The sequence below is a fragment of the Sutcliffiella cohnii genome, from assembly GCF_002250055.1.
In the GTDB taxonomy this organism is placed as follows: Bacteria; Bacillota; Bacilli; order Bacillales; family Bacillaceae_I; genus Sutcliffiella; species Sutcliffiella cohnii.
Genome location: NZ_CP018866.1, coordinates 1,419,902 through 1,477,572 on the forward strand (window position 1 = coordinate 1,419,902; position 57,671 = coordinate 1,477,572).

Consider the following 57,671-nt stretch of genomic DNA (forward strand, 5'->3'; position numbering starts at 1 on the left):
TGGGTAGGTGGACCAATAAACACGATTGTCACTTGGACATTAAAAGAAGATGGCGACATAACTTACTTACATCTAGATCAAACAGGATTCGATGAAGAAAATCAAGCGGCGTTCAATGGCGCAAAATATGGTTGGTCATATATGGTAGAAGAGCTGAAAAAAGTGATGGAGGAAAAGTAAGGCATTTTTGAGGAAAATAGAAATACGGAGAGGGTTACAGGAGGAGTAAGCAAATGAGTTTTTTTCAAGATATGATTGCTATATTTAAAAAGAAAGAATTAACATTTATAGAAAGCTATAAAGAAGCAGACGATGTGTACAGTTTTTTATTTGAAAAAGAGCCAGATTTAACATGGAAAGCCGGGCAACATGGTTTGTTTCGAATTACGCAACGAAAAATAAAAAATCATACCCGTCCATTTACGATAGCATCTGCACCAGCCGAAAATGTAGTGAAACTTACGATGAAAATCAATGATAATCCGAGTGAGTTTAAGAAAGCAATGTTAGAGTTAGAAAAGGGAATGAAAATTAGTATGAGCGGACCGGTTGGATCGTTTTATTTAAAAGAGGACGTTCCGGCACTCCTAATTGCAGGCGGAATTGGTATTACCCCATTTCGATCAATAGTAAAACAAATAGAAGCAGAAGGTACTAACACGAAAAAGCCAATTCACCTCTTTTATTACGACAGCAATGAATCCTTCGTATATAGAGAAGAATTAGATGAGATTGCAAAAAACACATCTATTCAAATAACGTACCTTCAATCAAGAAATGACTTACGTCAACAAATCGACCAATTCACTAACTTAAATAAAAACGATGCACAGTACTTCGTTGCAGGACCAAAATCAATGGTAGACTCCATCTCTACCCACCTACAAAAAAACAGCATTACTAAAAAGAATATCCACAAAGATTCTTTTTACGGGTATTAAGGGAGAACGGTAGGAAGTTGGGACAGTGGTCACAGGAACTGCGTGCACCTGTAACCACTAAACAAGAAAGGTAGGCAATCGCATGTTAACAACCATCATTTCATCAATTGTCGCGTTTGCCTCTACAAATGTTGATGACATCTTTATCCTAATGGCTTTATTTTCACAAATAAGGACAGCTAAAGTCACCGGGAGTGAGGCAGCTGTTTTGACAAAACCCGGACTACAGACCAGGCATGTTGTAATTGGTCAGTTTCTCGGTTTTACTTCACTAGTCGCTCTAAGCATTATTGGTGCACTAAGCTCTTTTTTCATTCCTGTTCCATGGATTGGAATGTTAGGTTTTGTTCCAATATACATGGGGGTGAATGGGCTACTAACCTTGCGGAAAAGTAAAGAGAATGACGAGGATGTTACCAACATATCAGGGACTGGATCAGTTATAAACGTAGCCGCTATAACAATTGCCAATGGTGGGGATAATATTGCAATCTACATACCGATTTTTGCTAGTCAGCCAATCAGTCATAATGCAATCACGCTAATAGTCTTCTTTATTATGCTGGCATTGTGGTGTTTCCTTGGTTATGCACTTGTTATGGCGCCAATAGCAGCAAAGGTCTTGGAAAGATACGGGCATGTCGCAGTTCCAATTATATTAATTGGTCTCGGATTGTTCATTCTTTACCATAGTGGTAGTTTCAGTTTATTACGTTTCTAGTTACTACGGTCACTCAGCTAAAGAAGGCAATGGGACCATAAAGAGATGTTGCTTACCAAACTTGGATAAATGCCTTATAGTATGGGGGCTGTGCACGCATTTTGTATGAACGAATTCCAGGCCCTTCTTCCTCAAAATACTACAGGCTATTAAGTCCTTACTTGATAATGTTTAAAGATAAGTTCGTAAAAAAGAAGACTTGTCTTAAAGGTACCTTAAATTGAATACAAGGTACCTTTTCTTTGTTTGAGGAATCATTTCCATATTTATGAATAATGAAAACAATAATTTGTTATTTTCTGTTATCATTTTAGTATGAAGGATTGGTAATATTGTGAATTTTTTCACTTAAACTAATGACCCGTTAGTTCGAAAAGGAAATAGAATACAAACGAAGGGAAAATAGAAAAGGTGGTATGAGTAAATATGAGCGATATTGTAAAATGTTCTGAATGTAGTACTGAGGTAAAGCAGGGGTACATTTTTTCTCCACGACGAATTTGTTGGTCAGAATCAGCTGATTCAATCTATGCTGATTTTGGTAGTGAAGTATTAGTAAAGGATTCAATTCTAAAAATGAGTAAAATTCCAGCAATTAGATGTGAAGGATGTAATTTGGTTACTTTTAAATACAAATAACTATTTAACGGTTAATAAAGGAGTTGTATTAAATGAATGAAAACAAAGATACAGAGATAAAACGCTCTTCAAAAGCAGAAAACATTCTAGCTCAGATCAATAGTAAAACTAAGCTAGGCGACTTACGAAAAATCGCGAAGGAGATTAAAAAAGATCACAAACTAGCTATGGAACTTTGGTCAACCGAAGAGTTTTTGCAGAGACTATTAGCAATCTTAATTATGGATAAAAAACTCCTTTCACAAGATGTGCTAAATAAGCTTGATAAGGATATGCAGAGGCACACGTTTGATGAGCGAAATAACTTAATGGATTGGTTAATGGCTAATCAGCTCACGAAAGACAAGAAGACGATTTTCTTGATGGAGTCATGGCAAAAAAGCCCTTCTGCTCTTCAAAGGCGAACTTTCTGGTATTATCAGGCGCGATTAAGATGGACGGGACAAACACCGCCTGATAACACGGCAGACTTACTATCTGCATTAGAAGCTAATATTACACAGGAAAAACCGGAAGTTCAATGGGCTATGAATTTCACTGCAGGCTGGATAGGCGTCTATGATGAAAAAAATCGTGCACGTTGTATTAAACTTGGTGAGAAAACGGGTCTTTACAAAGATGACATAGTAGCAAAAGGATGTACTCCCAGCTATTTGCCGGAGTTCATTACGGTGGAAGTTAACAAACGACATAATAATAAATAATATATTAGGGTTTAATGGGAAAATAAAGAGATTCAAAGCCTCAATATGAAAATTGTAATAGGCTTGGAACGAAAAATAAAGAAAACAACGCGTTATTAGCTTAGAGTAAAAAATATCAACGCTAATTTTCAACTATCAATAAACAAGGGGTCTTTTAACCCCTTATTTTTCTAAAAGAGATTAACAGATTACAATGATTTTATAGGGAGTTGTTTGGGCTGGTATGCTAAATGTAGTAGGCCCATATACAACAAGAAGGTTTCGATTTGCAGGATTCAAAGTGAAGGGCTGATTGTTTTCTAATAATATAGGAGTATTACTAGAAATATTCAATTGTAACTGCCCATCACTACTTATCAGCTGGCTGTTAAAATAGTCTACCTTTACATTTTGATAAGGGTTATCTTTTACAATAATAAGGGCTTGATATTGTGGTGGATAAATAAGAAGTACAGGTGCATTGACATCATAAAAACCAGTTACACGGTCTCCAATTGAAACAATAACATGGTCTAGAAAATAGGTTTTTGGACTAATAACGAAATTTACTATTGAACCATCCTCTCTTAATAAGGACATTAATTTAAAACACCCCATTAATTCCTCATCGGAACTTACTAAGTGATCTTGAATCATCGTAACCGTACCAGAAAAAGAACTGAATGTTTTCATTTTTTCCCTCCTTAATGATGAAAAAAGCAGAAAAAGCAAAGGAAGCAAAAGAACCGATCCCATGCATGTAATTGACCTTATAAATTTTATTATGAATTTGAATAGATATACCTTAATAATTGCAGCTTTATAAGCATATTAATTCTAATTAGAAAATGTTTATGATCGTCATCGTGAAAGGGAGTATGGTATGAATAATTTTTATTCTATGACTTATTCGAATCAACCGATTATTGTTTCATTTGCTCGTGGGGATGTAACTGGTGATAGAGTGCCAGATAATGTCTACTTAACCGGAATTACTACACCAGATAGTCCATTTATTCAAAATATTACCCTTCTCGTACAAGATGGTAGAACTGGAGTAGTAAACAGTGTTCAACTTCGTGAGAATGCTGGTTACAATCCTACTATATTCTTGGGGGATTTTACCGGCAATGGAGTAGATGATATGTTAATAAGTATTAATACTGGTGGTAGCGGAGGAATCATGTACCATTATATTTATTCCTTCGTGAAAAATACAGCCCAATTACTATTTGATTTCAATATATATAATGAGCAATATCAATATGAGGTTTTTTATAAAGACAATTACAAAGTTGAGGTTGTCAGCAAGATCAATAATAAAAAGTACATTATAGACATTTCTACAAAAGATCCTGAGTATTTAAATGAAATATATGATGAAAACGGGAATCTGAAGAGTCCTATTACAGGCTTTGTGAATCCTCTAAGCGGCTTATATCCTGTAGATTTTGATTCAAATAAAGTATTTGAGCTATTAGCGTACCAAAAAATTGCTGGAAGATATAATGCGGATTCTTTAGGGTATGTTTTAAACACACTAGGATGGCATAATAATAGGTTTGGATTGCAAAATCAGTATGTAGCTATTTTGGGATATTAGAATAGTATTTATTTTCATGTTTATTTTACTAAAAGGTGTTGAACTATTACTTTAACAACCGGTAGCGAGAGCTGAACAACAAACAATTTTGTTGTTGTGGTAGATAAGGTCTTTTGTTATAGAAAAAGGATAGATGTATACGGTTAGTTAGCCGGTACATTTATCCTTTTTATTTTTGAATTTGTTGGCATTTAACTTATACGACCATTTGCCATCACCATTCTATAAGTATAAGATGAGATAAAAGGAAGAACGGGCTAGTCCAGTTGAAAAAGAGAGTAAGTCTAACTTGTTAACAGGAGGTAAAAGATGAAAATATATGTGGATGCAGATGCTTGTCCGGTGAAAGATATTATTATTTCGGAAGCAAGGAAGTATGAAATTCCGGTTATTCTTGTAACAAGCTTTTCTCATTATTCTAATGCAGAACAGCCAGCAGGAGTGGAAACCATTTATGTCGATTCTGGAGCAGATGCTGCAGATTATCGGATTGTGAAGTTAGTGAAAAAAGGAGATATAATCGTGACGCAAGATTATGGTCTTGCATCGCTAGGTTTAGCAAAAGGAGTGATCGTCCTTCACCATAAAGGTTTTACATATTCAAATGAAAATATTGACCAATTATTACAAACACGTTATTTAAGTGCAATGGCTCGAAAAAGCGGACAGCGAACAAAGGGACCAAAGCCTTTCACCGCAGAAGACCGAGAGCAATTTAGAGATCACTTTAAAAAGGTTCTCTCTAGTGAGAAATCAAACTAAACTCAGAAATTTAGATAGGAGATAAATATCTTGAAATATATAAAATCACAAATGCAACAACTAATAAAGGAAAATAAAGAACTACATACACGCTTTAAAGAACTGAAGGCAGAGCACGGTTTAGAAAAAAACAATGCCCTCAAAGCCTTGTACCATTCAGAAGTAGCGGATGGCGGAAAGTATCAGTCGGCTTACCAAGCGCTTGACCGGCCTAAAGAGTAGACGCTGATCTCTTATTTATACATACTAGAATTCTGTTAGGATAATATGAGCTTACCTATTGGAGGTTATATAAATGAAAGAAATTAAACACTTACTATCTAAGGCATTAAAGTCAAACAAAAAAGTAATAAAAGGCGAAGAGTTCAGTGTTGAGGCACATTTAAAGAAGCGATCAGATAATTACATTACTCTATATGCCAATGATGTGGTTGTAGCCGTATATGATGCAGATGACCAAGATTTGAATATACTCAAATACGACTATCGGAAGGCAGTTAAATTTTTTGGTGAATGTTTGGAAGATGAGGGAATGGAAGTTTATATTGATGAGGGATTAATGGATTGATGAGTCGGGTAATGTAGGTGGAGGCTGGTTTACGCCTTGGGCTAAGCTCTTTTAAAAGATAAAATAACTTACCCTGGAGTACCCCCAGCTAATAGGTTGGGTTATTTTATTTCCATAATGCTGATTACTTTAATGGGAACCTGTTATTGTTCGACTGATAGTGATACCAGCACTATCGGTCTTTTTTATTATATGGGCTTAGTCAACAATAATGACATTACCTCGGTCACAAATAATTCACATAACATTGAACTTATTATGAACCTGTCTACACAACTATGTGAAAACATTCACAAGATGGTAAAGTATAGACATATAGATATAACAAATAACTGTATTAATTAGGGGAGGATGCAAGTGACGAAAAAATATTCTTCAAATACATATGAGAATATAACTTTACAAACATAGCACACAAAGAAAGGAAGTCTTCCTAAAACCAACAATAAACTTAGTTAAAAACCACAAAAAAAACTAGAGAGTGAGTGAGAGGATTGAATACTAACAAAAATCGATGGTTCATTGCATTATCTGCGATTGCTATCCATATATCTATTGGTTCTACTTACGCATACAGTGTATATACAAAACCTATTGCAGAATCGATAGGTTGGAAAGCGACAGAAGTAACTTTAGCATTTACTCTTGCTATTGTGTTTTTAGGCTTATCAGCTGCAACGTTTGGACGTATGGTCGAAAGAATAGGCCCTAGAAAGTCTGCCATGATAGCCGCTGTTCTATTTAGCTCAGGACAAGTTGGGGCTGGTTTCGCAGTTTCTACCGAGTCACTACTCCTATTTCTTATTTTGTATGGTGTAGTCGGGGGGATTGGATTAGGGATTGGCTATATTTCACCTGTATCTACCTTAGTAAAATGGTTTCCTGATCGAAGGGGGTTAGCTACAGGAATGGCGGTATTTGGATTTGGAGCGGGTGCACTCATCACGAGCCCCGTTGCAGCTAGGTTAATTGAAAGTGTAGGAGTATCTACTACTTTTTATATATTAGGAACCATTTACTTTATTCTTATGATATGTGGGGCCATGTATATTACAAGACCTCCACAAGGATGGGTACCTAAACTTCAGGCTAAGGTAAAAGAAGGTAACACAAAGAAATTAAAAGAAGACTTGGACCAACTAACAGCAAATGAAGCAATAAAAACGAAACGATTTTGGCTTCTTTGGGGAATGGTTTTTATTAATATTAGCTCGGGTATTATGATTATCTCGGTAGCTTCTCCATTATCCCAAGAAATGGTAGGGCTCAATGTAGCAGCTGCAGCCTCTATGGTAGGACTTATGGGTATTTTTAATGGTGGAGGAAGAATTGGATGGTCCAGTGCATCCGATTATATTCAACGACCTACAGTATTTTTAATCTTTTTTTCGATTCAAATCTTCGCATTTTTAACCTTACCACATGTAACAAATGTTATATTATTTCAGATATTAATTTTTAGTATTATGACGGTATATGGTGGTGGATTTGCGACCCTCCCTGCCTTTATTGGAGATATATTTGGTACGAAGGAGCTTGGTGCCATTCACGGGTATATTTTAACAGGGTGGTCTTTAGCTGGGGTTGTGGGACCAATTGTCGTATCTTCTATCCATGATGCTACCGGAACTTACACCCCTGCCTTTTTAGTCTTTACGATATTGTTAGTCGTTGCCCTATTTCTAACTGTACTAATTAGATACGATATTAAAAAAATAAAAGAGGAGAAAAAAGACCCAGTTTACAAGATAGCTAACTAAAAATAACATATGGGAGGACAATGGAGGAGGGAACAGGAAAAATTGTGCACACATTTGCAAACAGAAATGTAAAAAAATGCTTGAACGACTTTCCTGTCCCTCTGTTCACCAAATCATGTTAATTTTGTGCATCTAACAATAACTCTCATTTATTTTCTCTGTCACCTTTTATATAATAAAGAAAGTATATGAAAAAGGTGTGTTACACGCATGAAACATCAAGAGTTTACCTACAAAGACGTACATTTTAAAAATATTCCTAAAGAAGTAGATGTAACAAAAGAAAAGCATTTAGCTACAATGGAGTATATTTATCAATGCCATAGGAATAATGACTTGCAAGGGATTTTCCCATATACGAATGATGGAAAACTAATTGTTACATGGGGACGAGGACAATTTGAAAGAGAGATATCTAAACCTCGTGACTTGTTAAGGGGCGAAATTCTTTTTACAGATGTTAGATATGAACTTAATAACTCTCATAAATTAGTATTAACGAAGCAAAGTTTGAAAAGAATAGAAAAATTAGAGCACGCTCTCGAACAAAATAGGGAAGGGTTTAGCTTTGCTTTCCCGAAAATAATAATAGATAACAAAGAGATTTTTAAAGTGCCGTGTAAAGATGTTGACATACTCAAAATCACAATTCAAAGAAAAAATCGAATTGCAGGTAACTTATATTTTAGCGATGTCTTGCATAATGGTTATGGGAAGATACTAGAAAATGAGCGACTAAGATTAGTAGATATCCAAAACCGTCTTCGTAAATACACATTAGAGGAACTTGAGCAAATCCTTGTAGAAGAAAATAAGGTCGAACATGTTAAGGTTATCCATGTAAGAGGAAAGAAGTTAATGAATATTCCTTCCTTTGTTTCGTTATCTGACTTGGAACAAATGGAAGTTTCAGGTCCTTTAAAACCTCTAAGTGAGTCTAGTGGTTTAGAAGTAAAGAGTGCTCCAACAGAAATGGAATCAATAGACAATAATATTAAGCATACCAATGTTAAACTCGCACCTGATATTTCACGAGAACCGATAGGCTCTATGAGACCTCGGAAAGTAGATAATGTACAACCTTATACTACCTCCAGAAAAATTATCATAAAAGAAGGGTCACTAAATCCTGTTAAAGAGTCTAGAGAAGTAAAGGTTGTATTACGAGATCAAACCCTTGTCCAACAATTAAAGCAACTATATCGCCATACGTGTCAAGTGTGTGGAGAAGTAGTAGAAACAGGATTTAATCAGTACTCTACTGAAGTACACCATATTCAACCATTAGGATTGCACAATGGACCGGATATGAAAGAAAACATGATAGTACTTTGCCCAAATCATCATGTAATGTTCGACAGAGGAGCAATAACGTTAGACCTTCAAAATGAACGTGTTCAACATATTAATGAAAACAACTCACTACACAATAAGAAAATTACGATCAAACATACGATTCATCAAAAATATGTCGACTACCACAATTTAATGATTCTGAAAAAATGAGGCAGAGTTGGGGGGCATAGTTGTAACTGCCCTCCACTGCCTTAAAGTATAATGTGGAAAAGAATCTCTTTTTTTTGTATTTTTTCCTATAGAACTCATTGTGATGTTCCATTATTTTTGACTTATATGGACCTTCCATTTTCACCTCAAAAAAGATTTCTCCTATCACGCAACTTTGACAACCCACACTGTTCCTAATACTCTTCTACAACTATACGATTCTTCCCGGTACACTAGCCTTTAAAAAAGGGGTTCCATTTTTAAAGAGAATGCTAGTATTTTAATAGCCCGCTGATTACTGTTCAAACTCTTAAAATAAGACCTAATCAATACTGTATTTTCATATGTTTTTAAAGCTTTTATTAGAAATAGTATAGCAAATTTTTCCCCACTAAAACGGTAACTACATTAGTCTTTGTGACTTTTTTACAAGTGCTCTAGATACAATTTTTTTCTGTCAATCCCTAAACTGAGAAGGTACTAACTAATTAAAAATGTGCGACTATTAAATCTATAATATATAAAGTATAATTTTAATTGTAAGAAGAATCTAAAAATTCGAAACCCATCTTAGCAAACCTTCAGAACGTAAATAGAAAGTACGTAACCTGGAAAGTATCAAGAACAAATTATCCACAACAAGCGCCTATTTTAAATTAAAGGAAAAGGAGTTTGAGAAAAAATGAAAGCACTGGTAATAAATAAGTTTGGAGACCCATCTGTTTTTGAAATTACTGAAATTCCTAAGCCTAAAGTAGTTACAGGGCATGTCGTTATTCATGTAAGAGCAACAAGTGTAAATCCAATTGATACAAAGGTTCGTGCCGGCTTCGTTCCAGCAGTTGCGCCAGAGTTCCCAGCTGTACTACATGGCGATGTAGCAGGAGTTGTCGCAGAAGTCGGAGAAGGGGTAACAGAGTTTCAGGTTGGTGATGAAGTATATGGGTGCGCCGGTGGTTTTAAAGGAACAGGTGGTGCACTTGCAGAATATATGCTGGCGGATGTTAACCTTCTAGCTCATAAACCGAAAAATTTAACGATGGCCCAAGCAGCTGCTCTTCCTCTAGTAACTATTACTGCATGGGAGTCACTTTATAATCGTGCAAATGTGCAAAAAGATCAAACAGTACTCGTTCATGGAGCTACAGGTGGTGTAGGTCATATTGGAATTCAGTTAGCAAAGCTTGCGGGAGCCAAAGTATTTACAACGGGCTCATCTGACGAAAAGTTGAGCATAGGAAAACGTTTAGGTGCAGATAAAGTTATTAATTATCGGGAACAATCCGTTGAAGAATACATCAAGGAAAATACCGATGGAAAAGGGTTTGATGTTGTGTTCGATACGGTTGGTGGCGATAACCTTAATCGGTCATTTGAAGCAGCTGCCACTTATGGAACTGTTGTAGCAATCGCAGCACGTTCAACACATGATTTGTCCCCTCTACATGCTAAAGCACTGTCCCTACATATTACGTTCATGTTATTAAAGGTAATTACTAAGGACCAAAGACAGGAATATGGGGAAATATTGAAAGAGGTAACAAAACTAGTTGAGGCAGGAAAACTAGTGCCACTTGTCGATGAAAAAGTTTTCACCTTTGATCAAGTTAATGAAGCGCATTCTTTATTGGAATCTAATAAGGCAGTTGGAAAAGTAGTATTAGTGAATGAATGGTAACTTAACAAAGAAAAACGAAAAGAGTAGAGGGTAACGAGTAAAATATTTCTTCTTACTGGGCTAACATTATAGTTGGTGTTTCTGTATTTCAAGATTTATATGGTACCGTAATGAACGAGAAGCAAAGCTAATGTTGAAAGAAAAGTAATAATTTAATAGGTTCGTAAATAAAAGGACAGTTTTTTCTGTGCTTTTAAATTTTATTCTGCTAGTTCATCTTCAGGGGAAATCAAAACTGTAAAATAGTAGTATTACAACGCAAGGAGAACTGTTCTAATATTTCTAAAGCAAAAAAACCCTCACAGAAGCTTTAAGAAATAGCTTGAGTATTATTATATTAATATGTGTAAGTCTATTTCTTGTAACCCCTTATACTATATTTAGAGTATTAGTTGTTTTCTTATTGTTTTATAATTTTTCTCAGTTTTTGTCTAAGAATAAATCAAGTTTTTTAATAATACCAAATAAACCTATAATCGTATGAATATGATTGAAAATGAAATTAAAAAAAAATTTTGTAAATTTCTTCGAGAGGTGAATTGGATGATTAAAGAATTAGTCAAAGAGCTAGAATGGCTTGCAGCATTTCCTGTGATAAATGAATTAAGAATTCATTTAAACCAAAAAACATATTTCGACTTTCTTTGTAGTATGAGGGAAGAAGGATATAGAATGTTTGCTTTATATGAAAATAATAAAATTGTTGCAGTTGCCGGAGTTACGATAAAAACTAATTTTTATTATGGGAAACATGTCTTTGTGTATGACTTAGTTACTCAGTCGACTCACCGTTCTAAGGGGTATGGGGAGCAATTACTTTCATACATTCATGAATTTGCAAGAGATAGTGGGTGCGGTATGGTAGCTTTAGAATCTGGGTTAGCAAGAGTAGACGCACACAGATTTTATGAGACCAAAATGGGGTACGAGAAATTTTGTTACTCATTTAAAAAAGTTCTATAAGTACTAAGCGCCATCCAAAACTTGTATAATGGCTGGCGCATCTTCTTATTTCTAGTGTGCCTTAAAAGTATCTTGATATTAACGATTCTAGATTGTGTGCGTGTTTTCTTAAGGCATCTTTATAATAGGTTATGTCAGATAAACTATTAGAAAAGGTGCTATGTAAAAAGATGCCGACTGATAAAACTACCTCGCCTTTGCCATTAAAAATTGGACAGGCAATAGCATGAATTCCTTGTGTATGCTCAGAATTCGTTTCAGCAATTCCCTCGTGTCTAATAGTTCTTAATTCTTCTTTAAACTTTTCGGGATCCGTAATTGTATTTTCAGTGTAACGTGGAAGATGTCCATCCACCATAAATGCTGAAATAATCTTGGTAATTTCAGAATCAGGTAAATGAGCAAGATAACATTTACCAACAGCACCACCAATGACTGGGAACGTTTCACCAGGCGAAATCGTTAACCTTATTTGCTGATCTGGTTCTTCTTTTGCAATGTAAACCAAATGTAAATCATCATTTGGTTTGGCTAAAACGACAGTCTGGTTAACTTCTTCGCAAATTGTGGACAAATAAGAGATTGATGTATTCATAAAGTCATTCATCTCTTTAGATCGCAATCCAAGAAAAATCAAATAAGAGCCTAGTTTATAGCGTTTACTAATCGGATCAAAGTGAACATAATCTTTGAGCTCCAATGTTTTTAATATTCGTAGACAAGTACTTTTACTAATGCCAAGGGCACTTGATAGTTCAGTCAATGTGCTTTTTTTGTATTTTTCCTTCGTTAAAAATTCTAGTATGTTAAGTGCAGAATACACAGAAGGGATAAAGTTACTGTTCTTTTTCTCTAATTCACTCATTTTAAACCTACCTTTAAGTATATTTTTAGTTTTCTACTCTAAGAACATAAATTTATAATATTCGATATTTTTAGAAAATTACATTGACAGCGAAATGGACGGTTTGTTATATTCAATTATATCAAATAAGAAATGAAGTTTCAATATTGAAACAATTCTAGAACAATCTGAGAATGTGAATGCAATTAATTCATTCAAATAAGCCTTTTGATTACATTTGGAGAAAAGGGGTTAATAAGCATGATTCACACAGATTCACTATGGGCGGCCACATCAAATCCATTGAAAATACGACCATCACTTGAGGGGGAAATCCAGACAGATATAGTAATAATTGGTGCAGGGTTCACGGGACTGGCTACAGCCTATTACTTACGAAAAGCAGGAATCAATTGTGTTGTTTTAGAAAAAAACGTCGTTGGTTGGGGAGCTAGTGGAAGAAATGCCGGGATGGTATTAACAGGATTCAAGAATAGTATTCAAAAAATTGAAAAGCGTTGGGGTCGAGAAACAGCGAAAATATTTCTTGATCAGTCCAGTTTAGGGATTGAAAAAGTACGTGAAATTGTTAAAGCGGAAGGAATTGAATGTTCGTTAAGTGACTGTGGTAGCATGAAAGCTGCATTCAAATCAAGCCATTCGGAAGCTTTGAAACGAGAACAAGAGTTTATGTGGGAAGCTTATAAGTATGAGCTCCAATACGTTGACCGAAACCAGCTAAAAAAAGAGTTGGATAGTGATTTTTATTACGGTGGGTTAATAGATTTTAAGAGCTCTTCATTCCATCCGTTAAACTATGCAATAGGTTTGGCGAATGCAGTGGAAGAAAAAGGTGGAGAAATTTATGAACAAACAGAAGTCAGCTCAGTAGAGGAGAATCACCATGGATATTCTGTTAAGACTGAAATGGGTGTTGTTCAATCCTCTCATATTGTTTTTGCCACAAATGGCTACACGGAGAAACTCAACAAAAAATTAACTCGCTCCATTATGCCAATGGGCAGTTATATTATTGCTACAGAGTCACTTGGAAAAGAGATTACCGAACGGCTCATCCCTAATAACCGCATGATATCAGATACGAAGAATTTTCTATATTATTTCAGGAGAACGCCGGATGAACGCATTTTATTCGGTGGTCGGGTGAGTTTTAATAGTAAAGAAGATGAAAGCCTTTATCAATCTCTAAGAGAGAATCTATTAGAGGTATTTCCAGAATTATCGGATAAGAAAATTGAATACAAATGGGGCGGAAAAGTGGCTTTTCCAATGGACTTTTTTCCGCATGTTGGCACCATAAAGAAGACCATTCATTATGCATTAGGTTATTGTGGACATGGGGCATCTACTTCTACTTTGTTCGGTGAATATGTTGCACAGAATATTATCAATCCTAATAGAGAGAAATCAAAATTGGAAGAACTCCCATTAAGGACAATTCCACTACACAGTCAAAAAAACTTGCTACTAAATCTTGCTGGTAATTATTATTCATTACTGGATAAAGTTAAATAAATCATCACAAAGTGAGGGGAAAAAATGACAACAAACTATAAACTAGCCGTAGATGTTGGAGGGACATTTACCGATGTTGTTTTATTCAACGAGCAGCAGAAGAAGCTGCATTTTACAAAAACTCCATCTTCTCCAAATGATCCTTCAGAAGGTGTAATTAATGGAATTAGGAAAATCATGAACATAGCACAAATCAAGCCAGAACAAATAGATTATTTTGTACATGGGACAACGTTTGCAACTAACGCTTTTCTTGAAAATAAAGGCTCCAAAGTAGCCCTTTTTACAACACAAGGATTTAGAGATGTCATCGAAATTGGGAGACAAAAGCGTTTAAAGCTTTATGATTTATTTCAAGATAAACCACCCAGTCTTGTTGACCGACAATTTCGTTTCGGTGTACGTGAACGAATGAAGGCAGACGGAGAGGTCTTACATACGTTAAATGAAGAAGATGTTCGGAAATTTGTACGAATAGTAAAAGAAAATAATATCCATTCCATAGCTGTATCTTACCTCCATTCCTACAACAATCCACTTCACGAACTAAGAACAGAAGAAATTATTAAAGAAGAATTCCCTGAATGTCATGTTTCGTTATCCCATCATGTTTCACCAGAATTTAGGGAATATGAACGAACGATCACCACTGTAGTTAACGCCTATTTAAAACCAAAAACAAAAAATTATTTTGTTAATTTAGAGAAAAAACTAGAACAACTCAAAGTGAAAGTTCCTTATATCATGAAATCCAATGGCGGTATTATGACGATGCGCGAAGCATCAGAAAACGTAATTCAAACCTTACTTTCAGGTCCAGCTGGTGGGGTCGTCGCTGCAGGGTTTATCGCTGAGAAGCTAGGCATCAATAATATTATTACCTTTGATATGGGCGGTACGAGTACCGATGTTGCTTTGATTAAAGATGGCTCTCCACAAACGACACTTGAAAGTAGATTGAAAAATTATCCTTTAAAAGCACCAATGATTGAAATGGAAACGGTAGGAGCTGGGGGAGGAAGTATTGGGCGTATCGATGAGGGAGGACTTTTTAAAGTTGGACCTGAGAGTACTGGGGCGTTTCCTGGTCCTGCCTGTTACGGAAATGGGGGTGGGAAAATCGCAATCACAGATTTTAACCTTTTGTTAGGAAGAATTGATCCAGAATATTTCCTTGGTGGAGAAATGAACTTAGATCTTGAAGCTGCAATTAAAGCGCAACAAAAACTCCTTGAACAATCTCACCTCTCTGCAGATGAGATCTCCGTTGGGATGGTAAAAATAGCGAATCATCACATGGCTGAAGCAGTGCGTCTAGTTTCAGTCAGAAAAGGGCATAACCCTGAAGAGTTCACTTTATTCGCTTTCGGTGGAGCTTCACCGCTTCATGCCACAGCGATTGCACGTGAACTAGGAATTCAAAAAGTTGTGATTCCGAATGCATCCTCCGTGTTATCAGCATTTGGATTTTTAGTGGCAGACATAAAACACGATTTTACAACAACCAATCTTATTTCGCTCGATATAGCGAATTTACCAAGAATTGTCGGTGAATTCAATACGTTAGAAGAACGTGGCAAACAATTGCTAGAAAAAGAAGGGGTAATACTTGAAAACCAAGAATTGCGTAGATCAATAGACTTACGATTTAAAGGCCAAGCATTTGAAATAAACGTAGAACTGGAAGAGCAGGACGACCAAATAAACTTGGAAAATATATCGCGTAAATTTTTTGAATATTATGAAAGGGAGTACGGGTATTGTGACCAAAGTCAACCAATTGAAGTGGTGAACTACCGTCTATCTGCGATTGGTTTAACTTCAGAAATTGGCCTTGAACATTACGAAGAACTGCAGTTAGAACCGCCTGAAGATTCAAGAAAACAAAAGCGTAATGTTTACCTATTTTCAATAGATCAATTCGAAGAAGTTGAGGTGTTTTATTTAGACAAACTGGTTAGCGGAAATCGCATATCTGGACCGGCAATTATCGATGGCTTGGACACAACAATTATTGTTGAAGTAAATGAAGAAGCGCAACTTGATCGTTTCGGAAACATAATTATTTCATTAGGAAAGGGGTTATCCTCTTGATTGCAGCAAATATTAACCCAATCACAATGGAAGTAGTAGGTCATTCGTTTATGTCAATTGCAGAAGAAATGAGTGCTGCCTTACAGCGAACAGCCTATTCAAGTATTGTCCGCGAGGCATTAGACTTTTCAACGGCTGTGTTTGATCAAAATGGAAATTTAATCGCACAATCAGATAATATTCCGACCCATTTAGGGTCAATGGGAGGAACGCTGAAAGGCATTTTGAAAAATCATTTTACACAAGCCGAAATTTTTGAAGGCGATCAAATTATGATTAACCATCCCTATATGGGGGCTTCTCATAGTCCAGATATTCTCTTATTTGCTCCCGTTTTCGTCAAAGATACATTGGTTGGTTTTTGCGGAAGTATGTGCCACCACGTTGATGTCGGGGGGATTGCTCCGGGGAGTGCCCCGGGGAATGCGACAGAACTTTATCAAGAAGGGTTGCTAATCCCACCAGTGAAATTGTATGAAAAAGGGATAGAAAATCAAACCCTAATCAGTATTATTCGAGCTAATGTAAGAATGCCTTCTTACACATTAGGTGATATAAGATCACAAATTTCAGCGAATGAAATCGGTAAAAAAAGAGTAAGGAATTTGTACGAGAAATACTCAATTAAAACGATTCAAGAGATTGTTCAAGCGTGGGAAACTTATTCGGAAAATCGCATTAAAAGCAAAATAAAAGCAATCAAAAATGGGATTTATACTGCCTCAGGTCATTTAGATGATGATGGGGTGGTAAAGAATGAGCAAATCCAACTCCACGTGAGTATTGAAATTTTAGACGACAAAATGATCTATGATTTTACCAAATGTGCCGATCAAGCGAAAGGTCCATTTAATGTCACGGAGGAAACGGTAAATGCTGTAGCTTATTATATAACCAGATGTGTAACGGATTCATCTGTTCCCCAAAACGAAGGTGCTTATAAGCCGATTGAAGTCAGAACCAAAAAAGGGACCATCCTAAACCCACATTTCCCTGCACCAGTGAGTGGTCGATATCACACAATTATGAGGTTAAGTGATATCTGTCTTGAAGCGATGTCAAAAGCACTTCCAGATAGAATTCCTGCTTCTAGTAATGCACATGCAACGACAGTGGCAATTGGTGGAAATAATCCGAAAACGAATGACTACTTTGTTTATTATGAATTGAATGGTGGAGGGATGGGGGCTCGCCCAACGAAAGATGGATTAAGTGGTATTGATGTTCATGTTGGGAACTGCATGAATGTGCCTATTGAATCAGCTGAATTAGAGTATCCACTATTATTTCATACTTATGAACTCCACCAAGATTCTGGGGGGATGGGAGAATACCGAGGTGGATTAGGGATTATAAGAGAAATCGAAATGCTTGAAGATCAATTAACACTAACGACACGCGGCGATGGCGAAACTACCAATCCTAAAGGATTTTACGGTGGACTTGATGGTCGGCCTGGTCAAAAAATATTAAATCGTGGAACAGAAAACGAACAAAGACTATATGGGAAAACGACAAGTTTAATTGTAAATAAAGGCGATATTTTATATTTTGAAACCCCCGGATCTGGTGGCTACGGTTCACCGAAAAACCGACCAAAAGAAAAAGTAATTCAAGATTATAAAGATGGCTATATTTCCGCAAAGGCTATGAAAGAAGTCTATAACCTTGAAATCGAAGACAACTAGATGACTAAGGGGGGATTGAACAATGCGTTTAGCTGACAAGGTTGCGGTAGTGACAGGGGCGACAGGGGGAATTGGAAAAGCTATTTCAGAAAAATTTGTAAAAGAAGGGGCGCAACTTTTATTAGTTGACCTAGATCAGCAACGTTTAGAGGAGTTGAAAGTCGAGTTAGCACCATTTGGCCAAAAAATAGAAGTGATTGTAGCTGATGTTTCTAGTAAACAGAGTTGGGAACAAATTCTCGATAAAATTGATTCTGAATTCACTACAGTCAATGTATTAGTGAATAATGCTGGAATCAGTGGCAATGAAGGGTTATTAGAAACAGATTATCAGAGATGGAATCAAATTATTCAAACAAATTTAACGAGTGTGTATTTAGGGATGTATGAACTCTTGCCTAAAATGATTGCATCGGGAGGAGGTTCGATCATCAACACATCGTCTATTTTTGCAATAATAGGGTCGGGGAAAAATGCGGCTTATACTGCTGCGAAGAGCGGAATGATGGGCTTAACAAAAACAGCCGCAGTTGAATTTGCAAAAAATTATGTACGAGTCAATACGATTCATCCAGGAATGATTCGTACACCAATGACAAAAGCAAAGTTAGAAAAACCAGAAATCCTTGCTCGATTTAGAACTCTTACGCCTTGGCCTGATTTTGGTGAACCAGATGATATTGCTTATGGTGCTGTTTACCTAGCCTCAGACGAATCCAAATTCGTGACAGGTACCGAACTGGTGATTGATGGAGGGTATGTGACTCAGTAAATGAAAGAGGTGGCGAAACAATTGAGTGATTTTGAAGGGAAAAGATTGTTAATTACTGGCGGTGCTTCTGGTATCGGTTTAGCCACGGTCAACCATTTTCTATCAAAAGGTGCAAAAGTCGCTGTCTTTGATATTAATCAAGAGGGCTTAACCAAACTGGAAAATCAGTATCAGCAGGATCTTCTCACAATGGAGGGGGATGTCCGAAGGGCCAATGAGATTGCTAGGGCACTAGACATAATGGTTGAAGAATGGGATGGAATTGACATCTTAGTCTATAGTGCAGGTATTTTCCCGGATATGCGAATCATTGATATGGAAGAAGAAGAATGGGATCGTGTACTCGACATTAATTTGAAAGGCGCGTTTCTTACATGTCGGAACGTGGCTCAAAGGATGATTGCACAACGTAGTGGGGGCCATATTGTTACAATTTCCTCTGGAAGCTATCAATCAGCTCGTATTGGGTCAGGGCATTATTGTGCTTCCAAAGCAGGCTTAGTGATGCTAACAAAAGTACTCGCATTTGAATTAGCAGATTATGGGATCCAAGTGAATAGTATTGCGCCAGGGCTGGTTGAGAGTGAGTTGTTGGATCCAAGTTATGTTCAGACATTTAGCAAAAGAATCCCACTTGGACGTCCTGCAAAACCTACAGAAGTAAGTGGTGCAATTGAAATGATTACTTCCTCGCTAAATACGTACATGACCGGACAAATAATTCCGATTGATGGCGGTCTATCATCTGGTCATTATGGCCTACCAAATTCAAATAAACAAGCAAGGTGAAAGAAAAAAGGTTTGTATCATCCTAGAATTTCTAGGTGTTCAAAATAATTTAATAATCAAAAGGGGGCAATTGAATGAATCAAGATAAGAATGAAACAAACCCAACGAAAAAGAGCAGTCATATCTTTGATATTGTCGTTTGGATTGGCTGGGGCGTATTGGTCTGGGGATTTCTTGCGTCGTTAGCGTTTATTGCATCACCTAAAGATTCCGCGGGTATTCATGAAGTAATCATTTTAGCTTACTTTCTAGGGTTTACATTTTTCTTTGGCTTGTTGTATTACATGGCCCTAAAAAGGGGGATATAATTTATGCATCTAGCATGGGGAATTGTTATAGTGTTGATCGCATTCGTTCTTATTAGTATCGTTGTGAAGAAATATGTTAAAACGGCGGAAGATTATTGGATTATGGGTAGAAAAGCAAAATGGTGGATGTTTACTGGTACATTAACAGCCAGCTACGTCAGTCTATCGACCTTTATCGGCGGTGTAGGTTCTGCTTGGAACTGGGGACCGATGCCATTCCTCCTCTTTTATACTAGTAGTTTTACCTTTGGATGGATCATTGCTGTCACATTAATCGGTTTACGAATGAGAAAACTTGGGGTTACTAGTATTTCAGAATACTATAAAGTGAGATTTGGAAGTAATGGAAAATGGATGTATGCAGGCCTTGGTTTAACGTTAGCAGGAATTCTCTATTTTTATCTATTAGTACAAATTCAAGGTGGTGGGTTAATCCTACAAACTATTTTTGATATCCCGTTACCATTAGCAGTCACAATAATGGTTATTATAGTTGCATTTACTCTTGGCTTGTCAGGGATGTGGTCAGTCGTTATCACAGACACGTTTGCGATGGTGTTATTTATCCTAATTGCAATTATTATTCTGCCCGCAACCATCTCTGCTGTAGGAGGGGTAGATGCAGGAATTGCAGCGATTTCATCCTTCGATGGTTGGTCAGCAACAGGTTCTTCTGGTTTAGGTATGGCAAGTTTCGTTGGTTATGCTTTAGCGTGGCTAGCAATTGTTGGTGGATCACCTCACATCATTAACCGTTCTCTTATAGTCGATAAACCAAAAAGTGTCTTAAAAGGGTCATTTATTTCTTATACCATTACCGTTGTTTTATCAATTTTAATCTTTATTTCGGCTGGTATGTTAATGGCTGTTATTGAACCAGGTTCAATGCATCCAGATAGCATTTCCGCCTATGCATCAGTTCATGTATGGCCTTGGATTGTCGGTGTCCTCATCATCGGTGCTGCAATGTCAGCCGCATTTACTACGGCAAACACGCAAGCATTATCAATTTCGCAAGGGATAGTAGATTTGTTTCGCTATGCGCTAAAACCGGACATGTCAGATGACGCTAAGAAGAAATATACAATCGGCATCAGTGTAATTGTTTTAATTTTAGTTGGAGTCATGGCTTTTAAACAAAACTATTTATTAATTATTGCTGGATCGTTAGCTGGGATAATCGCATCGCTTGGACTCTTCCCAACCTTAATCCTTTCATTATATTGGGAGCGTCTCACAATTAAAGCTGTTAATATTATGATTTGGTTAAGTGTTCCAGTTGGTGCGTTTATGATCATCACCAACAATCTTTGGGGTTGGTTTGCACCATTTCCTACAGTCTATAGTTTTCCAATTGGATTTGGAGGACTCATTATCCTCTCATTACTAACGAAACAAACAAACAGTGAAAAAGAAGGCTATAAATTATTAAAAGACAAAGGCTTTGCCACTGAGGAAGCTGCTCCTGAGAAACAAGATTATGTCATTTTAATTGGTGGGTTCATTGTTGTGACAGTGGTATACTTCATCCTTTTATCAATGATAGGGATTTTCTAAAACTAATCAACCCTTAACTAATCAGATGGAGGTGGTATGAAATGGCCGGACTATTCAGTTCATTTAGTCATAAAGGACTTCAGTTGAAAAATCGCATTATGATGTCATCAATGTGTCAATATCAAGCTGAAAACAAAGATGGGACTCCAACAGATTGGCATTTTGTTCATTATGTAAGTCGAGCAATTGGTGGCACAGGGCTCATATTTCTAGAAATGACTAATGTGGAATTAAGAGGGAGAATAACTAATCAATGTCTGACTCTTCACTCTGAATACCAAGTTCCTTACTTCAAGCGAATTGTGGAAGAATGTCATAAGTATGGTTCAAAGATAGGCATCCAAATCGCCCATGCTGGTAGAAAATCAGTGATTGAAGGAAGCGATGTTGTTGGTCCTGGAAAGCATCCATTTTCAAAAGAATCTCCAGTACCAAGGGAATTAACTACGGATGAGGTAAAAGAGATTTGTGAAAAGTTTGGTGAATCTGCCGCATTAGCTGTTGAAGCAGGTTTTGATACGATTGAGATTCATGGGGCTCATGGATACCTTTTGCATCAGTTTATGTCACCAGCTACGAATCATCGAACCGATCAATATGGTGAATATCACGTGTTTCCCGTCGAAGTTATAAGAGAAATTCGTTCACGTATTCCATCTGAGATGCCGTTAATCTTAAGAATTTCAGCAGTTGAGTACGGAGAAAATGGTTACAACTTTAATCATATGCTAAAGTTAATTCCTCATTTTATTGAAGCTGGAGTGGACATATTTGATGTCAGCACAGGTGGAAATGATCCCGTAAGACCTGACGTCTACCCTGCCTATCAAGCACAATATGCCCAGGTAATAAAAGAAAGGTTTAAGTTACCCGTTATTACAGTTGGTCGGTTAGAAAGTCCGTATGTAGCTGAGTCGATAATCCGAGAAGGCAGGGCGGACATAGTAGCCGTTGGTCGCGGTCTTCTACGTGAACCATACTGGGCAAAAGAAGCGGCAATACAACTGAATCAAGAATTAACTTTACCAGGAGTTTATGACTTAGGCTATTCGCTGTGAAAATTAAAAAAGGAATGATGACATTGATTTGGAAAAAAGGGATACAAACACCTGTGATGCTCACGTTTGATTTCGATGCCGAAACATTATGGATTTCTAGAAATAAAGACAATCTTAAAAAACCAGGTACATTATCACAAGGTGTATTCGGGGCAAATGTAGGAGTTCCAAGTATTTTGGAGCTCCTGCGAAAACATGAAATAAAATCCACGTTTTTTATCCCAGGTTGGGTAGCTGAAAAATATCAATCTTTGGTAGAAGAAATTATTGCGGATGGGCATGAAATAGGTCACCATGGCTATTTACATGAATGGGTTGACCCGGAGGATCCAGAAAAAGAAAGGGAAGTTTTTATAAAGGGATTAACCGCTTTAGAGAAAGTAATTGGACATAAACCGGTCGGTTTTCGCTCACCAGCATGGGAAACAAGTGAGCATATGTTAGACCTATTAATTGAACATGATTTTCTCTATTCAAGTAATATGATGGATTCTATTAACCCGTATCGTGTTGTCAAGCAAGAGAAGCAGACAGATTTAATTGAAATTCCTGTCCATTGGATGCTCGATGATGCTCCCTTCTTTTTATTTAGTGTAACAGGGCCAGCAAGGCCCATTTTTCCAGCACAACATGTCATGAATGTCTGGAAAGAAGAATTTCATGCAATTTATAAACGTGGTCAGTTGTTTAATTTAGTTTGTCATCCGCAAATCATAGGTCGGCCATCCCGAATTGATATGCTTGATCAATTTATTCAGTATATCAAAAGCTATCCGAATATAGAGTTCGTTACAGGGCAAGAAGTCGCTTCTTTTGTGAAAGAGAGAAGCATGATGAGACGTAAGGAAAATCTGTAATAGAAATGTAGTATGAGAACAAAGGAGTTTATAAATGAAGAAATTGACTCTGTCAGGTTCCGCGTATGAGATAGGTAAACAACATGGTCTACTCGGGAAAGAAGAAATCCTTAGGAGTATGGAAACGTATGAAAAACTATTTTATGACTACCAAGGTATTCGGTGGAATGAAGTAAAGGAACGTGCGAAAATCCATATTAAAGCCATTGAAAAATTTGATGAACGTTTACTTGAAGAAATCCATGGAGTAGCAGAAGGGGCATCAATGGATTTTGAAGATATTTTGGCTCTCAATGCTAGAAGTGAAATCGCACTTACAGGGGAGGCACATTCCTCTTTCACCGATGGATGCACAAGTATTTTTACATGTAGTCCTTTATCAGCTGATACCATCATCGGTCAAAATTGGGATTGGAAAGCCGCACAAAAAAATAGTTTGTTGTTGCTTAAAATAGAAAGGGAGGACCGGCCGAACATCGTCATGGTAACAGAAGGTGGGATAATTGGGAAAATTGGCTGTAATGATCATTCGATTGGTGTCGGATTAAATGCCCTTCATTCTAAGAAGAAAAGCGATGGGGTTCCGATTCACTTAGGCCTTCGCTCGATTCTTGATTCTCGTTCGCTACACGAAGCAATGGGGAAAATTCAAGAAGGACAAATGGCGTCCGCTGCTAATTTTATGATTGGATATAGTGAGGGAGAAAATAAAGGGTTAGCTTTTCATGTTGAGGTGTCTCCATTTGGCATTGCTATTACAAATAATGAGACCGAATATGGCGTGCATACTAATCACATCTGTTCACCTGAAATTAAAATGAATGTTGGAGAAGGGAATAGTTTAAGATATAGTGATTCCGAAATTCGCCTTAGAAGAGCAGAACAACTTATAAAGTACGCAGTAAAAAATGATATAGAGATTAATGAAGAAACATTTAAATTGTGGTTCAGTGATACGTTCAATGCTCCCAATTCAATAAATCATTATATCAATCATCAAATCCCTTCTCATCGACATATCGAAACTGTTTTTTCGATTATCATGAATTTAACAAAAAAGAAGCTGTATATTAGCGAAGGCATGCCAGCCCATGAATCGTATGAGCAATATGGGTTTTAATACGCATTTATGAAAGTGGAATCTATTTTTTCATGTTAAGGCCAATTTTCGAAATCGACTATCAATATTAAACAAAAAATACAGAGTACTTATCATAAGTACTCTGTATTTTTTGTTTAATCCTATTCACAACAACATTTTCATTTACAAAGTATTCATATGCATACATTTTGAAAAGAAAGGTACTACATGACCACATTAATTTATTACAAGCCATTCACTCCGAATGAAATTGACTCACTAGCTGGAAAACTTACGCTGAATATCCAGTCGTATTTGAACTAGCTTTTATTTGGTAGTTTATTGTCAAGGCGTTAGCCCTTTTGCTATTGGTTACTATTAGCCAACAGTCTCCCTTAATCTACCGGCCCTTTTTTCTTTCTAACCTCTGTTCGGACATTTAAATATGTCCACATAATAATGTATGTTAAAAATAGTAGTAATAAAAAAACTGGAATAGATAATAATTCTTTAATTTCCATTTGAAGTACTCCTTCCTATTTTAAGCTTTCCAGCGGGAATGGGAAAAAGATATAAAAAATAATAGCTAACAGAATGGATAATAGTATAGCTTTGAGAGGGCTTCTGTAATGTATATAAATAATTGTAAACATCACAGTATTTAATAGTAAATTTAGCCAACCGTTCCATCCGTTATCATAGACATACATTCCTGTATAAGCAAATAATGTTTGGATCACTGAATAGAATAATACCCATATTCCTATATAAACTATTTGCGAATTTCGTTTTTGAGGGAACCTTTGTAAATAAATAATTAATCCAACGGGACAGATAAAAAGAGTAAATGCTAAATTAATAATGGAGTGATTTAACCATTCTGCTGTAATTCCTCTAAAAGCCCATAATGTATGGTTGTAATAAAAGTAATTGTAAAAAAGATTAACAACCATAAAAAATAGAATAGTTGAATATTGCTTCTTCCATTGAGACCAATCTACAAACTTATAAGCAAAAAGAATCCAAACAATCATTACTAATAATAAATACATGAATAAACACCTCAATAATATTAATAATTGCATCTTTAACACTATTGAGATGTTTTATACTTATCGCATAATGAATTTTCAGAAACTTTACTTCCCTATCTAGCCTTCATCTTCACGGACATCAAATATATTTACTTTTTCACTCTTTTTAAGCATTTAAGCAAATTCAGTTGGCGTAATTTCTTTTAAGATTATTCCTCCCTTATCATTTCATTTTTTTGATCGTATTATTTCCTCTAAGTTAAAAACCTTCAATTATTTTTCTTTTCATAATAATGACTAGATAAACAAACAATAAAGACATTAATGGGGTTTAAGAAGGAGAGAATTAGTATGCATAAATCTGAAGTGCCTTTAACTTCTACGGAATTATCTAATATATGGGCAGCCTATTTAATGAGCAATTTAATTATGAAATTAACGGAGTATTTTTCTACAACTACGGACGATGAAGATATAAAAATAATTGTTGAAAAAATGTTCAATGCCTCACAACAAAATATAGAAAAACTTACTACATTTTTTATGAAAGAAGATTTCCCTACACCAATCGGTTTTACAGAAAGAGATGTAGTGAAGGAGGCGAGTAAAGTCTTTTCTGATACTTTTATTTTGTATTTCTGTCATGACATTACATTGCTCGCTTTAACTACTTATCCTAGTGCTTTATCTGATTGCACTAGAAAAGATACAAGAAACTATTTTCATACCGCTTTGGAAACTACTATACAGCTTCAAGATGAGACGGTTGAATTAATGCTAGAAAAAGGTATTTACCTTAAGCCACCTCAACTTACATTTGAAAAAAAGGTGGAGTTTGTAGATAGCAAAAAATATTTAAGCAAATCGTTAAGTGAAGCAAGAGCATTAAATGCAGCGGAAATTGCTAACATAACAAGAATTATTCATAGAGCATATTTTTCAAAAATGATTTTTGTTACGTTTAATAAGCTAAGTAATGACGAAGAGTTAAAGAAACATTTCGGGAAAGGGAGGGATGTAATTGAATCAACAATAGATTCCTTAAAAGAAGTATTAGAGGAAGAAAATGTCCCAATATCCGCCTCTGGAGATTATCAAATATTTGACGTGGAAGTATCTCCTTTCTCTGATAAACTAATGCTTTATTTTGTTAATGCATGTCTTGGGATGTTTTGCTTTACGATGATCGGCCAGGCATTGAATACTACTTTAAGGTCAGATATTATATTAAAGCTGACAAACATTAATAATAAGATGAAGAAGTACTATGGTGAGAGTCTATTCCTTACGATTAATAAAGATTGGTTCGAACAACCACCTCAAGCAGTTGATCGGAAATTAGAGTAAACGAGGGGACAGGTAAGATATTGAAAATAATATAAGGAAGAAAATAAGAGGTTTATTGTATAGTTGTTGGTGGTTGGTTCTATTTTTGGATCTATAATGGAAAACCACCAACAATCGTCTTAATTTTCTATTGGTTTTTTAACATTCGCTTAAAATCTTTTATTTCACTTTCATGCTTAATTGAACGAACCGATAAAATATCAATCACACGCTGTTGGTCTTCTAATGTATCTTTTAGTTCATCTGTTCTTTCATCAATATGTTGCTCTATGCGTTCAAAATATGGGCCTAAACCATTGATAAGATTATCTTTTATAATGGAAACGTCTCGTTTTATCTCTTGTTGTCCTTGTTCTAAACTAGAAACGTCTCGTTTTATCTCTTGTTGTCCTTGTTCTAAACTAGAAATGTCACGCTTTATCTCTAGTTGTCCATTTTCTATACCGTCTAAACGGGTATTGACATTTTGAAGTTCAGAAAGTATTCTTTTCAAAGTTTCTTCCATACAAAATCCCTCCGATATAGTTTTCTATATTATATCACGTATATGATAAGCTAATCTATTAATCTAAAAAAAGTGAGTAGGAAAAATCTTAACATAATTAACTTGGAACGAGTGGACAGGATTATTCTTAAAGCTTATATTAGCGAAGGGTGTAAAAAATGTGTGAATAACTTTCCTATCCTCTTGTTGCTCTTAGTAACTTACTGAAACTGTTATAATATAATTAATGATTCAAAAATGATGAGCGAAGGGACAGGCTAATGGGCACACATTAGTAAAAGAAATGTAAAAAATACTTTAATGACTTTTCTATCCCTAAAATCACTAGGAAGGAGAGCAAAATGAATAGACAAAGATTTTTAGAGGAAGTGAATACTCTATTAAACTGTCAGAGTCCATTTTATATGGAAGATTTTAAGGAGAATGTTATTGCTTCTTTTGCGGAAAGAAGTAAACCTTTACATGAGAAAAATGTTTCGTTTTGGAGTGATTTGTCGCTTTTGCTAGGGGAATATTATTCTGTTCCAGCTAGTGCGACTGAACGTATTGCCTTCTCTTTAGAGTTTGCTTTACTAGCAGGGGACATAATGGATGATATTAAAGATAGAGATAATAATGATGCTCCGTGGGGAAAATTACCTCTCGAAGATACGATGCTCCTTGCTAACTGGTTGTATACAAATGCATATACAATCATACTGCGCTCACCTGCAGAAGTTTTTTGCAAAACAAAAAAGAGTAAAATACTACATTGTTTATCTTCACATGTCTCACATGCACTTATTGGGCAATGGAATGAAAGCAAACTGAATGTTTTTTGTATGGAAGAGACGGAATATTGGGACTACGTATATAGCAAATCCGGGATTCTAATAAAAATGGCTTTCTCCATTTTTGAGGCATATACAACAATAAAACCGGAGAATACGCTGACGCATATACAAATAGGCAAAAGTTTAGGGGCGGTTGTTCAGCTGCAAAATGATTATTTAGACATTCAGTCTGCTCAAAAGTCAGACTTACGTAAGTTAATGCCTAATTTTATTCTTATTAAGGGAATTGAAAACAGTAGGATAAAAGGTGATACTTTCGCTACTAAATTAAAAGAGTGGTATGACAATAAGGAACTTGAAAAGAACAGAATAGAAATAATGAAAAATTTGCAACAAAGTGGTTCTTTTGATTACTGTAAATTTCAAATATTCTACCATCGTAATAAGGTAGACGAATGTTTGAACATGCTAAAACCTCCTGTTCAAAATGAGCATTCACTATCAAAACTTAAACATTACTTAGGTATAACAACCTAAAACAAAAATAGATGTTAGAATATTTTAATTGTTGAGAATATTTAACAACTATGATATTCTGTAAAAAGAAAGGAGGGATATGGAAATTATGTCGAATAAAGTTTGGGAATTAGTATGTAAAACGAGAGAAATGCATCTTAAAGGCGAAGACCTTGCACAACTAGTAAGTTTAGAAGAGTACCAAAGCTTATCAAAGGAAGAAAAACGTGCCTTTTTACAATTTATCGGAGACATGAAAGATCAACTTGTAAAAAATTGGGGAATGCCTTGGGTTGGTGGAGAAATTAGAGCAGCAATAGATAACCAATCTACATAACAAAATGTTGAAAAGTCAGGTCTAAAGTAGGTCTGACTTATTTACATAGATTCAATAAACAGGAAGTGTTATTATGGATAAACTATTATTACGACGCTATACGAATCAAATAGTATTTTTTCTAATAATTGTATATATAATTATTTTTTTGTTCTTCGTATCCTTCAGCTTTAAACACCCTTTTTTAGGTGTAATTGTTAATGAAGAAGAAAACCAATATTATATAAAAGGTTTAAGAGTTGTAGAATTTGAAAAAGAGTTTGACTTGAACATTGGTGATAAGATCATAAAAGTTAATCATAAAAGTGTTAGTGAACATGAAACAATTAAATGGAATATTATTGAATTGGCGTCACACATAATATTAGAAGAGGAAAATGGGGGGATTAAAGAGGTTAACATCTTTGAGTATTACACTTGGAAGGACTTTTCACGTGTTTTTCTATTAGCTATTACTTCTCTAGTTTGTATCATTACAGGTACTTATACATTTATAAAGTTGAAGAAGCATAAAATAAAAGGGATTTATTTCATGTTAAACTACTTTATCGCTCTAGCCCTTATTTCATCTATTTCATCAGGGTTAATGCATATTCCCTCATTAACTATACTGCTAATCGTATTCCCTTTTATTCCTAATTTACTCATATACTTATACCTTAATTTTCCTAAAGATGAAAAATATAACCTTTTTACTAATATAAACGCCTTTTTAGTTATGATTAATATACTCATTGTCAGCACCAATATAATAGATATATTTTTACTAGATTTCACTTATCATTACTGGATAAAGCGAATATGGATCATATTGTTTCTGTTAGGAGTTTTATTATTTTTAGTGTTACTAGTAACGAAAAGCTTGCGAACAAAGGATCCCGTTATAAAAAATCAAATCAAACTATTAAACGTTACGTTCCTATTTATTTTTATGCCAGCAATCATATTTGGAATAATACCCTCATTTATTAACGTTAATCCAATCATAATCCCAACGGAGTTTTTAGTACTTTCTTTTAACTTATTACCGATTGTTTTTTCCTATGTTATGGTAAAGAACAAAATAATTGATGTGAATATTTACCAACCTAAGATTATATATTATACAGTCATCCTACTAATCAGTATTATAGCTTATTACTTATGGACAAGCATTGTTAGTAGTTTGGTCATGAAAACCGATTTATTACCATTTACAGACATAATCGGAATCATTTTATTAGTTTTGCTAGTTTTGCAGTTGATGAAAATACTTCCGAAGTTAATATTAAGAAAATTATTCGGACTACAAGATAATTTTAACCAACATAATCATGATTTATTATTAAAGTTAGTTAAAAGTGAGCATGCGGAATCTGTTATGGAGTTCGTTTTAACTTCTATACATAAAATAGTGGCTATTGACTCATCTGCGATAGTAATAATAAATGAAGATGGGCGAGAGTATTTTTTCGCAACGGGGAAGTACTTGTTGTGGAAAGATGAGCTATTAAAATGGTGCCAACATGATAGGAAAGCTATTAATAAAAGGTTTAATAGTGAATTATCTACTAGTAAAGAAATTATTTGTCAATACAAAGGGAAATATAAAGTACACTTTTTTATAGGAGAAAAGATTAATGGAAGTCGTTTGGAACCACAAGAAGTAAAGCAACTGGAAGAAATGTTGGATATAGCGGCAGAGGTGATATTTACTGCGACCCAACTTAAGCAGTTAGAGAATGAGAAAATGTTCTTAAATAATAGTAGAGAACTCATAAAGCATAAACTACATGACGTTCAGTCATACAATCAGCAATTAGTAGAAGTGCAAGAAAATGAGAAGAAAGAATTATCTATGTACTTGCATGATCATATTTTGCAGAGTGTAATCAGTTTGAACCATTCTTTAGAAGCAGCAATGCAAGATATAAAAGGAAAATACTATATGTGCACTAAAGAGGAAATGAATCAAGCTGTAAGGATGTCTGCCAAGTTAATGCATGATCTACGGGAGAAATGTTTTGATCTTTACCCAGGAATGATAGACGACCTTGGATTTTTAAGAACGTGTGAGTATTACTTTCTCTATGATTGGAATAATAGCAAGTTGCGATTAAATTATAAAGTAGATTTGACAGATAAAGATTTAGATAACATATCTAAAGCCGATCAAAAAATAATCTTCCGAAGTTTAAAAGAGCTAGTAAAGAACGTGGAAAAGCATTCGAAAGCAACCGAACTTACTATTTTGATGAAAAAAGAGGGTAATACGGTTAATATTCAAGTTAACGATAATGGAATAGGCTTTGAGATAAACAATAATATGATTAGTGAATTTCTGCAGAAAAAACATATCGGCATTGCTTCTGTCAAGCAAAGTGTTGAAAAAATGGGGGGATTGTTAGATATCTACTCCACAAAGGGAAAAGGAACTTCCATTCATTTAAACATAAATATTAACTAGGCGGAGGGGTTGACATTGAAGCAAGTAAAAATCTTAATACTAGACGACCATAAAGCAGTTAGTTATGGTTTGACAAAACACTTAAATGAGCGAGATGGATTAAAAGTTGTTGCGGAATTAAATAATAGCACCTCTTTATTACAAAAAATAGAGCTGCATACCCCTGATGTATTAATTATTGATATTAAACTAGGAAATGATTCTACTCAAGATAATGGGTTAAAGATAGTTCGAAGATTAAGAGAGCAAGAGATTAACGTACCGATTGTTATATATTCAGGTTTTGACTATCAACCGTATGAAGAAGAAGCGTTTCGAGTTGGGGCAAATGCTTTTGTTTCAAAAAGCGATACGTTACAGACGTTAGTAGATATGATTTTATTTGTATCCAAAGGCATGACTATTAGGAAACAAGAGTACATGAAAACAGAACCATTAACAGAAAAGGAAATTTTAGTATTAAATTTGATGGCGCAAGGATATACGAATAAACAAGTTGCAGAAGCAATTCATGTTAGTTCAAGAACGATAGAATACTATATAACTTCGCTCTATGAGAAATTGCATGTTGAATCTAGAATTCAAGCGGTTTTAAGAGGAATAAAATTCGGATATATTAAAGAAGAAAGCGTGTAACGTAATCATTTATTCTTGTATGTCGCTTCATTTCAAAAGTTAACATACATAGGTATATTTTAGTTTAGAAGATGTAAGACTGAAGTCGTGGTAGATTAGCCGTGGTACTTAATCCGAAGGTATGGACTTTGTAATTAATAATAATATAAATAGCATTTTTCAAAAAATTGCGGGATTCCGCAATTTTTTTTTCGTTATAAAGTAGAAATAATTGCGGGAGAAACGGATTAAAATTGAATAAATCTATACTATAGTTAAGCTATAGAAAAAACATTGGGGGAGTTAGATGGATAAAAAGTGGACAAGCTTTCACCTGTATTACCATAGCTTTGATCAATTAGACATACTCCTTCTCGAATTAATTGAACCAGTTATGGAACAGTTAAATATAGATTGGTTTTTTATTCGGTATTGGTATGGTGGGCCACATATTCGGGTGAGGATGTTACATGTTAATGAGGAAGAAAAACGGTACATTTCAGAGAAATTCCGATCTTATTTAGATACTCATCCATCGAATGAGAAACTAGATGTTGCACAATTTTATAAGCAGTATAGTAAATATTTCTCACTAGAAAATATTAATAGTAGAAATGTAGAATGGTACGAAAATAATAGTGTAGTAGAGTCTGAATATGTTCCTGAAATAAATCGATATGGAGGACTAAAAGGTATCGAAATAAATGAGGACTATTTTATTTCTAACACTAAACTAACTGTTAAGGTTTTACAGTCATCCAATAATCATCGATTCTTTCTTGCGCTCGACAGTTTTTTCATTAGTTTAATGATAATGGAAAAAGAAGGAGTAATGAGCACCGATTCTTTTATCCAGTACACGAAGAAGAGTGTTACACAGAAAGAGGCTGTAAATCAAGCAACCTTCCTTTTTGACAGGCATAAAGAGCACCTTATAAAAAGGTACAAACGAATCAATCACATTTTGGGGCGTGAAGCCAACAGTCATGTACAACTTTATGTCACGAATTACTATCATCTATTTCATAACTTAGTGAAGATGATGAAACTACATAAGTTACCGAAAGATCAATTAATCACGGTTTTAACTAGTCAAATGCATATGTACTGTAACAGGCTGGGGCTTTCTCCTTATAAAGAAATGTTACTCTATAAGCTATGTGAAAAAGTTTTCTCGCTAAATAAAAGGGAGGTTTTAGAATGAACTTTGATCATCCAAACGGTCAACGTATAAACTTCACTATCTTCTACAACAGCAATTCATCAAATCTATATACAGACTGTTTTCAGCCAATTAGTAAAAAGCTAGAGCAAGAAGGTTTTCCTAAATATTATTTAAAAAGAAATTGGATAGGTGGTCCAAATTATACGTTAAAAGTAATGGACGAAGAAGGAACTTTTCCGATTTCCTTGATGAAGGAAGTAGAGGAGATGTTCTTACAGTTTGTTTCTCACAACCCATCACCTCCGCTTGATGAATTATTATATAGGAAGAAAATTGAAAAGATTGCTCACTTTGAAAACCGTAAAGTAAAAGATTTGATAAGAAACAATACGGTCCTCACTGAAGTTGATAAGGAGATGATTGAGAAAGAGACGTTTGAGAATCTGCAACAGCTTAAAAGCTACGAAGACCTTTGTTGTCAAATGACACAACATGTTTTATCGATTCAGGCAAAGTGTTTAACAAGAAAAGAGATGGACAAGGAAGTTTTCTGTATGTTGATTGTATTAGCATGCCATTTCCCAAAATGGCGATCAGCTAACAACCCTAACTTGCAGCTACATGGATTTGTTTCTTATTATTCCCACTACGTAGGGTTTCTTCATAGTTTGTCAATGGAGAATAAGGATAAAGTAGAGACCAGTTTTAGAATGAAATTTGAAGCATCTGAAGAAGAATATCGAAGCTATACAAAAGAAATCATCGATAGATTAAAAGGTAAGAAAGAAGATGTGCTACAAAAATGGGTCGAGTATTTGCAATACAATTGGCCTAAAGTTCAAGCTCTTTACCAGGATGGAGCTATTACCTATAATTCTCCTTATTCAACAAAAGAATATGATATAGAACAATATAGTGAAGGTCATAAAAATTTAATGTCTAACCCTACAAATTTGAAAGAATTAGCAGAACACGAACATTTTTCAACGTATCGATGGATTTTAAACGTTTTTTATGCGCATTTTCCTTTATTAAACACTGCTGCGCTAACCAAATTTTACAATACCTATGCCTTGTCAACACTATATCTGAAAGATAATCAGTTATTCGACCCTTTATTTCATCAGTTTTCAAAGGGGGTAGCAAAGACCGATGAAAACGTTCTATCCACGGTTGAAAAATGACGTAAATATATTAGAAACGAAAGACGGTTTAGTGTTAAAAAGAAAAAAAGAATATATCTATATAAAAGGCAATACCGCTTTAAAGGATTTTATTTATAAAGTGGCAGCGTCATTAGATGGCCAGAAAACGATAGAGGAAGTACAATCCAAATTTGATGAAAATGCAAAAAAAATAATACAAGTGATTCAACATCTAGAGAGTAAAAAATTCCTTCACAATAATTATGAAAATATAATTAACAGCCAAAGTATAGTTTACTCTCAACATAAAACGACGATTGATTACATTTCCAATTATCAAGAGGATGGACTAGCTCGCTTTCAACATTTTCGTAACAGTAAGATATTAATTATAGGCTCAGGTATGAGCTGGGAATCAATTATTGATAATCTATCTAATCTTGGTATGAAAGAACTACACGTTTTGCAGATGCATGGTAGAAGTGAGCAATTGTGCCAAGAATGGAATCTTCCTTCCGAACGTCACAATGGGAGCGATACAGCGATCGTTAAAATAAATGAAATACCTTCTACAGAAGTAGCAGCGGATTATGATTTAATCATACATGTGCAAGATAATTTTGATCGAGAAGATTATATTTTTATTGACACGAAGATACAAACGGCTAATTTAATTCACGTATTTTCAGAAGGACGTTATGCATATCGTACTTCTATTGACGTCAGTGCTAATTTTATTTGGCGTACGATGTTAAGAAAGAGATGGATGAATTTTCATCAAAGAACAAAACAGAACAAAGCTCCTGAAAAAATGTCCATGTTATTAATAGGGAGTCAAATTGCGTTAGATGTCTTACATCATATGACAGGTGTAGAAATAATGATAAATCATTCCATAAAGAAATTCGACTTACAATATGAGCAATCTCCTAAAGAATTATATATGATTCAATCTTCCTCCAAAGGACAGCAAAAAATGAATAAAGCGGATATGATTAATATGTATAAAAGTTTAGTAGATCCAGCAATAGGCCTATTTATAGAATTTAACGAAGTGAAGCATAATCATTTTCCATATAATATTTACGAGCTTAAGCACGGTGAAGAGTACGTATCGATAGGTGCTTCATTATCCGAGGAAGATGCACAACTTTATGCCTTTACAACAGGATTTAAACATCATGTAACAAAGGAATATAATCAAGAAGGTTTTTCTATATTGGAAACGAGTAAACAAAGGTTGTATGAAAAAACAGTCCAATATCACGTGTTAACAAAATTAAAGGACATAGTAAAGGTGAAAAAAACTTTACCTATTAGTGACTGTAACATGAGTAGTGAAGCATATTTCATCTTACGTAGTTTACAGATGAGATTTCAAGAAGAAGTACACATAAAATATGTAAACTTAAACCAAGATTTGTCACCGGCACTTCATAATAAACCTGACTTGTTTTACATTCACATTAAGGCAAAAATCAATGAATACTTTTTACTATCAGACTCCTTGCAATTTCCAATGCAAGAAATATTAGAACGAATATATCTACACTATATTGTAGAAGGGAAATTGTCTAATCCACTACAAGATAATCAATTTTTCACTGAACTATCGACTCAGCAACTTTCAATATTGGAAAGTATGTATTTGGAGTTAACGAACGATAGCATAAAGGAAAACAGCTTAGTAACAACTTTCGATTTAATGGGTAACGAAATTCACATAAGCTGGATGACTCCATCTACGGCAGGTGTCCAAATATGATGAAATTACTAGTTCAAGTTGGCATGAAAAATGAGAATGAAGGTAAAGCTTTTATTTCCCAATTAAATAGAACCGACTCTAAGTTCCAATTTATTTCAGTGAAGGAATTCAAAGATGACCATTACTTGAATATACACCTTCATACGAATGATGAACCGGAATTGCTCACTCCCGTAACCCATAATAGTAAAACATTAAATGTTTTCTTAAATAAAAAATTAGTGATGGTAGGGCCGTGGTTCTCACCGAATGCAACTACTATATTGGATGAAAATTACAAATTAATACGTACATCATCTAATGGAACGTATCCGATAATAACACAATTAAACGAAATGGTGATTATCATCATAAGAGAGTTAGAACATGCTTTATTAAATTTAGAAGACAGTAACTATGTTTACTATTTGGATCGAGATATTTTTAGGAAGAAACATATATTAGCGAAACCAACCAATCAATATAGGGAAAAATTGCACGAACAGATTTCCTATAAAAAAGTAAAAGGAAGTCACAGACCGTTTAATCGCTATAACAGTTTACTTGAAAAATTTATTATTTTTGCTTATAACAGCGACCTTCAATTAATAAAATCGAATGGGCAATATTTATGTGTTAACGTAAAAACAAAAGTTGCTGGAGCTGGAAAAGGTGTTCATTCGGAAGAAAATAAACGAAGTGCTTGTTTTGAATATTTAGAGCGGTGGGCAGGTAGTTTAGTTCCTGATGAAGTCAAAGAATCTACTTATATAAACATAAAAGAACAAGCAATACATCCAAGGAAACTAGGAGTTTATGAACATACTACCTATAACAAGGAGTCAAAACAGTTACAGCAATATACAGATACACTACAGCTTCAGTGGGTAAAAGCCTTTTCGTATAAAGAAAAGCGCGAGAAATATGTCCCTCTACAAGTAGTGAATTATTTAGCACCAGCTAAAAACCGTTATATCTTTGAGAATAGTAATGGCTGTGCAATGGGGAATTCTATGGAAGAAGCTACTTTATATGGCTTATTAGAGCTGATTGAAAGAGATAGCTTTCTAGCTGTGTGGTACAAGCAGTTGCAAGTTCCGGAGATTGATCGCGAAAGTATAGAATCGCTGGATATCCAACTGGTGATAAAAAAGATGGAGTTAGACGGATATGAATTGCGATTATTTAACACAACATTAGATACAAACATACCGAGTGTTTGGGTAGTTGCATTAGGTAATACTAGATCTCAACTGGCGACTTTCTCCACCGCAGGAGCACATGTAAGTGTAGAAAAAGCAATTTATGACGCAGTAATGGAACTTTATCATAGCTATAAAGGTGTTGAAGATGCTTATAACAAAGAAAAGTTGAAAATAAGTACATTAGTAAAAGATGAGGACGTACTAGATATGGAGTCACATGCTCACTTTTACGCCAAACGTGAGCAACTTAAACGATTTGACTTTTTATTAAATCGTTCAAGTGTAAAGAAAATGACCGTCCAAGAAATGAAGAAAAAGTATGATTTTCGTAGCGATGATATAAGAGAAGATCTCCGCTATGTATTACACTCACTAGAACGATTAAAATATGAAGTTATTGTATACAACCAAACTCCAAAGGAATTAGAATATCTAAATTTATATGTCGTCAAATGCATTGTACCAGAATTGCTAACGTTAGATTTTGGTTATCCATTTAGTAGAGTTAGGAGGAAGAGGTTAGAGGAAGTTAGTCAATTACATATTCCAACGAAACTAAAAGAAGATGAAGTGTCTAGCTATATTCACCCTTTTCCATAGGAGGAAGATATGAATAAGATGTGCGAGAACCATGAAACGTTACTTCAAGAACTTGCATACAAATTACTTACAATCGATACTACAGTTAGAAAACCATTATCATTAGAAGAAAAAACGTTAACATACTTCTTGAATCATGCGAAGGAAGAGGATAAGTCGATTGATGTCTTACCACTATTAAAAGGAAAAAAACTTAGCGGAGGAGAAAGCAATCAGCTTGTTAATGTAATAATAAACGTTCTATCCATTGTTCAGCTATACAACCGTATTGATATTTCTAGTTTATATGTTAAGCATAAATCATATCCTTCACCAAGATCTTTATATCCTACGGAAATCTTTATTGTAGACAGTCAAAATGTGATTGGTCAAGATACAAATAAAGTATATCATCTGAATAGTAATACTGTAACGCTAGATCCCTTGGAAACATTGTTAACAGTACTTCATCAACATAATGACCATTATTATTTGACCTTGTACTTAAACTATGATTTTTATAAATTACAACCTTTCTACAATTTTTTGAGAGAATCACTTTGCTATTTAGAACTAGGTCACTTTTTAACTAATTTACAAATAATGAGTGACGTAATAGGAATGAAAATAGAGGTGAAGAACAGTCCCTACGGTATTCAAGTAGGCTTAATGGCCGGAGGAAATACAATCGAAAATGTGATGGAAAATAACTTACTCATATCTCAATGGAGAGAACTTTTTTATAAACGAAATAGTGGTTCTGGATTAAGTGGAATTGTTCCTCTGCAAGTGAAGTTAAGCAAAGAGGCCTTTTTACAATTGTTACAGAGTACTCAAACAATGAAAGAATGCAATTTATTTACAGAATTTTCTGTCAGAGAAGCAATGAAACATATTATGCTGCATTTTACGGTGCAACATGTAAACGGTTTGAAGAAAGGTTGTTATCAGTACGACTTATTAAATGACCGGTTAATAAGACAAGGTATAAGTAAAGAAGAGGAAGGAGCATTATACAGTTATACTGGCACCATTAATTTTACTCATATGCCTCTCATATGTACATTTTCCATCGATTTTGAGCAGCTAGAGAAGCGTTATGGAAAGCATTATTTTCGTTATTCTCAACTGGTTGTAGGAATGATATCCCAATTTTTATTACTGAAAGCAGCTAAATTAGGATTATTCGCTAGGCCTTATAAAAGCTACTTTCAATACGAGGCGGATCAGCAACTGAATACATTAAATGGTACAAGAACATCGCAATATAAAATAATGTTCGGGCTTCAAGCAGATACTATTTTTCAATCAATTACGTTTTGATAAAAAAGGAGGAGGTTATTATTCCGATTGTAAGTCAAGCAAAACTGAATCCTTACCTACTTGTTCGTACGAATAACCAACCTATTCAACATTTGAATAGTATTCTAGAATATAGTTCAGAAATAAGTGAACAGTTTCAAGTATGGATAGAATTAGACGTTTGGTTAGAGTCAAATAAAGAAAAGCTTTGTGAAGATCTCTTTACGATAATCAATCAATCAACCGATCAGACAGAAACAACATTATTGCTAGAATGCAAAAGACAAGTGTTCAATAAGCGAGAAAAAATAATAAAATTAGCGGAGAAGCTTAAAGTAGATATTCACAACAAATTACCGCTACTTATGGAATGGGTCCGAATTTTCAAACAATCTCTTTTGTTGGAGCAAAAAATGAGAATAACGTTTGATGCTTCGCTAAAGGAAAGTCGGTCTGCTTTTAGAAATTTCATGAAAAATGAGTTGTTCTTAAATGCTGTTCTTATGACAGATCAGCATCTATACGAAAATATTAGAAAATATATAGAAAATCCAGAGAAACGAAAATATGAAAAATATGAAGAAAAATACTTAACATATTATACGAGAGCAGTGTTAAAAACAAGCCCTTTCTCCACGTTCACTTCCTTTTCGTTGCAAAAAATGGAAAGGGAAGAAAGTGACGTGAAACCTATCTTTGTTAAAGTTAATAAACAGACTAGTCACCATGAGTTAGATCGTTCAATAGTATTAAGAATCATTGATAAATATTTAGAACTTACGTTTAAAGAACAAACTTATTGTTTAAATCCTAATTACGTCGTTAAAGAAGACTGCATTTTATTTTATATTTTAGTTGACAAGAAGAATCGAAAAATTTATCAGAATACTTTGAAAAAAATTCGAGTCAAACGCTCAGTTTTTTTAGAGGAATTAATACATTTATTTGAATCGAGAACTGGACCAATCCATTATGAAGAGCTTATTACGTACTTAAAAATGTATGTAGGTGATAAAGCATCAAGCATTGCCAATAATTTCATACAAAACAAAATAGTGATTGTTCAACCATCGTTCGATGAACAAACTAGCGATACTGTAGGAGAAATGATTCGCTATGTCGAGTCGTTAGCTAGATCGTTCGATAAAGAGGAGAAGTTATTAAATAGTTTACGGAAATTAAAAAAGAAATTAGAGGATTTAAACGTTTGCTCTATTCAAAATAAATTAGAGTGTATGAGGGAAGTAAAAGAATCGTTAAGTTACATATATACGTTGTTACAGATGGAGTTACCAACGTACAAAACGTATATCAATGAAGATAGTTATCAACCATTGTCACAATCTATTTCAAAAGAGATTCCAGAAAGATTTATAGAGAATGTCGAACGATACACAATTTTTTTGTTAAGCGTGCAAGATACAGAATGTGTTAATCGTGTTGTGAGCAAATGGATTAACGAAGAAGGAAGAATGACTATCCCATTCTATGATTTTTATGAAAAGTACAAAGATCAAATGAAGCAGCTAGAAAGTCATCGGTTTACTATTAATAAAACGTTATATGAAGCCTTGATGAACAAATGTTTCAACTCCACTGAATTCATAATCGATGTAACAGATATAGTAGAAACTCAATTAAAAAGAAGCGAAAACTTAAGCAAATCATTCGATGGCTCCTATTCAATATTTGGTCAACTAACCACAAGGGGAGAATTAATTGTAAATGAAATTAGGTCGGGAAATTACCGCTATTTTTCTAGGTATTTACAATACACACCTGTTTCAGTTAAAGACTTAACTCAACAATACGATCACTTTTTTGAGAATGCGTATGAGATAGGAGACACGTTTGGTTACAACATTAATATTCATCCGCCAATGGTAGAACAGTCGTTATTGTTACAAAGTGATCGAGTGGACAAAGAAAAAACATTATTTCTACGAGACTTATGTGTTAATTGGGATGAAGTGGACCAAAAGGTATACTTTACTGATAAGAAATCTGGCAAAGTCGTAAAGATATACAACAGCTATTTTATGTATGAAGGGTTATTACCTAGACATATTGAGTTTTTATTTAAAATATCAAGTCAGCCTATTCCAACACATAGATTAATTCCTGTAATGATTCAAGTGTATTTGGACGAACATCCAAATGAACATATACTTTACGTGCCTCGCTTACAGTTAGGTGATGTCGTAATGCATAGAAGAAGTTGGATAGTAAGAAGAGGGTATATTCCGGTAAAACAACGGAATGAATCGGATTTTGATTATTTTAAACGGGCGAACGTTTGGCGAAAAGAACATAACATATCTGAACACACATTCGTACGGGTAATAAATCCAAATAGAGAAATTCTTGCTAACCAAAGAAAACCGTTTTTCTTATCATTTACAAGTCCACTATTTTTAAAAACTATCGCCAAACGGTTAGCGGAACAATATACGTACGTTGTGTTTGAAGAAGTGTTGCCTTCGTTGGCAGATGGCGGTACTGAAGGGAAAGAACAAGAAGACTATGTTTCTGAAGTTGTATTCGAAATAGGCAAAAAAGAATCGTGATTCACGATTTCGGTGAAGGAGGTGAAAAAATGGAGATTGAAAAGGTTATGGATTTTGAACTAGAAATCTTTGAAGTAGAAGAAGCAACTGTGATGGAAGAAATGGGAGCATCAATCTTTATCATTGCATGCTGCTCATCCATTGAAATTAAACCGTATTAAAAAGCGTATGCTAATTAACTATTTGAAAGGAGGTGATCATATGGCTCAACTAACAAATGTCGAGGAAGTAGAATTAGAAATCTTTGAAGTAGAAGAAGCGACGGTAATGGAGGAAATGGGGGCATCCATTGGGAAACTGGGTTGTTGTTCATCAATCATTATTAGATAATTATGCATTTGATAATTAATGCAATAACAAACTATTAAAGGAGGAATGAAAAATGAATATGGAACAAAACATGGAGGAAGTAGAATTAGAAATATTTGAAGTAGAAGAAGCAACCGTAATGGAGGAAATGGGGGCATCCATTGGGAAACTGGGTTGTTGTTCATCGATCATTATTAGATAATTATGCATTTGATAATTAATGCAATTACAAACTATCAAAGGAGGAATAAAAAATGAATGTGGAACAAAGCATGGAGGAAGTAGAATTAGAAATTTTTGAAGTAGAAGAAGCAACGGTAATGGAGGAAATGGGAGCATCGATTGGAAAACTGGGTTGTTGTTCATCCATTATTATCCGTTAAGATGTTGTTCGTATTAGAACAACTGGAATCATTTGTCTAATTCACATCATAAGAAATAAACAGATGATAGAGGTTCCTAAAGGGACCTCTATTACACTATAAGGAGGTAGAAGCAGGACATGGTCGATATTACAGATGATAAAGTATGGAAAAATATGTTTAAATTTTCGTTGCCACTAATAGGAATTGGCGTTGTGGGTTTTTTATTAGTTCTAATTGACCTTTTTTGGTTAACACGTCTGCTTCCAGGTGTGGAAGTGATTAGTTCTTTTCGAGTTTCTATGGCAAGTGTAAGTTTTATAGAAAGTATTATTGTTGGAGTTGTTACAGGAGTCGGAGTACTGTTTACTCAATATTATGGTGCAAAGAAATATAAAGAAGCGCAGGATATATTCAATGGAGGAATGATAAGCTTATTAGTATTTGGAGTAGTAGCTAGTATTATCGGTATATTATTACTACCGGTTATTGTGTCATTATTTGGTATCTCAAGTGAAGCGAAAGTATTATCGAAAGATTATTTGCTTATTTTTTTCATTGGATATATCATTATCATTGTTCAAACGTATTTGTTTTATATGGCAAGGAATATGGGGAACTCCCTTTCTGTTCTTAAAGGGTTAATATTTATGGTGCTCCTGAATACAGTGTTCACGCCACTATTAATCTATTTATTTGAATTTCTAGGTTGGGGAGGTATGAAGGGAGCAGCTTCTTCAACTGTACTCTCACATCTATTAGGTGGGATTTATATGTTCTACCTATTTAGAAAAATGTTTCATACATACGATATTAAGATACAACTGCTTAGTTGGAAGAAAATGAATAAGGCATTAATGAAAAAATCAATCCCTCAAGCAATTGCCCAAACGATTAACAGCATCTCATTTAATTTATCAATGTTTTTAGTTATTATTGTTTTGTCATATTACGATGATACTATTTTCATCGCCATTACTTCTGGTCTTTATGTTATCTATATTTTTAACCAAGTAATACTAAATTTCGCCACAGGTCTAATTCCTTTTATCGGACAAAACATCGGAGCGGGAAAATGGGAAAATATACGAAAAGTAATAAAGGTAACCTTCCTTTCAGTTGGCGCGATGTCTGTCTTTTCTGCTATCGTTATTTTCTTTACAAAACCATATGCGCTATATTTCATAACGAATGATCAGCAAATCATTTTATTAGCCTCGCAATTTTTAAATTATTACTTAATTCCATGGATATTAAGTATGTTAACGATGGTTGCAATTTTTACCGTTTCTGGTTCAGGTGACTATAAAGGTTCCCTTTTATTAATCGTTTGGAATATGTACATTTCCGCCTTAATTCCGTTAATAGTTATTCCGAGACTACTATCTAATACAGAAGTAGGTGTATGGATAGCTTACTCCACCTCTGCTATATTAGCATTTATATTTTCATACAGCTATCTATGGATTGGTAAATGGAAAAAGGTCGATCTTATTAACTACAACAGTGAACAACATGAAAAGCTAGGAGAAAAAGCATATGATGCAGGGTAAAACATGGGATGTACCTGTTCCTTCGATAACAGAGAAGTAATGAAGAAAAGCATGAATATGAACGAAGGGACCATATTTCTGTCCCTTCGCCTGCTTAAACATATTTTAAAGGTTTTGGACTCGGTTTTCCAAAATAATAGCCTTGAAACAATTGATAACCGATATCTTTCAACCATTCAAAGTCTTCTTTATTTTCAATTCCTTCAGCTAATGGAATAGAACCTATTTCAAGAGCCTTCTTTAAAAACTTTTCTGCTACCCTTTGCTTTTCCACTGTTTCGGCTACACCTTGTACATATTTTAGGTCCAGTTTCATATAATGTGGCTTTAAATCAGCTAATAGATTAATCGTACTATATCCTTCTCCAACGTCATCTAAAGCGTATTGAAACCCTTTTTCTTTATAGAAAGTTAAAATGGACTTTAAATGATCAATATCATCTACTTTTTCCGTTTCTACTACTTCAAATACAAATTTGGAAGGGTTCAATCCTAAACTGTTCGCTAGATTTACTGTTGATTTCAAACAATATTCTGGAGAATAAATAGAAGTAGGTATAAAGTTAATAAACACCTTTTCATCAACTGCTCTAGAAGCTTTTATCGCATTCAACCTACATACCCGGTCCAAAGCATAAAGTCTTCCTCTTTCTTTTGCTGCACGAAATATATTACTTGGGGAAACAATTTTACCTTCTTCATCGCGGAACCTTGCTAACATTTCATATGCAAATATCTCTTTTTTTGCTGTAATAATTGGTTGAAAGAAAAAGGTAATGAGCTCGTTTTTGATGACATCATCAATCCACTGTTGCTCAAAAATAGCTTCGGCTTCATGGAAACTTTTCCAATTTTGTTCTGATTCTATCCGAAAATAAATATCTCTTTGGTCCATCATATCTTTACTAAAATCGAAAAGCTCCTTTAAAACAGTTTCTTTTATTTTCCATGTATTATTATTCTGGTCGATAGAAGAATGATGATTTTCTAAATAGCTAGTAATTCTCTCCAATATTTTTGAGTTATATTGTCCTTCCATTTTCACCTCAAAATAGATTTCTCCTATCACACAACTTTGACAACCCACACTGTTTCCTCCTACTCTTCTACAACCACACGATTCTTCCCGGTAAACTACCCTTTTAAAAAGGGGCTCAATTTTGAAAAAGAATGCTAGTATTTTAATAGCCCGGTGTTAACTGTTCAAACAATTAAAATAAGACCTAATCATACTGTATTTTCATATATATTTTAAAGCTTTTATTAGTAAATAGTATAGCAAATTCTTCCTCACCATAGCGGGCTAATAATCGCAACATTAATTCGTTTTCATCTGTTATGTTATTAGTATGTAGATTTGCCATATTGGAAAGTTTTTCGCTTAAACTAATGAGAAGTTTGAGAAGGAAGGAATTTAGTGCAAGAGTACAGAATTAAACCTATACTTTGTTACTTTAATGAGAATTAATCTAGGGGGTATTAAATGATGAATAAAAATAAAATAAAAAAATAAACTGGGGTATTTTCATACTCTTATTATTTGTAGGAGTTGTCACAGCAATTCTCACACTCTATGATTTAAATACTAGACCACACACTACTTTTGGTGAGGAGGCACAGTCTCGTATCGAATTGCGCTGGGGCTTACTACATACGATCATTTCAATTGCAATACTAGTCATTTCGACTTCTTTAGCAATAGGGTGGAAACGTCTATTTCCTTTCAACGTACCTGTTGCTATAATAGTGGCTGGTTTTTGTTATGGATTATTTTTTCTTACATTCACAGTTGGATGGGTTGGTATTTAAGGAATAATTGGTTTTTTTATTACTTTCTTAATTGGGATGGTGTTAATAATATCTTATTCGGTTTCCTATCTTATTAAGCGTAGCAAGACCATTAGAGGTTAAGGGTGGAAGGGGGAAAGGAGCCGTCAAGGCTGAGATTCTAATGGACAACGAGGAGACAGGGTTATTATTGTTCACACATTTGCTTACAGAAATGTTAAAAAATGAGTGAATGACTTTCCTGTCCCTCCGTTCACTCTAAACCTTTACTCTAGGATATAACCGTTTCTCCTTAGATTGCTCCTCTAATAATTTCTCCAAAACTTGCTGAATAGTTCTACTTTCTTCTGTTGCAAAGGCTTTATTTGCTAAGTTTCTTTCTTCTAATGGATCTTTCGTTAAGTTATACAGTTCGTATTCGTCTGGGACGGAACTATCCTTTCCATCCGAAAACTGAGGGTTGTCAAAGTAACGAGCATATTTCCAAATTTCTTTTTGGTTGTTTTCTCCTGTTTCTAACTTCGTAATTACTGCTTCAATATGATTCGGCTGAACGACTGATTCGTATGGCTGCCCAGTTACGGTTGTTTGATTTAGTCCTTTTGTAAAATCATCGTCTGTCATGAAATATAACGGCTCCTCAACTCTTGGACATTCTCTATTGCCTTTCACTAGCGATGATAAATCTCTACCAACGAAAGGACGTACTTCCGTATGTGATTTTGTAAGCTTTTTTTGTAGCACATCGACATCTAATCCAGCTAAACCTATTAAAGTAGGTAGTACGTCTACGTGACTAGTTAGTGCATCGGTAGTAGTTCTTTTCGAAAACAGTTTTGGGCTATGGATAATGAGTGGTACATGAATCGATTCTTCATACATGTTATACCATTTTTGATACAGACCACCGTGAGCTCCTAATAGTTCCCCATGGTCTGACGTAAATACCACAATTGTATCTTCATAAAAACAAGACTTTTGAAGTGCTTTAAAAACTTTTAGCATTTCTTGGTCTACCTTCTTTTGAAGACTATAGTACAACTGTCGATAAAATTGGTTGTTCACGATTGGTTGTAATGCTTTTGGGTAGGTGTCCCGGTAACTTGCATGCGCTGTTGGCTTCGTGTCTAACGTTTCGCGAGTAGTTGGTGCCGGTGGAATGGATGGAAGAGTTGGATCAACTTGAAAATGAAACGTACGCTGGCGAGCAGTTACCACTCCATACAGGGCAATATCATGCGGATTTACTAACGAGCACATAATAAACCACGGTGTTTGGTCTTTTCCTTTAGAAGCTTTCTTCTCTAGAGATTGAATCAATTTCACCGTATCTGCAGCATATACTTCATCTCGTCCCGATAATCCGAAGCGTGCAGACGAAGCAGAATTACGTGGGATTGGTCCATGAGGTTCTGGTCCAATCCAACCGGAAAAACCGTAGGAATCTAGACGATTAGCTTTCTCGTAAAGAGATACCGCATCTTTCGTCGGTGAACCTGTTTTAGCACTATAACTAGCATAAGCATTGTGTGTACCTGGAATTAAAATATCCTCATCTGAAGCATGCCACTTCCCTTTCCAGAACGTTTCATACCCCGCAGCCCGAAAATAATGTCCCATCGTAGGCACGGAGTTCGGATCAAGCCAAAAAACATCCGGATCAAAAGAACCTTTAGCCGCCCCAGTCGTTTGTGTTACTCCGTGCAAGGAAGGATATTGCCCAGTATATAATGTAGTTCTACTCGGAGAGCAAGCTGTGCTTCCAGCGTAATGATTAACAAACTCCATTCCATTCTTCTTTAACAGCTCTTGTGTTACTAGATTTTCTTTACACCATCTCTTTAATCGTGCCGTCTCGTAAATTGACGGAAATCGTTGTTCATCGACCATTAATATAAGAATATTAGGTCGCTTACTATTTGTATTATCTCTTACTACACTCATTCCCTACACCCCTTCATAAAACGGTTCCTTCATTATATGTACCTATTTATAAAGAGTACGTAAATCGCTTCGAATCTTCACGGGGCAAGAGGTGGAAGGGGGGACAAGGAATCTACACAGATATTGGAAATTAAATAAAAGTTATAGTTAAAGAAAATCGATCTATCTCTTAGAGTATGTGGCTACATTAAGATAAAACATTTGCTAGTCTACTTTGGGGTACGAGGATTTCCGTTCCATCTGGTAAGACCGTATACATACAGGCGCACAAGCTGTATCAGAAGCTTGGCTACAGGGAAATTGGCAAAATAGACAAACGTGCAAATTAATAGACGTTATAACTCTAAAAAAATATTCATTTGTAAACGTATTGTGGTATGCTTTACTCGATGAAGGAGGGGAATCATGATTACAGCTTTTTTAGGCATCGGAATAGGATTCGGTTTAGCTGCACAAACAGCCGTAAATTCACAGTTGAGAAAATTTGTTGTTTCCCCCTATTTTGCTTCCATGGTTTCCTTTTTAGTAGGAACGATCTTTTTGGCTATTAGTACATTAATAAGTGGTTCCTCTTTAGGTGTACCTCTATCCTTGTTTACAAGTGAACCGATTTGGATTTGGATTGGTGGTTTTTGTGGTGTCGTTTTTTTAACAACAAATATACAGCTCTTTCCTAAAATAGGAAGTGTTCAAACGACTGTTATGCCGATATTAGGGATTATTGTGATGGGAATGTTTATCGATCATTTCGGCCTGTTTAATTCAATCGTACAGCCTTTCGGTATGAACCGAGTATTCGGTGTGGTTTTTGTATTATTAGGTATTTTCTTAGCTGTTGTATTACCAGAAATCAAAGCTAATCGTCAAGGATCAGATTCTACAGAGGAAAAACAGGTGAACCAATGGAAATGGCGTTTTATTGGAATTGGTGCAGGAATGTTAGTTTCTATACAAGCAGCTGTCAACGGACAGTTAGGTGTAGCTCTTCATTCTTCCTTTCATGCTGCCTTTGTCTCATTTTTAGTTGGTTTTATCACTTTATTATTGATAGTTGGACTAAAGGAGCGAAGTTTTACCAAAATCAAGGAGCCTATTAAGCAATCAGCACCGTGGTGGGTATGGATTGGTGGAGTCATAGGTGGACTATATGTTTTAATTAATGTTTATCTTGTAGGTCAAATAGGTACCGGACAAACAGTAGTTCTAGTGTTGTTCGGTCAAATTGCAGGTAGCCTTTTAGTGGCTCAATTTGGATTATTCAAATCTATAAAAAATCAAATTGAATTAATTCAAGTAGTAGGACTCATTATTATGGTCATTGGTGTTTTTCTAATAAAAATGCTCTAAAAGGAAATTGCATAAAAATAAAGCCCTGTTAGTAGATTGAAATATCGCTAACAGGGCTTATTGGTGACAAGTGTGATGATTGCTATTATCTCTGTTAATTTTTTGCATTGCGCACCAATTTAGTAGAATCTATGAAAATAATGTTGTATTCTCTTCTAGTAAAGGATATAACAAGTCTGTCATTTTTACTGTATCGCAAACCCTAACGGTGGCATCACCAAATTTACCTTTGTACATCGCATTATTATTTAGAAAAACATCTTCTACGCGACCGTATTTTTCAGAAGTGTGACCAATATGTCTTCGTTGTGGTACGACGATTTCCGTTCCATCTGGTAAGACCGTATAAAGCGTTTCGTGTTCTTCCGTCAGTCGACCTGGAATATCAAGCCACTCTTCCACTCCATGAATATACGTACATCTCCGTAAATCGACCCCTAACAACAAAATTGTTGCCTTGTGATCGAGTAATTTCCCCCAAACAGATTCCCTTGCGCATGGCGTATCAAATCTTTCATTTCCTGCAACAAATTCATGAGCTCCTTTTCCTAATGCAGCGACAGAATGCGTGGGATGCCAGGAGCGTACCACACCAGGCCGTTTCCGAAAGAGTTCAGTTAGTACACCAACACATGATGGGGACTCATCGACATAAAACCGTGGATTTTCCGCTTTAATATAGGACCATGTATGAGTAGGTAGAACCAAAAGGCCATTTTTCATATATTCCGATAAAGCATCAAGGACGGTATCTGCGCCACCTTGTACTTGTCCAATACTTTTCATCGACGAATGAACAAGTAATGTTCCATTTTCATCGATACCTAATTGTTTAAGAGACTCGATTAAGTCTTGTTTTGTATACATCTCCATCTACCTTTCTATTATTTCTCTATAGCACTAGAATACCATATTAGTAGTGGGAGTCTAATTATCCTAGGGGGTGGACAAGGGGAGCCGTTAGGGGTAGCTGTCAATGTCGAGAATCTAATGGAGAACGAGGGGACAGGATTTGTTCACACATTCGCTTACAGAAATGTTAAAAAATTTGTGAACGACTTTCCTGTCCCATGTTCACTTCTGGTATCCAGCATTGGAAAAGGGCAGTTGAAATAGGAAGGAACAATCAGTCATGAATTAAACTGTGTATTTTCCATCAACACCACCTACTTTTGTGAATGGGATGGTCAATGCCAAAAAAACAAGTAAAAGCAAAATAGACTTAAAGTTCCTAATATTTTGAAAACTAGTCTCTGTTTTGTCATAAAAGTTAGTAGATGGAACTAATATTAGAATGTAAACGCTTTCTGTATGAACGTTCTTTTATTTGCATTTTAACCATTATCCAGCAGAAGTACCTGCCTGAATAATGGTTAAAACTCTATCGGATGCACGATTTATTTTAGGTAAGTCTTGAGCCAAAAATCAAAGAGTAAGTAAGCAACATCTCAGTGGCGCGTCTTTGTGACCTATACATCATGTGGGTTCAAAAATTGGGCGAATACGCCAATTTGAACTCGAATTGTCTATTGTATGGTGTAAATTTCATTATATAAAGGAGGTAAATCTATGAGTCTATCAAACACAAGAATTTCATATCAAGATTTAAAAAGGAACTTCCATGAAGTAAAACCTGGATTAACGAACCGTGAAGCGATGGAGGAATCGAATCGCTGCCTTTACTGCTATGACGCCCCTTGTATAACTGCATGCCCTACTGGAATTGATATCCCTACCTTCATTAAAAAAATTGCTTCTGGAAATCTAAAAGGATCCGCCAAAACGATTATGACATCCAATCCGATAGGAGCTAGCTGTGCTCGTGTTTGTCCGACAGATGAGCTTTGTGAAGGGGCTTGCGTGTTAAATCATTCTACAAAACCGATTATGATAGGTGATTTACAACGATATGCAACAGACTGGGCGATACGAAATGAACAGGTGCTTTTTAAACCAGGTAACAAAAATGGAAAAACAGTGGCGATTATTGGCGGCGGTCCTGCAGGTCTTTCAGCGGCAAGAGAACTCGGTTTACTTGGCTATGATGTGACGATTTTTGAAGCGGAAGAAAAAGCTGGTGGCTTGAACACATATGGAATTGTCTCCTTTAGACTTCCACAGGAAATTTCTTTTTGGGAAGTAAAGCAAGTAGAAAGCGTAGATGTGAAAATACGGACAAATACGAGAGTGGGGAAGGATGTTACAGTAGATGAAATTTTAGAAAACTTCGATGCCATCATTCTAGCAATTGGAATGTCAAAGGTTCCTCCTCTTCGTATTGATGGGGAAGTATTGGATGGCGTTTACGATGCTATCGAATTTGTAAAAGAAACAAAAACAAAACCAATTACTGATCGTTTCTTAGGAAAACGGGTTGTTGTGATTGGCGCAGGGAATACGGCCATTGATGGAGCGACATGTTCGATACGTTTAGGAGCGGAAAATGTAAAAATCCTTTATCGAAGAACATTAGAAGAAATGACTGCCTATGATTTTGAATATGAATTTGCGAAACAAGATGGTGTTGAATTTAGATGGTTAACAGCTCCTAAGAGAATCATAGGTGACGATCAAGGGCGTGTAAAAGCGATTGAATGCATCAAAATGGAGCTTGGAGAACCGGGTGAGGATGGGAGAAGGCGACCTGTACCAATGAAGGGATCCGAGTTTATTTTGGAGGTAGACGCTGTTATAAAAGCAATTGGTCAAACAAGATATACAGATCTTATCGAGCAATTCGGTCTTGAGCATGACGGTGGAGTGGTGAAAATCAATCAAGAAACACTCCAAACATCGAATAAAAAGGTGTTTGCATGTGGCGACGTTATTTTCGGAAAAGGCCAAGGAGAAGCAATGGTCGTTTCAGCCGCACAACAAGGGAAGGATGCGGCATATTCATTACACAAAGCAATGGTTAGTGCAGTTTCTAAATAAAAAACTTTAATGGCAAAAAGGAGGCGTTTCTATGGCGGATTTACGTATCAATTTAGCAGGAATTGAGTCCCCAAATCCATTTTGGTTGGCTTCTGCACCTCCAACAAATTCAGGATACCAGGTTCAACGTGCATTTGAAGCTGGGTGGGGTGGAGCTGTATGGAAGACATTAGGTGATCCCATTTTAAATGTAACTTCTCGGTTTGGAGCAGTGAGTTTCAATGGACAACGAGTAGCGGGCTTCAACAATATTGAATTAATCTCGGATCGTCCACTAGAAGTTAACTTAAAAGAAATTAAAGAAACAAAAAAGCTATTTCCAAACCATACGATCATTGCCTCACTGATGGTGGAACCAAAACAAGAGAAATGGCATGAAATTGTAAAAAGAGTAGAAGAAGTAGGTGTAGATGGATTAGAACTCAATTTTGGTTGTCCGCATGGCATGGCCGAACGAGGGATGGGTTCCGCATCTGGCCAGGTGCCTTCTCTTGTAGAACAACAAACATACTGGGTAAAAGAGGTTGCTCAAACACCTGTCATTGTTAAACTTACTCCTAATATTACAGATATAACGGCTACTGCAGAGGCTGCTACTAGAGGAGGAGCCGATGCCATCAGTATGATTAACACGATTAATAGTTTAGCGGGTGTCGATCTTGATACGTGGAATACGATCCCGCATGTTGGAGGGAAAGGTGCACATGGGGGATATTGCGGCCCTGCTGTAAAACCGATCGCCCTTAATATGGTAGCTGAATGTGCAAGAAGTCCTCATATTAACATTCCAATTTCAGGAATTGGTGGCATTTCAACTTGGCAGGATGCGGTGGAATATATGCTAATGGGAGCTTCAGGTGTTCAGGTGTGTACGGCAGCTATGCATCATGGCTTTCGAATTGTAGAGGACATGATTGAAGGGCTAGACAATTACTTAGATGAAAAGGGGCTTGCTTCGGTTATGGATATCGTAGGAAAAACCGTTCCGAAGTATTCTGACTGGGGTGACCTAGATCTTAACTATAAAATCGTGGCGCGAATCAATAATGATGTGTGTATAAATTGCAATAAATGCCATATTGCATGCGAGGATACCTCCCATCAGTGTATTGATATGCTAAAGGACGGAAATGGCTACAACATCATAAAGGTTAGAGAAGAAGACTGTGTCGGATGTAACTTATGTTCCATTGTTTGTCCCGTTGAAGGTGCAATTGATATGGTGGAAGTCCCGAGTGGGTTACCTCCAATGACTTGGAATGAACGTCAAGCAGCTCTTGGTGCAGTTAGTTGTAAAACAGACTCAATAAAATAAAGGTTAATAGTTTAAGAAGGAGGATAATGGATGAAAAAGGTTATTAAAAACGGAACCGTTGTAACAGCAACGGATACGTACGAAGCAGATATTCTCGTGGAAAACGGAGTCATTAGCCAAATTGGGCACAATCTTTCGACGGAAGGCGTAGAAACCGTTGATGCAAATGGATGTTATGTATTTCCAGGAGGGATTGATCCTCATACTCATCTAGAAATGCCGTTTGGAGGTACAGTCACGAAGGATGATTTTGAAACGGGAACAATGGCGGCTGCGTTTGGAGGAACAACGACGATTATAGATTTTTGTTTATCCAATAAAGGGGAGCCGCTAAAAGATGCCATACAGACATGGCATCAAAAGTCAAAAGGAAAAGCAGTCATTGATTACGGTTTCCATCTATCGATCGGTGAGGTAACGGATGCTGTATTAAATGAGCTTCCATCCGTGATCGAAAAGGAAGGAATTACATCCTTTAAAGTATTTATGGCCTATAAAAATGTCCTTCAAGCAGATGATGAAACGTTATATAAAACACTCGTTGCGGCGAAAGATTTAGGTGCGCTCGTCATGGTTCATGCAGAGAATGGAGATGTCATCGACTTTCTTGTAAAAAAGGCATTAAGTGAAGGAAAGACCGAACCGATCTACCATGCATTAACTCGACCACAGGAAATCGAAGGGGAGGCTACCGAAAGAGCAGCAACCTTTGCAGGACTTGCGAATTCGCAACTTTATGTAGTCCATGTTTCATGTGCCGATGCCGTACAGGCGATTACAAAAGCTAGAGAAAAGGGCTATGAAGTGTGGGGAGAAACATGCCCACAATATTTAGTTCTGGATCAATCCTATCTAGAAAAGCCAGATTTCGAAGGAGCGAAATACGTTTGGTCACCTCCGCTTCGTGAAAAATGGAACCAAGATGTGTTGTGGAATGCATTACGTACAGGACAGCTTCACACTTTTGGATCGGATCAATGTTCCTTTGATTTTAAAGGACAAAAAGAATTAGGTTTAGGTGACTTCTCGAAAATTCCAAATGGGGGTCCAATGATTGAAGAACGCCTCACCGTTTTATTTTCAGAAGGTGTGAAAAAAGGCAGAATTACGCTAAATCAATTTGTTAATCTAACCTCAACTAGAGTGGCAAAGCTATTTGGATTGTATCCAAAGAAAGGAACAATAGCGGTTGGAGTAGATGCCGATCTTGTCATTTTTGACCCTAACATCGAACGAACAATTTCTGCAGAAACCCACCATATGGCAGTTGATTACAGTGCATTTGAAGGAATGACATTTATAGGGGAACCAGTGTCCGTCCTTTCAAGAGGAGAATTTGTTATCCGTAATAAAGAGTTTGTCGGAAAACAAGGGGCAGGTCAATTTATCAAACGAGCAAAATACGGGGAAACGTATAAAATGTAAAAATACATCGGCAACCTTGTAGTTTATGATCGACGAAGGAGGGAGTAAAGTCTCCTTTCTTCATTAAATAGAGAAGTAAAGCGGCTTTGTAATTCGGAATATTTAAAATAATATTCAGAGAGGGTGTTGTAATTTACACGATTGATTTAAAGATTCCGTTTTTATGGAAAGGGGAGTTTCAACGGGAAGGTAGTGAGACCAAATTTGAAAAAAGTAAAGGGGGATTTGGTAATGAGCAGTGAAGATACGAAGGTTGTACTGGGGATAAACGAGAATCCACCACCAGGTAAGTTTTTCATTTTAAGCATTCAGCATTTGTTTGCCATGTTCGGTGCAACGATCTTAGTTCCGTATCTTGTTGGTTTAAGTCCAGGTGTAGCCCTAATTTCAAGCGGAGTTGGTACCCTTACATTTTTACTTATTACGAAAGGTCAAGTTCCAGCATATGTAGGTTCCTCATTTGCATTTATTGCACCGATTATTGCTGCAACAGCGGCAGATGGTCCTGGTGCAGCGATGATAGGAAGCTTTTTAGCAGGTGTTGTTTATGGGATCGTAGCTTTAGTCATTAAAGCAACTGGCCATAGATGGTTGGTTAAATTACTTCCACCTGTTGTTGTAGGACCAGTTATCATTGTGATTGGACTTAGCCTTGCACCAACAGCGGTTGGTATGGCGATGAATAATTCAGGTGGCGAATATAGCCTCCTTCATTTTACCGTTGCATTGGTGACTTTGGCGATTGTCATTTTAAGTTCAATCTTCCTCAGAGGGTTTTTGAATTTAATTCCAGTATTAATTGGTATTGTTGGAGGATATATCTTTGCTGCTCTTGTTGGCTTAGTTGACCTATCGGGTGTCAAGGCTGCCAAGATTTTCGAAGTACCCGATTTTCTTTTTCCATTTGTTCATTATTCCCCCACAGTAACCCTAAGTATTATTGCACTAATGGTACCTGTTTCAATTGTTACATTATCTGAACATATTGGACATCAAATGGTATTAAGTAAAGTCGTTCATAAAGATTTAATTCAAAGGCCAGGTTTGCACCGTTCGATTATGGGAGACGGATTTGCCACCATGCTAGCCGCATTAATGGGAGGTCCTCCGAATACGACGTATGGTGAAAATATTGGTGTCTTAGCCATTACGAGAGTATTTAGTGTCTTTGTAATCGGTGGGGCAGCTGTGTTTGCTATTCTCTTTGGGTTTATCGGTAAAATTACGGCACTTATTACCTCGATACCAACAGCTGTGATGGGAGGTATATCCCTATTACTATTTGGAATCATTGCTGCTTCTGGATTACGGATGCTCGTTGATAGTAAAGTAGATTTGGGCGATAAACGCAACCTCATCATTTCATCGGTCATTTTAGTGGTTGGAATTGGTGGAGCAATCATGAAATTTACAGCAAACTTTGAAATTCACGGGATGGCCCTGGCAGCAATTTTAGGCGTTTTATTAAATTGGGCTCTACCTGGAGGAAGCGTCGAGGAAGAAATAAATATGTATGAGGCTGAGGTAGAATCGTAATACATCTACACAGTACAATCAATGTATGAAGGCAAAGGAGTGTCAATACATGTCCGAATATCAACTCTTTTTACAGGAAAGGGATAAAATGGATGTTTTGCTTCAAAAAGGCTATAAAATTACAAATGTACTTGAAAACCTGAGTGGAGCATTTGTAGATTTTTGTAAAGAAGAGGAGAAAGAAACCTTACACATTGTGACACCAGAAGGGCGTAAATATTTTGCTGTGATGCTTATTAAGCAACAAAAAGAAGGCGCTTAAGCTTTCAATATGTGTCAATGGCAGCCGATATCTATAAATCATAGGGTACCGGCTTTCTTATGTTTTCATTTTCATTGGAAAAATGTAAAAATAACTCTTTTATTTACTTCGTATAGCAGATAGGAAAGCTACACGAGCAACGATTAAACTTGAGGAAAAACTCAATGAAATGATTGGAGACGAGTATGTGATTTTCTTGGCAGGAAAGGTAGTTTATGAGGAAGTTGCAAAAGCACATAACCTACCTTTTGTGACCAATGAATAGGGGATGATTCAATGGGTGTCAAAATGCTTACGATCAATAAGGAACGGCTACAAGAGAGAATTATTGCCTTATCAAAAATAGGGAAAATTGGAGAAACGGGAGTGTGTCGCCTTGCCCTCTCTAAGGAGGACCGCCAAGCGGTAGAAACCGTAAAAGGTTGGATGGAGGAAGCAGGACTAAAAGCTAGAATTGATCATTTTGGAAACTTAATCGGCAGAATGGAAGGGAAAAATCCAAACAAACCGATTTTAATGTTAGGGTCTCATATCGATTCCCAGCCATATGGTGGAAGATTTGACGGAACAATTGGAGTATTAGGTGCCCTTGAGGTTGTTCAAACGATGAAAGAAAACGAGATTGTTCCTAACAGCCCGATTGAGGTCATTGCTTTTTCTGATGAAGAAGGTTGCCGCTTTAATAAAGGGTTATTTGGTGTTAGAGGAATTCTCGGAAAGCTAGAAGACGGGGAGTTAGAACGGAAGGACAAAGATGGTATTACAAGACGAGAGGCACTCATTGATTTTGGCTGTGATCCAGCAAAATTTAAAGAGTCAGAATATCCGAGAGGAAGCATTGGATCGTTCCTTGAGTTGCATATTGAACAAGGGCCAGTTTTAGATACTATGAATAAACCTGTTGGAATTGTATCAGGGATTTCCGGTCCACTCTGGCTAACGGTTGAATTGGAAGGCTTTGCAGGACACGCAGGTTCCGTTCCAATGCAAATGAGAAAAGATGCACTTGTTGGCGCCGCAAAGATTATCATTGCTTTAAATGAGATCGCAAGTCAAGAACCAGGAGCTCCAACGGTTGGTACAGTTGGTAGTTTACAAGTTTTCCCGGATTCGCGCAATATCATTCCTGAAAAGGTAAGTTTTACGGTGGACTTAAGGGATATTGACCTCAACAGACGTCATAAGCTAGAAGCACAGTTGCATCAAAA

At 35.8% G+C, this 57,671-nt stretch carries 54 protein-coding genes (2 of these 54 running past the window's edge); 46 read left to right on the plus strand and 8 right to left on the minus strand.

The annotated features are described in order from the left end of the window. The 5 genes from BC6307_RS06765 to BC6307_RS06785 form a co-directional block, all read left to right on the plus strand. Positions 1-180 carry the final stretch of an SRPBCC family protein gene (locus tag BC6307_RS06765; protein ID WP_066415959.1) on the plus strand. 213 nt of this gene lie to the left of the window's left edge, so only the last 180 of its 393 coding nucleotides appear in the window; its start codon lies off the left edge, out of view; the stop codon is at positions 178-180. 53 nt (positions 181-233) lie between these two features. Next, on the plus strand, positions 234-941 hold the full coding sequence (locus BC6307_RS06770; protein WP_066415956.1) for an FAD-dependent oxidoreductase: 708 nt from the start codon (positions 234-236) through the stop codon (positions 939-941). An 82-nt stretch (positions 942-1,023) separates the two neighbouring features. Continuing rightward, positions 1,024-1,662, plus strand: a complete 639-nt coding sequence (locus BC6307_RS06775; protein WP_066415946.1) for a cadmium resistance transporter — start codon at positions 1,024-1,026, stop codon at positions 1,660-1,662. Between the two features lie 426 nt (positions 1,663-2,088). Beyond that, positions 2,089-2,301, plus strand: coding sequence for a PF20097 family protein (locus BC6307_RS25205; RefSeq protein ID WP_066415943.1), 213 nt, complete (start codon positions 2,089-2,091; stop codon positions 2,299-2,301). 32 nt (positions 2,302-2,333) lie between these two features. Further along, entirely contained in the window at positions 2,334-3,005 is a 672-nt protein-coding gene (locus tag BC6307_RS06785; RefSeq protein WP_066415941.1) for a DNA alkylation repair protein, read from the plus strand. 180 nt (positions 3,006-3,185) lie between these two features. Here BC6307_RS06785 and BC6307_RS06790 read toward each other — a convergent pair whose 3' ends face one another. Beyond that, positions 3,186-3,677 (minus strand): hypothetical protein, encoded by a 492-nt coding sequence (locus BC6307_RS06790; protein WP_094366092.1) that lies wholly within the window; start codon positions 3,675-3,677, stop codon positions 3,186-3,188. A gap of 190 nt (positions 3,678-3,867) precedes the next feature. Between BC6307_RS06790 and BC6307_RS06795 the strand changes: the two genes are divergently transcribed. The 8 genes from BC6307_RS06795 to BC6307_RS06830 all read left to right on the plus strand — a co-directional run bounded on the left by BC6307_RS06795 (position 3,868) and on the right by BC6307_RS06830 (position 11,824). Beyond that, the gene (locus BC6307_RS06795) at positions 3,868-4,587 is read left to right on the plus strand and encodes a spore coat protein (protein ID WP_066415937.1); all 720 of its coding nucleotides are present in this window, start codon (positions 3,868-3,870) and stop codon (positions 4,585-4,587) included. A gap of 309 nt (positions 4,588-4,896) precedes the next feature. Continuing rightward, positions 4,897-5,349, plus strand: coding sequence for a YaiI/YqxD family protein (locus BC6307_RS06800; RefSeq protein WP_066415934.1), 453 nt, complete (start codon positions 4,897-4,899; stop codon positions 5,347-5,349). 30 nt (positions 5,350-5,379) lie between these two features. Further along, positions 5,380-5,571: a hypothetical protein gene (locus tag BC6307_RS06805; protein WP_066415931.1), complete on the plus strand. Its 192-nt coding sequence runs from the start codon at positions 5,380-5,382 to the stop codon at positions 5,569-5,571. Between the two features lie 73 nt (positions 5,572-5,644). After that, entirely contained in the window at positions 5,645-5,917 is a 273-nt protein-coding gene (locus BC6307_RS06810; RefSeq protein ID WP_066415929.1) for a hypothetical protein, read from the plus strand. Positions 5,918-6,411: 494 nt separating this feature from the next. Then, positions 6,412-7,677 (plus strand): L-lactate MFS transporter, encoded by a 1,266-nt coding sequence (locus BC6307_RS06815; RefSeq protein ID WP_066415974.1) that lies wholly within the window; start codon positions 6,412-6,414, stop codon positions 7,675-7,677. A gap of 210 nt (positions 7,678-7,887) precedes the next feature. Beyond that, positions 7,888-9,183 carry an HNH endonuclease gene (locus BC6307_RS06820; protein ID WP_066415927.1) on the plus strand — a complete coding sequence of 432 codons (1,296 nt, stop codon included), beginning with the start codon at positions 7,888-7,890 and terminating at the stop codon, positions 9,181-9,183. 682 nt (positions 9,184-9,865) lie between these two features. Continuing rightward, positions 9,866-10,861 carry a zinc-dependent alcohol dehydrogenase family protein gene (locus BC6307_RS06825; protein WP_066415926.1) on the plus strand — a complete coding sequence of 332 codons (996 nt, stop codon included), beginning with the start codon at positions 9,866-9,868 and terminating at the stop codon, positions 10,859-10,861. Between the two features lie 543 nt (positions 10,862-11,404). Continuing rightward, positions 11,405-11,824, plus strand: a complete 420-nt coding sequence (locus tag BC6307_RS06830) for a GNAT family N-acetyltransferase (protein WP_066415924.1) — start codon at positions 11,405-11,407, stop codon at positions 11,822-11,824. 61 nt (positions 11,825-11,885) lie between these two features. Here BC6307_RS06830 and BC6307_RS06835 read toward each other — a convergent pair whose 3' ends face one another. Beyond that, complete coding sequence (locus tag BC6307_RS06835; RefSeq protein ID WP_066415922.1) at positions 11,886-12,689, minus strand: IclR family transcriptional regulator; 804 nt, start codon at positions 12,687-12,689, stop codon at positions 11,886-11,888. Between the two features lie 240 nt (positions 12,690-12,929). Here BC6307_RS06835 and BC6307_RS06840 point away from each other — a divergent pair, with 240 nt between their 5' ends. From BC6307_RS06840 to BC6307_RS06885, 10 genes are all read left to right on the plus strand, one after another. Beyond that, positions 12,930-14,204, plus strand: a complete 1,275-nt coding sequence (locus BC6307_RS06840; protein ID WP_066415920.1) for an NAD(P)/FAD-dependent oxidoreductase — start codon at positions 12,930-12,932, stop codon at positions 14,202-14,204. Between the two features lie 24 nt (positions 14,205-14,228). Beyond that, the gene (locus tag BC6307_RS06845; protein ID WP_066415918.1) at positions 14,229-16,298 is read left to right on the plus strand and encodes a hydantoinase/oxoprolinase family protein; all 2,070 of its coding nucleotides are present in this window, start codon (positions 14,229-14,231) and stop codon (positions 16,296-16,298) included. Then, a complete protein-coding gene (locus tag BC6307_RS06850) occupies positions 16,295-17,986 on the plus strand; it encodes a hydantoinase B/oxoprolinase family protein (RefSeq protein WP_066415917.1) in 1,692 nt (563 codons plus the stop codon). Before BC6307_RS06845 ends, BC6307_RS06850 begins: the two co-directional genes overlap by 4 nt. A 22-nt stretch (positions 17,987-18,008) precedes the next feature. Then, positions 18,009-18,758: an SDR family NAD(P)-dependent oxidoreductase gene (locus tag BC6307_RS06855; protein WP_066415915.1), complete on the plus strand. Its 750-nt coding sequence runs from the start codon at positions 18,009-18,011 to the stop codon at positions 18,756-18,758. Between the two features lie 21 nt (positions 18,759-18,779). Continuing rightward, positions 18,780-19,547 (plus strand): SDR family NAD(P)-dependent oxidoreductase, encoded by a 768-nt coding sequence (locus BC6307_RS06860; protein ID WP_157729277.1) that lies wholly within the window; start codon positions 18,780-18,782, stop codon positions 19,545-19,547. A gap of 74 nt (positions 19,548-19,621) precedes the next feature. Then, a complete protein-coding gene (locus tag BC6307_RS06865) occupies positions 19,622-19,855 on the plus strand; it encodes a hypothetical protein (RefSeq protein WP_066415911.1) in 234 nt (77 codons plus the stop codon). A 3-nt stretch (positions 19,856-19,858) separates the two neighbouring features. After that, on the plus strand, positions 19,859-21,412 hold the full coding sequence (locus BC6307_RS06870; RefSeq protein ID WP_066415908.1) for a sodium:solute symporter family protein: 1,554 nt from the start codon (positions 19,859-19,861) through the stop codon (positions 21,410-21,412). A gap of 41 nt (positions 21,413-21,453) precedes the next feature. After that, complete coding sequence (locus BC6307_RS06875; protein ID WP_066415905.1) at positions 21,454-22,470, plus strand: NADH:flavin oxidoreductase/NADH oxidase; 1,017 nt, start codon at positions 21,454-21,456, stop codon at positions 22,468-22,470. A 23-nt stretch (positions 22,471-22,493) separates the two neighbouring features. After that, positions 22,494-23,327, plus strand: a complete 834-nt coding sequence (locus BC6307_RS06880; RefSeq protein WP_235858119.1) for a polysaccharide deacetylase family protein — start codon at positions 22,494-22,496, stop codon at positions 23,325-23,327. A 34-nt stretch (positions 23,328-23,361) separates the two neighbouring features. Next, positions 23,362-24,447: a C45 family autoproteolytic acyltransferase/hydrolase gene (locus tag BC6307_RS06885; protein WP_066415904.1), complete on the plus strand. Its 1,086-nt coding sequence runs from the start codon at positions 23,362-23,364 to the stop codon at positions 24,445-24,447. A 356-nt stretch (positions 24,448-24,803) separates the two neighbouring features. Here the strand turns inward: BC6307_RS06885 and BC6307_RS25495 are convergent, their stop codons facing one another. Continuing rightward, on the minus strand, positions 24,804-24,929 hold the full coding sequence (locus BC6307_RS25495) for a hypothetical protein (RefSeq protein ID WP_268874273.1): 126 nt from the start codon (positions 24,927-24,929) through the stop codon (positions 24,804-24,806). A gap of 15 nt (positions 24,930-24,944) precedes the next feature. Further along, positions 24,945-25,460, minus strand: coding sequence for a CBO0543 family protein (locus BC6307_RS06890; protein WP_066415902.1), 516 nt, complete (start codon positions 25,458-25,460; stop codon positions 24,945-24,947). Between the two features lie 333 nt (positions 25,461-25,793). On the opposite strand from BC6307_RS06890, the gene BC6307_RS06895 reads away from it, so the two are divergent. Continuing rightward, positions 25,794-26,789, plus strand: a complete 996-nt coding sequence (locus BC6307_RS06895) for a DUF3231 family protein (protein WP_066415899.1) — start codon at positions 25,794-25,796, stop codon at positions 26,787-26,789. Between the two features lie 127 nt (positions 26,790-26,916). On the opposite strand, the gene BC6307_RS06900 is transcribed toward BC6307_RS06895, so the two are convergent. Further along, positions 26,917-27,294 carry a hypothetical protein gene (locus BC6307_RS06900; protein WP_066415897.1) on the minus strand — a complete coding sequence of 126 codons (378 nt, stop codon included), beginning with the start codon at positions 27,292-27,294 and terminating at the stop codon, positions 26,917-26,919. A gap of 341 nt (positions 27,295-27,635) precedes the next feature. Here BC6307_RS06900 and BC6307_RS06905 point away from each other — a divergent pair, with 341 nt between their 5' ends. The 15 genes from BC6307_RS06905 to BC6307_RS06955 all read left to right on the plus strand — a co-directional run bounded on the left by BC6307_RS06905 (position 27,636) and on the right by BC6307_RS06955 (position 43,912). Next, a complete protein-coding gene (locus BC6307_RS06905; protein ID WP_066415895.1) occupies positions 27,636-28,604 on the plus strand; it encodes a polyprenyl synthetase family protein in 969 nt (322 codons plus the stop codon). Positions 28,605-28,692: 88 nt separating this feature from the next. Continuing rightward, complete coding sequence (locus BC6307_RS06910; RefSeq protein ID WP_157076646.1) at positions 28,693-28,920, plus strand: hypothetical protein; 228 nt, start codon at positions 28,693-28,695, stop codon at positions 28,918-28,920. Positions 28,921-28,993: 73 nt separating this feature from the next. Next, positions 28,994-31,366, plus strand: a complete 2,373-nt coding sequence (locus BC6307_RS06915) for a sensor histidine kinase (RefSeq protein WP_066415892.1) — start codon at positions 28,994-28,996, stop codon at positions 31,364-31,366. A 15-nt stretch (positions 31,367-31,381) separates the two neighbouring features. Further along, a complete protein-coding gene (locus BC6307_RS06920; RefSeq protein WP_066415891.1) occupies positions 31,382-32,002 on the plus strand; it encodes a response regulator transcription factor in 621 nt (206 codons plus the stop codon). Positions 32,003-32,288: 286 nt separating this feature from the next. After that, positions 32,289-33,185: a thiopeptide-type bacteriocin biosynthesis protein gene (locus BC6307_RS06925; protein WP_066415890.1), complete on the plus strand. Its 897-nt coding sequence runs from the start codon at positions 32,289-32,291 to the stop codon at positions 33,183-33,185. Beyond that, the gene (locus BC6307_RS06930; protein ID WP_066415887.1) at positions 33,182-34,330 is read left to right on the plus strand and encodes a hypothetical protein; all 1,149 of its coding nucleotides are present in this window, start codon (positions 33,182-33,184) and stop codon (positions 34,328-34,330) included. The genes BC6307_RS06925 and BC6307_RS06930 overlap by 4 nt, the downstream gene beginning before the upstream one ends. Further along, complete coding sequence (locus BC6307_RS06935; protein ID WP_066415885.1) at positions 34,299-36,056, plus strand: hypothetical protein; 1,758 nt, start codon at positions 34,299-34,301, stop codon at positions 36,054-36,056. The genes BC6307_RS06930 and BC6307_RS06935 overlap by 32 nt, the downstream gene beginning before the upstream one ends. Continuing rightward, a complete protein-coding gene (locus tag BC6307_RS06940) occupies positions 36,053-37,840 on the plus strand; it encodes a YcaO-like family protein (protein WP_066415882.1) in 1,788 nt (595 codons plus the stop codon). Before BC6307_RS06935 ends, BC6307_RS06940 begins: the two co-directional genes overlap by 4 nt. Positions 37,841-37,849: 9 nt before the next feature. Continuing rightward, entirely contained in the window at positions 37,850-39,142 is a 1,293-nt protein-coding gene (locus BC6307_RS06945) for a nitroreductase family protein (protein ID WP_066415880.1), read from the plus strand. Then, the gene (locus tag BC6307_RS06950; RefSeq protein WP_066415879.1) at positions 39,139-41,688 is read left to right on the plus strand and encodes a lantibiotic dehydratase; all 2,550 of its coding nucleotides are present in this window, start codon (positions 39,139-39,141) and stop codon (positions 41,686-41,688) included. Before BC6307_RS06945 ends, BC6307_RS06950 begins: the two co-directional genes overlap by 4 nt. 29 nt (positions 41,689-41,717) lie before the next feature. Continuing rightward, positions 41,718-41,849 carry a thiopeptide-type bacteriocin gene (locus BC6307_RS25500; RefSeq protein ID WP_268874272.1) on the plus strand — a complete coding sequence of 44 codons (132 nt, stop codon included), beginning with the start codon at positions 41,718-41,720 and terminating at the stop codon, positions 41,847-41,849. 40 nt (positions 41,850-41,889) lie between these two features. Further along, a complete protein-coding gene (locus tag BC6307_RS25210; RefSeq protein ID WP_220096663.1) occupies positions 41,890-42,018 on the plus strand; it encodes a thiopeptide-type bacteriocin in 129 nt (42 codons plus the stop codon). A 52-nt stretch (positions 42,019-42,070) separates the two neighbouring features. Then, positions 42,071-42,199, plus strand: a complete 129-nt coding sequence (locus BC6307_RS25215) for a thiopeptide-type bacteriocin (protein WP_220096664.1) — start codon at positions 42,071-42,073, stop codon at positions 42,197-42,199. Positions 42,200-42,251: 52 nt separating this feature from the next. After that, the gene (locus BC6307_RS25220) at positions 42,252-42,380 is read left to right on the plus strand and encodes a thiopeptide-type bacteriocin (protein ID WP_220096665.1); all 129 of its coding nucleotides are present in this window, start codon (positions 42,252-42,254) and stop codon (positions 42,378-42,380) included. 119 nt (positions 42,381-42,499) lie between these two features. Continuing rightward, complete coding sequence (locus tag BC6307_RS06955; RefSeq protein ID WP_066411319.1) at positions 42,500-43,912, plus strand: MATE family efflux transporter; 1,413 nt, start codon at positions 42,500-42,502, stop codon at positions 43,910-43,912. A 94-nt stretch (positions 43,913-44,006) separates the two neighbouring features. On the opposite strand, the gene BC6307_RS06960 is transcribed toward BC6307_RS06955, so the two are convergent. Next, entirely contained in the window at positions 44,007-44,999 is a 993-nt protein-coding gene (locus BC6307_RS06960; RefSeq protein ID WP_066411316.1) for an EAL domain-containing protein, read from the minus strand. Positions 45,000-45,958: 959 nt separating this feature from the next. Continuing rightward, positions 45,959-47,644, minus strand: a complete 1,686-nt coding sequence (locus BC6307_RS06970) for a sulfatase family protein (RefSeq protein WP_066411315.1) — start codon at positions 47,642-47,644, stop codon at positions 45,959-45,961. 405 nt (positions 47,645-48,049) lie between these two features. Here BC6307_RS06970 and BC6307_RS06975 point away from each other — a divergent pair, with 405 nt between their 5' ends. Further along, positions 48,050-48,991 carry a DMT family transporter gene (locus tag BC6307_RS06975; RefSeq protein ID WP_066411314.1) on the plus strand — a complete coding sequence of 314 codons (942 nt, stop codon included), beginning with the start codon at positions 48,050-48,052 and terminating at the stop codon, positions 48,989-48,991. Positions 48,992-49,120: 129 nt separating this feature from the next. Here the strand turns inward: BC6307_RS06975 and BC6307_RS06980 are convergent, their stop codons facing one another. Continuing rightward, positions 49,121-49,858: an AAC(3) family N-acetyltransferase gene (locus tag BC6307_RS06980; RefSeq protein ID WP_066411312.1), complete on the minus strand. Its 738-nt coding sequence runs from the start codon at positions 49,856-49,858 to the stop codon at positions 49,121-49,123. A gap of 702 nt (positions 49,859-50,560) precedes the next feature. On the opposite strand from BC6307_RS06980, the gene BC6307_RS06990 reads away from it, so the two are divergent. The 6 genes from BC6307_RS06990 to BC6307_RS07015 form a co-directional block, all read left to right on the plus strand. Next, positions 50,561-51,925, plus strand: coding sequence for an NAD(P)-dependent oxidoreductase (locus tag BC6307_RS06990; protein ID WP_066411303.1), 1,365 nt, complete (start codon positions 50,561-50,563; stop codon positions 51,923-51,925). A gap of 31 nt (positions 51,926-51,956) precedes the next feature. Beyond that, positions 51,957-53,240, plus strand: a complete 1,284-nt coding sequence (gene preA / locus BC6307_RS06995) for an NAD-dependent dihydropyrimidine dehydrogenase subunit PreA (RefSeq protein ID WP_066411301.1) — start codon at positions 51,957-51,959, stop codon at positions 53,238-53,240. Positions 53,241-53,270: 30 nt separating this feature from the next. Continuing rightward, positions 53,271-54,665 (plus strand): dihydropyrimidinase, encoded by a 1,395-nt coding sequence (gene hydA, locus BC6307_RS07000; protein WP_066411299.1) that lies wholly within the window; start codon positions 53,271-53,273, stop codon positions 54,663-54,665. A 231-nt stretch (positions 54,666-54,896) separates the two neighbouring features. Further along, on the plus strand, positions 54,897-56,201 hold the full coding sequence (locus BC6307_RS07005; protein ID WP_066411297.1) for a solute carrier family 23 protein: 1,305 nt from the start codon (positions 54,897-54,899) through the stop codon (positions 56,199-56,201). Between the two features lie 49 nt (positions 56,202-56,250). Next, positions 56,251-56,463: a hypothetical protein gene (locus BC6307_RS07010; protein WP_066411295.1), complete on the plus strand. Its 213-nt coding sequence runs from the start codon at positions 56,251-56,253 to the stop codon at positions 56,461-56,463. 276 nt (positions 56,464-56,739) lie between these two features. Continuing rightward, a protein-coding gene (locus BC6307_RS07015; RefSeq protein WP_066411292.1) for a M20 family metallo-hydrolase crosses the window boundary here: on the plus strand, positions 56,740-57,671 show its 5' portion. The gene runs 319 nt beyond the window's last position; 932 of the gene's 1,251 nt are visible here — the first part of the coding sequence; its start codon is at positions 56,740-56,742; the stop codon falls past the right edge of the window.

Bases quoted from the DNA above. Each gene is read 5' to 3' on its own strand.
- hydA (WP_066411299.1), top strand. From the start codon at position 53,271: ATGAAAAAGGTTATTAAAAACGGAACCGTTGTAACAGCAACGGATACG.
- BC6307_RS06925 (WP_066415890.1), top strand. From the start codon at position 32,289: ATGGATAAAAAGTGGACAAGCTTTCACCTGTATTACCATAGCTTTGAT.
- BC6307_RS06975 (WP_066411314.1), top strand. From the start codon at position 48,050: ATGATTACAGCTTTTTTAGGCATCGGAATAGGATTCGGTTTAGCTGCA.
- BC6307_RS06865 (WP_066415911.1), top strand. From the start codon at position 19,622: ATGAATCAAGATAAGAATGAAACAAACCCAACGAAAAAGAGCAGTCAT.
- BC6307_RS25215 (WP_220096664.1), top strand. From the start codon at position 42,071: ATGAATATGGAACAAAACATGGAGGAAGTAGAATTAGAAATATTTGAA.
- BC6307_RS06970 (WP_066411315.1), bottom strand. From the start codon at position 47,644: ATGAGTGTAGTAAGAGATAATACAAATAGTAAGCGACCTAATATTCTT.
- BC6307_RS25495 (WP_268874273.1), bottom strand. From the start codon at position 24,929: ATGGAAATTAAAGAATTATTATCTATTCCAGTTTTTTTATTACTACTA.
- BC6307_RS06870 (WP_066415908.1), top strand. From the start codon at position 19,859: ATGCATCTAGCATGGGGAATTGTTATAGTGTTGATCGCATTCGTTCTT.
- BC6307_RS06945 (WP_066415880.1), top strand. From the start codon at position 37,850: ATGAATAAGATGTGCGAGAACCATGAAACGTTACTTCAAGAACTTGCA.
- BC6307_RS06990 (WP_066411303.1), top strand. From the start codon at position 50,561: ATGAGTCTATCAAACACAAGAATTTCATATCAAGATTTAAAAAGGAAC.
- BC6307_RS06790 (WP_094366092.1), bottom strand. From the start codon at position 3,677: ATGAAAACATTCAGTTCTTTTTCTGGTACGGTTACGATGATTCAAGAT.
- BC6307_RS06895 (WP_066415899.1), top strand. From the start codon at position 25,794: ATGCATAAATCTGAAGTGCCTTTAACTTCTACGGAATTATCTAATATA.
- BC6307_RS06915 (WP_066415892.1), top strand. From the start codon at position 28,994: ATGGATAAACTATTATTACGACGCTATACGAATCAAATAGTATTTTTT.
- preA (WP_066411301.1), top strand. From the start codon at position 51,957: ATGGCGGATTTACGTATCAATTTAGCAGGAATTGAGTCCCCAAATCCA.
- BC6307_RS06875 (WP_066415905.1), top strand. From the start codon at position 21,454: ATGGCCGGACTATTCAGTTCATTTAGTCATAAAGGACTTCAGTTGAAA.
- BC6307_RS06905 (WP_066415895.1), top strand. From the start codon at position 27,636: ATGAATAGACAAAGATTTTTAGAGGAAGTGAATACTCTATTAAACTGT.
- BC6307_RS06935 (WP_066415885.1), top strand. From the start codon at position 34,299: ATGAAAACGTTCTATCCACGGTTGAAAAATGACGTAAATATATTAGAA.
- BC6307_RS06980 (WP_066411312.1), bottom strand. From the start codon at position 49,858: ATGTATACAAAACAAGACTTAATCGAGTCTCTTAAACAATTAGGTATC.
- BC6307_RS06940 (WP_066415882.1), top strand. From the start codon at position 36,053: ATGATGAAATTACTAGTTCAAGTTGGCATGAAAAATGAGAATGAAGGT.
- BC6307_RS06930 (WP_066415887.1), top strand. From the start codon at position 33,182: ATGAACTTTGATCATCCAAACGGTCAACGTATAAACTTCACTATCTTC.
- BC6307_RS06820 (WP_066415927.1), top strand. From the start codon at position 7,888: ATGAAACATCAAGAGTTTACCTACAAAGACGTACATTTTAAAAATATT.
- BC6307_RS06955 (WP_066411319.1), top strand. From the start codon at position 42,500: ATGGTCGATATTACAGATGATAAAGTATGGAAAAATATGTTTAAATTT.
- BC6307_RS06890 (WP_066415902.1), bottom strand. From the start codon at position 25,460: ATGTATTTATTATTAGTAATGATTGTTTGGATTCTTTTTGCTTATAAG.
- BC6307_RS07010 (WP_066411295.1), top strand. From the start codon at position 56,251: ATGTCCGAATATCAACTCTTTTTACAGGAAAGGGATAAAATGGATGTT.
- BC6307_RS25220 (WP_220096665.1), top strand. From the start codon at position 42,252: ATGAATGTGGAACAAAGCATGGAGGAAGTAGAATTAGAAATTTTTGAA.
- BC6307_RS06845 (WP_066415918.1), top strand. From the start codon at position 14,229: ATGACAACAAACTATAAACTAGCCGTAGATGTTGGAGGGACATTTACC.
- BC6307_RS06800 (WP_066415934.1), top strand. From the start codon at position 4,897: ATGAAAATATATGTGGATGCAGATGCTTGTCCGGTGAAAGATATTATT.
- BC6307_RS06900 (WP_066415897.1), bottom strand. From the start codon at position 27,294: ATGGAAGAAACTTTGAAAAGAATACTTTCTGAACTTCAAAATGTCAAT.
- BC6307_RS25210 (WP_220096663.1), top strand. From the start codon at position 41,890: ATGGCTCAACTAACAAATGTCGAGGAAGTAGAATTAGAAATCTTTGAA.
- BC6307_RS06785 (WP_066415941.1), top strand. From the start codon at position 2,334: ATGAATGAAAACAAAGATACAGAGATAAAACGCTCTTCAAAAGCAGAA.
- BC6307_RS06855 (WP_066415915.1), top strand. From the start codon at position 18,009: ATGCGTTTAGCTGACAAGGTTGCGGTAGTGACAGGGGCGACAGGGGGA.
- BC6307_RS06775 (WP_066415946.1), top strand. From the start codon at position 1,024: ATGTTAACAACCATCATTTCATCAATTGTCGCGTTTGCCTCTACAAAT.
- BC6307_RS06840 (WP_066415920.1), top strand. From the start codon at position 12,930: ATGATTCACACAGATTCACTATGGGCGGCCACATCAAATCCATTGAAA.
- BC6307_RS06795 (WP_066415937.1), top strand. From the start codon at position 3,868: ATGAATAATTTTTATTCTATGACTTATTCGAATCAACCGATTATTGTT.
- BC6307_RS25205 (WP_066415943.1), top strand. From the start codon at position 2,089: ATGAGCGATATTGTAAAATGTTCTGAATGTAGTACTGAGGTAAAGCAG.
- BC6307_RS06830 (WP_066415924.1), top strand. From the start codon at position 11,405: ATGATTAAAGAATTAGTCAAAGAGCTAGAATGGCTTGCAGCATTTCCT.
- BC6307_RS25500 (WP_268874272.1), top strand. From the start codon at position 41,718: ATGGAGATTGAAAAGGTTATGGATTTTGAACTAGAAATCTTTGAAGTA.
- BC6307_RS06910 (WP_157076646.1), top strand. From the start codon at position 28,693: ATGTCGAATAAAGTTTGGGAATTAGTATGTAAAACGAGAGAAATGCAT.
- BC6307_RS06885 (WP_066415904.1), top strand. From the start codon at position 23,362: ATGAAGAAATTGACTCTGTCAGGTTCCGCGTATGAGATAGGTAAACAA.
- BC6307_RS06835 (WP_066415922.1), bottom strand. From the start codon at position 12,689: ATGAGTGAATTAGAGAAAAAGAACAGTAACTTTATCCCTTCTGTGTAT.
- BC6307_RS06770 (WP_066415956.1), top strand. From the start codon at position 234: ATGAGTTTTTTTCAAGATATGATTGCTATATTTAAAAAGAAAGAATTA.
- BC6307_RS07005 (WP_066411297.1), top strand. From the start codon at position 54,897: ATGAGCAGTGAAGATACGAAGGTTGTACTGGGGATAAACGAGAATCCA.
- BC6307_RS06825 (WP_066415926.1), top strand. From the start codon at position 9,866: ATGAAAGCACTGGTAATAAATAAGTTTGGAGACCCATCTGTTTTTGAA.
- BC6307_RS06810 (WP_066415929.1), top strand. From the start codon at position 5,645: ATGAAAGAAATTAAACACTTACTATCTAAGGCATTAAAGTCAAACAAA.